Annotated in this window: 56 protein-coding genes and 1 pseudogene (2 of these 57 only partly in view); 24 read left to right on the top strand and 33 right to left on the bottom strand. The window is 64.0% G+C overall.

Annotation, left to right across the window (positions count from 1 at the left end; all coding sequences use genetic code 11):
- A protein-coding gene (gene glmS / locus DOM54_RS04875) for a glutamine--fructose-6-phosphate transaminase (isomerizing) (RefSeq protein WP_110715260.1) crosses the window boundary here: on the top strand, positions 1–780 show its end. 1062 nt of this gene lie to the left of the window's left edge; 780 of the gene's 1842 nt are visible here — the last part of the coding sequence; the start codon falls outside the window, past its left edge; the stop codon is at positions 778–780.
- Between the two features lie 36 nt (positions 781–816).
- Here glmS and DOM54_RS04880 read toward each other — a convergent pair whose 3' ends face one another.
- The 10 genes from DOM54_RS04880 to DOM54_RS04925 form a co-directional block, all read right to left on the bottom strand.
- Positions 817–1512, bottom strand: coding sequence for a FadR/GntR family transcriptional regulator (locus tag DOM54_RS04880; protein ID WP_035475432.1), 696 nt, complete (start codon positions 1510–1512; stop codon positions 817–819).
- A gap of 53 nt (positions 1513–1565) precedes the next feature.
- Complete coding sequence (locus DOM54_RS04885; protein ID WP_110715261.1) at positions 1566–2318, bottom strand: SDR family NAD(P)-dependent oxidoreductase; 753 nt, start codon at positions 2316–2318, stop codon at positions 1566–1568.
- 17 nt (positions 2319–2335) lie between these two features.
- Positions 2336–3169: a sugar phosphate isomerase/epimerase family protein gene (locus DOM54_RS04890; protein ID WP_110715262.1), complete on the bottom strand. Its 834-nt coding sequence runs from the start codon at positions 3167–3169 to the stop codon at positions 2336–2338.
- Positions 3166–4074 carry an NAD(P)-dependent oxidoreductase gene (locus DOM54_RS04895; RefSeq protein ID WP_206019017.1) on the bottom strand — a complete coding sequence of 303 codons (909 nt, stop codon included), beginning with the start codon at positions 4072–4074 and terminating at the stop codon, positions 3166–3168. The genes DOM54_RS04890 and DOM54_RS04895 overlap by 4 nt, the downstream gene beginning before the upstream one ends.
- Before the next feature lie 9 nt (positions 4075–4083).
- A complete protein-coding gene (locus DOM54_RS04900; protein WP_110715264.1) occupies positions 4084–5343 on the bottom strand; it encodes a TRAP transporter large permease in 1260 nt (419 codons plus the stop codon).
- Positions 5340–5903, bottom strand: a complete 564-nt coding sequence (locus DOM54_RS04905; RefSeq protein WP_110715265.1) for a TRAP transporter small permease — start codon at positions 5901–5903, stop codon at positions 5340–5342. Before DOM54_RS04905 ends, DOM54_RS04900 begins: the two co-directional genes overlap by 4 nt.
- 15 nt (positions 5904–5918) lie before the next feature.
- Positions 5919–6926 (bottom strand): TRAP transporter substrate-binding protein, encoded by a 1008-nt coding sequence (locus DOM54_RS04910; protein ID WP_110715266.1) that lies wholly within the window; start codon positions 6924–6926, stop codon positions 5919–5921.
- A gap of 62 nt (positions 6927–6988) precedes the next feature.
- Positions 6989–7999, bottom strand: coding sequence for a transketolase family protein (locus DOM54_RS04915; protein WP_110715267.1), 1011 nt, complete (start codon positions 7997–7999; stop codon positions 6989–6991).
- Positions 7996–8886 (bottom strand): transketolase, encoded by an 891-nt coding sequence (locus DOM54_RS04920; protein WP_110715268.1) that lies wholly within the window; start codon positions 8884–8886, stop codon positions 7996–7998. The genes DOM54_RS04915 and DOM54_RS04920 overlap by 4 nt, the downstream gene beginning before the upstream one ends.
- A gap of 631 nt (positions 8887–9517) precedes the next feature.
- Positions 9518–10225, bottom strand: a complete 708-nt coding sequence (locus DOM54_RS04925; RefSeq protein ID WP_110715269.1) for an SDR family oxidoreductase — start codon at positions 10223–10225, stop codon at positions 9518–9520.
- 95 nt (positions 10226–10320) lie between these two features.
- On the opposite strand from DOM54_RS04925, the gene DOM54_RS04930 reads away from it, so the two are divergent.
- Positions 10321–10872, top strand: coding sequence for a TetR/AcrR family transcriptional regulator (locus tag DOM54_RS04930; protein WP_110715270.1), 552 nt, complete (start codon positions 10321–10323; stop codon positions 10870–10872).
- Here the strand turns inward: DOM54_RS04930 and DOM54_RS04935 are convergent.
- Positions 10869–11507: a TetR/AcrR family transcriptional regulator gene (locus DOM54_RS04935; protein WP_110715271.1), complete on the bottom strand. Its 639-nt coding sequence runs from the start codon at positions 11505–11507 to the stop codon at positions 10869–10871. The two genes, DOM54_RS04930 and DOM54_RS04935, sit on opposite strands and share 4 nt — an antisense overlap.
- A gap of 166 nt (positions 11508–11673) precedes the next feature.
- On the opposite strand from DOM54_RS04935, the gene DOM54_RS04940 reads away from it, so the two are divergent.
- A complete protein-coding gene (locus DOM54_RS04940; protein WP_110715272.1) occupies positions 11674–13716 on the top strand; it encodes an NADH:flavin oxidoreductase in 2043 nt (680 codons plus the stop codon).
- Positions 13717–13740: 24 nt separating this feature from the next.
- Here DOM54_RS04940 and DOM54_RS04945 read toward each other — a convergent pair whose 3' ends face one another.
- Positions 13741–14559 (bottom strand): anti-sigma factor family protein, encoded by an 819-nt coding sequence (locus DOM54_RS04945; protein WP_110715273.1) that lies wholly within the window; start codon positions 14557–14559, stop codon positions 13741–13743.
- Positions 14556–15077 carry an RNA polymerase sigma factor gene (locus DOM54_RS04950; protein WP_110715274.1) on the bottom strand — a complete coding sequence of 174 codons (522 nt, stop codon included), beginning with the start codon at positions 15075–15077 and terminating at the stop codon, positions 14556–14558. Before DOM54_RS04950 ends, DOM54_RS04945 begins: the two co-directional genes overlap by 4 nt.
- A 185-nt stretch (positions 15078–15262) precedes the next feature.
- Between DOM54_RS04950 and DOM54_RS04955 the strand changes: the two genes are divergently transcribed.
- Both DOM54_RS04955 and DOM54_RS04960 read left to right on the top strand, forming a co-directional pair.
- A complete protein-coding gene (locus DOM54_RS04955; protein WP_110715275.1) occupies positions 15263–16336 on the top strand; it encodes a catalase family peroxidase in 1074 nt (357 codons plus the stop codon).
- Entirely contained in the window at positions 16333–16881 is a 549-nt protein-coding gene (locus DOM54_RS04960) for a cytochrome b (RefSeq protein WP_110715276.1), read from the top strand. The genes DOM54_RS04955 and DOM54_RS04960 overlap by 4 nt, the downstream gene beginning before the upstream one ends.
- Before the next feature lie 457 nt (positions 16882–17338).
- On the opposite strand, the gene DOM54_RS04965 is transcribed toward DOM54_RS04960, so the two are convergent.
- Together DOM54_RS04965 and DOM54_RS04970 are read right to left on the bottom strand one after the other, a co-directional pair.
- The gene (locus DOM54_RS04965; protein ID WP_110715277.1) at positions 17339–17701 is read right to left on the bottom strand and encodes a hypothetical protein; all 363 of its coding nucleotides are present in this window, start codon (positions 17699–17701) and stop codon (positions 17339–17341) included.
- 108 nt (positions 17702–17809) lie between these two features.
- A complete protein-coding gene (locus tag DOM54_RS04970) occupies positions 17810–18148 on the bottom strand; it encodes a winged helix-turn-helix transcriptional regulator (RefSeq protein WP_110715278.1) in 339 nt (112 codons plus the stop codon).
- Positions 18149–18271: 123 nt separating this feature from the next.
- Here DOM54_RS04970 and DOM54_RS04975 point away from each other — a divergent pair, with 123 nt between their 5' ends.
- Positions 18272–19045, top strand: a complete 774-nt coding sequence (locus DOM54_RS04975) for an SDR family oxidoreductase (RefSeq protein WP_110715279.1) — start codon at positions 18272–18274, stop codon at positions 19043–19045.
- Positions 19046–19049: 4 nt separating this feature from the next.
- Here DOM54_RS04975 and DOM54_RS04980 read toward each other — a convergent pair whose 3' ends face one another.
- On the bottom strand, positions 19050–19979 hold the full coding sequence (locus tag DOM54_RS04980; RefSeq protein WP_110715280.1) for an oxidoreductase: 930 nt from the start codon (positions 19977–19979) through the stop codon (positions 19050–19052).
- A gap of 103 nt (positions 19980–20082) precedes the next feature.
- Here DOM54_RS04980 and DOM54_RS04985 point away from each other — a divergent pair, with 103 nt between their 5' ends.
- The gene (locus DOM54_RS04985) at positions 20083–20652 is read left to right on the top strand and encodes an HdeD family acid-resistance protein (RefSeq protein WP_110715281.1); all 570 of its coding nucleotides are present in this window, start codon (positions 20083–20085) and stop codon (positions 20650–20652) included.
- A 46-nt stretch (positions 20653–20698) separates the two neighbouring features.
- Here the strand turns inward: DOM54_RS04985 and mltA are convergent, their stop codons facing one another.
- Entirely contained in the window at positions 20699–21823 is a 1125-nt protein-coding gene (gene mltA, locus DOM54_RS04990) for a murein transglycosylase A (RefSeq protein ID WP_110715282.1), read from the bottom strand.
- A 186-nt stretch (positions 21824–22009) separates the two neighbouring features.
- Between mltA and pdxY the strand changes: the two genes are divergently transcribed.
- The 9 genes from pdxY (at position 22010) to DOM54_RS05020 (ending at position 28180) form a co-directional block, all read left to right on the top strand.
- Positions 22010–22882 carry a pyridoxal kinase PdxY gene (gene pdxY, locus DOM54_RS04995; protein WP_110715283.1) on the top strand — a complete coding sequence of 291 codons (873 nt, stop codon included), beginning with the start codon at positions 22010–22012 and terminating at the stop codon, positions 22880–22882.
- Positions 22863–23750, top strand: a complete 888-nt coding sequence (locus DOM54_RS05000; RefSeq protein ID WP_110715284.1) for a DUF72 domain-containing protein — start codon at positions 22863–22865, stop codon at positions 23748–23750. Before pdxY ends, DOM54_RS05000 begins: the two co-directional genes overlap by 20 nt.
- Positions 23751–23934: 184 nt before the next feature.
- Positions 23935–24336 (top strand): MerR family transcriptional regulator, encoded by a 402-nt coding sequence (locus DOM54_RS05005; RefSeq protein WP_110715285.1) that lies wholly within the window; start codon positions 23935–23937, stop codon positions 24334–24336.
- A gap of 70 nt (positions 24337–24406) precedes the next feature.
- Entirely contained in the window at positions 24407–24790 is a 384-nt protein-coding gene (locus DOM54_RS05010; RefSeq protein WP_110715286.1) for a nuclear transport factor 2 family protein, read from the top strand.
- A gap of 539 nt (positions 24791–25329) precedes the next feature.
- The gene (locus tag DOM54_RS19965; RefSeq protein ID WP_162619763.1) at positions 25330–26283 is read left to right on the top strand and encodes a hypothetical protein; all 954 of its coding nucleotides are present in this window, start codon (positions 25330–25332) and stop codon (positions 26281–26283) included.
- Positions 26284–26433: 150 nt separating this feature from the next.
- Positions 26434–26676: a hypothetical protein gene (locus DOM54_RS19970; protein ID WP_162619764.1), complete on the top strand. Its 243-nt coding sequence runs from the start codon at positions 26434–26436 to the stop codon at positions 26674–26676.
- 11 nt (positions 26677–26687) lie between these two features.
- On the top strand, positions 26688–26999 hold the full coding sequence (locus tag DOM54_RS19975) for a hypothetical protein (RefSeq protein ID WP_162619765.1): 312 nt from the start codon (positions 26688–26690) through the stop codon (positions 26997–26999).
- Between the two features lie 23 nt (positions 27000–27022).
- A complete protein-coding gene (locus tag DOM54_RS05015) occupies positions 27023–27289 on the top strand; it encodes a hypothetical protein (protein ID WP_162619766.1) in 267 nt (88 codons plus the stop codon).
- 120 nt (positions 27290–27409) lie between these two features.
- Positions 27410–28180 carry a helix-turn-helix domain-containing protein gene (locus DOM54_RS05020; RefSeq protein ID WP_110715288.1) on the top strand — a complete coding sequence of 257 codons (771 nt, stop codon included), beginning with the start codon at positions 27410–27412 and terminating at the stop codon, positions 28178–28180.
- Positions 28181–28315: 135 nt separating this feature from the next.
- Here DOM54_RS05020 and DOM54_RS20380 read toward each other — a convergent pair whose 3' ends face one another.
- Complete coding sequence (locus DOM54_RS20380; protein ID WP_240613772.1) at positions 28316–28663, bottom strand: hypothetical protein; 348 nt, start codon at positions 28661–28663, stop codon at positions 28316–28318.
- Here DOM54_RS20380 and DOM54_RS20385 point away from each other — a divergent pair.
- From DOM54_RS20385 to DOM54_RS05035, 3 genes are all read left to right on the top strand, one after another.
- Entirely contained in the window at positions 28598–28729 is a 132-nt protein-coding gene (locus tag DOM54_RS20385) for a tautomerase family protein (RefSeq protein WP_240613780.1), read from the top strand. The two genes, DOM54_RS20380 and DOM54_RS20385, sit on opposite strands and share 66 nt — an antisense overlap.
- Positions 28730–28781: 52 nt before the next feature.
- A complete protein-coding gene (locus tag DOM54_RS05030; protein ID WP_110715289.1) occupies positions 28782–29327 on the top strand; it encodes a hypothetical protein in 546 nt (181 codons plus the stop codon).
- A 174-nt stretch (positions 29328–29501) separates the two neighbouring features.
- The gene (locus DOM54_RS05035; protein WP_106419016.1) at positions 29502–30197 is read left to right on the top strand and encodes a class I SAM-dependent methyltransferase; all 696 of its coding nucleotides are present in this window, start codon (positions 29502–29504) and stop codon (positions 30195–30197) included.
- 63 nt (positions 30198–30260) lie between these two features.
- On the opposite strand, the gene DOM54_RS05040 is transcribed toward DOM54_RS05035, so the two are convergent.
- From DOM54_RS05040 to DOM54_RS05075, 8 genes are all read right to left on the bottom strand, one after another.
- Entirely contained in the window at positions 30261–31172 is a 912-nt protein-coding gene (locus DOM54_RS05040) for a hydroxymethylglutaryl-CoA lyase (protein WP_110715290.1), read from the bottom strand.
- 1 nt (position 31173) lies between these two features.
- Positions 31174–33324 (bottom strand): acetyl/propionyl/methylcrotonyl-CoA carboxylase subunit alpha, encoded by a 2151-nt coding sequence (locus DOM54_RS05045; RefSeq protein WP_110715291.1) that lies wholly within the window; start codon positions 33322–33324, stop codon positions 31174–31176.
- Positions 33321–34154: an enoyl-CoA hydratase-related protein gene (locus tag DOM54_RS05050; RefSeq protein WP_110715292.1), complete on the bottom strand. Its 834-nt coding sequence runs from the start codon at positions 34152–34154 to the stop codon at positions 33321–33323. The genes DOM54_RS05045 and DOM54_RS05050 overlap by 4 nt, the downstream gene beginning before the upstream one ends.
- 129 nt (positions 34155–34283) lie before the next feature.
- A complete protein-coding gene (locus DOM54_RS05055; RefSeq protein WP_110715293.1) occupies positions 34284–35891 on the bottom strand; it encodes a carboxyl transferase domain-containing protein in 1608 nt (535 codons plus the stop codon).
- 99 nt (positions 35892–35990) lie between these two features.
- Positions 35991–37160 carry an isovaleryl-CoA dehydrogenase gene (locus tag DOM54_RS05060; protein ID WP_110715294.1) on the bottom strand — a complete coding sequence of 390 codons (1170 nt, stop codon included), beginning with the start codon at positions 37158–37160 and terminating at the stop codon, positions 35991–35993.
- 289 nt (positions 37161–37449) lie between these two features.
- Entirely contained in the window at positions 37450–37917 is a 468-nt protein-coding gene (locus tag DOM54_RS05065; RefSeq protein WP_110715295.1) for a MaoC family dehydratase, read from the bottom strand.
- A 31-nt stretch (positions 37918–37948) separates the two neighbouring features.
- Positions 37949–39619, bottom strand: coding sequence for an acyl-CoA synthetase (locus tag DOM54_RS05070; protein ID WP_110715296.1), 1671 nt, complete (start codon positions 39617–39619; stop codon positions 37949–37951).
- 4 nt (positions 39620–39623) lie between these two features.
- Positions 39624–41009, bottom strand: coding sequence for a GntP family permease (locus tag DOM54_RS05075; protein WP_110715297.1), 1386 nt, complete (start codon positions 41007–41009; stop codon positions 39624–39626).
- 225 nt (positions 41010–41234) lie between these two features.
- Between DOM54_RS05075 and DOM54_RS05080 the strand changes: the two genes are divergently transcribed.
- Complete coding sequence (locus DOM54_RS05080; RefSeq protein ID WP_110715298.1) at positions 41235–41660, top strand: hotdog fold thioesterase; 426 nt, start codon at positions 41235–41237, stop codon at positions 41658–41660.
- A gap of 21 nt (positions 41661–41681) precedes the next feature.
- Here DOM54_RS05080 and DOM54_RS05085 read toward each other — a convergent pair whose 3' ends face one another.
- The 7 genes and pseudogenes from DOM54_RS05085 to DOM54_RS05115 all read right to left on the bottom strand — a co-directional run bounded on the left by DOM54_RS05085 (position 41682) and on the right by DOM54_RS05115 (position 49445).
- Entirely contained in the window at positions 41682–42857 is a 1176-nt protein-coding gene (locus tag DOM54_RS05085; RefSeq protein WP_110715299.1) for an ATP-binding protein, read from the bottom strand.
- 120 nt (positions 42858–42977) lie between these two features.
- A pseudogene (locus DOM54_RS05090) lies at positions 42978–44147 on the bottom strand (AMP-binding protein); the annotation flags it as partial.
- A 151-nt stretch (positions 44148–44298) separates the two neighbouring features.
- Positions 44299–45489 carry an acetyl-CoA C-acyltransferase gene (locus DOM54_RS05095; protein WP_110715301.1) on the bottom strand — a complete coding sequence of 397 codons (1191 nt, stop codon included), beginning with the start codon at positions 45487–45489 and terminating at the stop codon, positions 44299–44301.
- A 45-nt stretch (positions 45490–45534) separates the two neighbouring features.
- Positions 45535–46305 carry an SDR family NAD(P)-dependent oxidoreductase gene (locus DOM54_RS05100; protein WP_110715302.1) on the bottom strand — a complete coding sequence of 257 codons (771 nt, stop codon included), beginning with the start codon at positions 46303–46305 and terminating at the stop codon, positions 45535–45537.
- Positions 46292–47455 carry an enoyl-CoA hydratase/isomerase family protein gene (locus tag DOM54_RS05105; protein ID WP_110715303.1) on the bottom strand — a complete coding sequence of 388 codons (1164 nt, stop codon included), beginning with the start codon at positions 47453–47455 and terminating at the stop codon, positions 46292–46294. The genes DOM54_RS05100 and DOM54_RS05105 overlap by 14 nt, the downstream gene beginning before the upstream one ends.
- Positions 47452–48282 carry an enoyl-CoA hydratase gene (locus DOM54_RS05110; protein ID WP_110715304.1) on the bottom strand — a complete coding sequence of 277 codons (831 nt, stop codon included), beginning with the start codon at positions 48280–48282 and terminating at the stop codon, positions 47452–47454. The genes DOM54_RS05105 and DOM54_RS05110 overlap by 4 nt, the downstream gene beginning before the upstream one ends.
- Positions 48279–49445, bottom strand: a complete 1167-nt coding sequence (locus DOM54_RS05115) for an acyl-CoA dehydrogenase family protein (RefSeq protein WP_110715305.1) — start codon at positions 49443–49445, stop codon at positions 48279–48281. The genes DOM54_RS05110 and DOM54_RS05115 overlap by 4 nt, the downstream gene beginning before the upstream one ends.
- A 284-nt stretch (positions 49446–49729) precedes the next feature.
- Between DOM54_RS05115 and DOM54_RS05120 the strand changes: the two genes are divergently transcribed.
- The 4 genes in view from DOM54_RS05120 to DOM54_RS05135 are tightly spaced (at most 9 nt apart) and all read left to right on the top strand, a layout consistent with a single transcriptional unit that may run on beyond the window.
- Positions 49730–50938: a thiamine pyrophosphate-dependent dehydrogenase E1 component subunit alpha gene (locus DOM54_RS05120; RefSeq protein WP_110715306.1), complete on the top strand. Its 1209-nt coding sequence runs from the start codon at positions 49730–49732 to the stop codon at positions 50936–50938.
- Positions 50935–51912 (top strand): alpha-ketoacid dehydrogenase subunit beta, encoded by a 978-nt coding sequence (locus tag DOM54_RS05125; RefSeq protein ID WP_110715307.1) that lies wholly within the window; start codon positions 50935–50937, stop codon positions 51910–51912. The genes DOM54_RS05120 and DOM54_RS05125 overlap by 4 nt, the downstream gene beginning before the upstream one ends.
- A gap of 8 nt (positions 51913–51920) precedes the next feature.
- Complete coding sequence (locus DOM54_RS05130; protein ID WP_110715308.1) at positions 51921–53624, top strand: dihydrolipoyllysine-residue acetyltransferase; 1704 nt, start codon at positions 51921–51923, stop codon at positions 53622–53624.
- A gap of 9 nt (positions 53625–53633) precedes the next feature.
- Positions 53634–55065: the 5' portion of a protein kinase domain-containing protein gene (locus tag DOM54_RS05135; protein ID WP_110715309.1), read on the top strand. 392 nt of this gene lie beyond the right edge of the window; only the first 1432 of its 1824 coding nucleotides appear in the window; its start codon is at positions 53634–53636; the stop codon falls past the right edge of the window.

Below are 55065 nucleotides of genomic sequence, written 5' to 3' on the forward strand. Positions count from 1 at the left end.
ACCGCTGATACCCTGGCCGCGCTGCGCTACGCCAAGGGCCGCACGGACGGCCAGCGCTATCTCGGCGCGCTGGCGATCTGCAACGTGCCGGGCAGCTCGCTGACCCGTGAATCGGATCTGGCACTGATGACCCAGGCCGGTCCGGAGATCGGGGTCGCCTCGACCAAGGCGTTCACCACCCAGCTGGTGGCGCTGTTGCTGCTGACCCTGGCGCTGCGCCGCGAGCGCGGCGATGCCCGCGAGACGGCGCTGGTGCAGGCCCTGCGCGGGCTGCCGGCGCTGCTCGAACAGGCGCTGGAGATGGATGGCCCGATCGCCGAACTTTCGGAAGCCTTCGCCGAAAAGCACCATGCGCTGTTCCTGGGCCGTGGCACCCAGTTTCCGATCGCCCTGGAGGGCGCGCTCAAGCTCAAGGAGATCTCCTACATCCACGCCGAGGCCTATCCGGCGGGCGAGCTCAAGCACGGTCCGCTGGCGCTGGTCGACGCCGATATGCCGGTGATCGCGGTGGCGCCCAACGACGAGCTGCTGGAGAAGCTCAAGTCCAACCTGCAGGAGGTCCGCGCCCGCGGCGGTGAACTGTTCGTCTTCGCCGACGAAGGCGTGGGGCTGACCGCCGCCGCCGACCTGCGCGTGCTCCACCTGCCGCAGATCGACGAAGTGCTCGCACCGATTCTCTACACCCTGCCGCTGCAACTGCTCTCGTACCACGTCGCCGTGCTCAAGGGCACCGACGTGGATCAGCCACGCAACCTGGCCAAGAGCGTAACGGTGGAGTAGCGCGCCACGGTGACGTGCTGGAGTAGGCGATGCATCTCAGCTACCCGCATACGAGCGCATCGTCTGCTGGTTCCAGGTCTCGAAGTGATCGAACATGGCCTGACGCGCCAGGTCGGGGTCCCTCGCCTTGATCGCCGCGACGATGGCGATATGGGTTTCGTTGGTCTTCTTGAGGGACTGGGGGGATTGGCGCGCGAGTACGCGGCGGTGGTGGAGCACTTTTTTCAGCACCGACGAGAGTCCCTGGAAAATGATCAGAATGGCTGGATTGCCGGCCATGATTGCCAGCTGTTCGTGGAACTCGTAGTCGGCCTGGAGGCCGTCGTTGATATCCGTGGTGGTGACGATGCGCTCGCAGAGCTGCTCCAGTGTCTCCAGCTCCTGGGCGGTGTGATGCGTCGCCGCGGCCTGGATGATCTCGCGTTCGAACATCTCCCGCGCCGTTTCCATGTGATCGACGGAGATATAGTTCAGCTTCAGGGCCAGTTCGAAGTAGAGCTGGATGAAGACGGGTTCGGGCATTTTCAGGAACGTGCCCGAACCCTGGCGGCGCTCGATGAATCCCAGGCTCTGGAGCACCGACAGCAGATTCCTGACCGATGAGCGATGCATCGAGAAGCGCTCGCACAGCGTTCTTTCCGGCGGGAGTTTCAGACGTCCATCGCGGGACAGTTCCGATACCGAAACGAAGTCGTGCAATTTGGCCAGAAGGTCGGAATCAATCTCGCTCATAGGCGTTCCAGTCGCTGCCGTCGGTCGAAAGAGGTCGGCGGCAGCTTAGCATGTCAATGAATGTGCATACCGCCGTTCACATCGATCGTGGCACCGGTGATATAGCTGGAGAGGTCGCTGGCCAGGAACAGGAATGCGTTGGCAACATCGTCGGGTAGACCGAGCCGCTTGAGTGGAATCCCCTCGAGGATCGGAGCCTTCATCTCCTCGGTCAACTTGCCGGCAGTGATGTCGGTATCGATCAGCCCGGGCGTCACCGAGTTGACGCGAATGCCAAAGGCGCCCAGCTCGCGGGCCATCGCCTTGCCCAGGCCCAGCATCCCGGCCTTGGCGGCGCTGTAGTGGGGGCCGCCGAAAATACCGCCACCGCGTTGCGCGGAAACCGAAGAGGTGTTGGCGATCGCGCCACCGCCCGCTGCCTTCATGTGCGGCACCACGGCCTGGGACATGTAGAGCATACCGCGCAGGTTGACGTCGAGGATGCGGTCGTAGCCCTCGGGGTCGATCTCTTCGAACTTCACCGGCTGGGTGATACCGGCGTTGTTGATGAGCACATCGATCTTGCCGAATCGTTCGAGCGCGCGCTCGACCACGTCGCGGCACTCCTCGCGGCGGGTGACATTGGCCACCACCACCAGACAGCGCTCAGGGTCGAACGCCTGGCGTACTGCTTCGCAGGCCGCCTCGTCGATATCGGAAATGACGACGCTGGCGCCGTGTTCGTGGAATAGTCTGGCGGTCTTCAAGCCGATGCCACGGGCACCGGCGGCGCCAGTGATGAGGCAGACTTTGTTGTCGAGAAGCATGCGGGTATCTCCAGGCATCATTGAAGGTTGTCGAGCCGTTCGAGGGAACGGCCGAGTTTTTCCTCGATCAAATCGAGAGGCAGTGGCTTGTCGTCCCGCCAGGGTTGCGCCTGGGGGTCCCGGTGGAGCCGGAAGGGAAGTTCCAGCGAGAACGGCCGCTCGGCGGCCATGAGGGCGCGGAGCACGCGGGCCTCGTCGATATCGCTGTCGCCGAGTTCGGTGAAGTCGTACCCGTTGGCCGTGCGGTGGCAGGGCTTGATATGGAAGTGATCCGCTAGTGGCAGGGCCTGCTCGATGTCCGCCTCGGGTGAGCGTGCGGGCTGGTGCGAGAGCAGGTTGCCGCAGTCGTAGTTGATGCCGAAGGTCGCATCATCGAGGGTGGCCATCAGCGCCGGGATGTCGCCGGCGTGATCGAGCATGTTGGGTTCACCGTTGCCGGGGTTCTCGAGCAGGATGCGCACGCCATGGTGGCGCGCGATATGACCCATCCGCTCGGCATTGGCGAGAAAGCGTGCCCGGTTGCCGAGCGTCGCGGCATTGGTGATGACGAACTTGGCGCCGAGTGCTGCGGCGAATCGGCAGCGCGCTTCGAGTCGCGCCGGGGCGTTGTCCAGGCCGAGATCGATATGGCCGGAGAAGTAGCGGCAGTGCTGATCGAGACCGCGCATCTCGCGACACAGGTCGTCGGCCAGTGCCAGGGTCAGATCGGCATCGGTGAACGTCTCCACGTAGCCGTCGATGAAGGCGAACTCGACTTGGCGCACGCCGCAGCGAGCCAGGGACGGGAGGATACGGTCGAAGCCGTAACCGTCGTAGGCCGCGGTGCTGACGGAACACGAAAGCGCGCTCATGCCTGGGTGCCTCCCTCGGGGTCGCAGCCGTTGAGCCGGCGATAGGTGCGGATCAACTGGCTGTCGTCCAGGCGGCCCTCACCGCCCTCGGCCGTGGCCACGAAGAGCTGATGCGCGCTGTGGGCGAGAGGCGTGTAGGCCCGCGACGAGCCGGCGGCGTCGCAGACGATGCCCAGATCCTTGCAGAAGATGTCGATGGCGCTGGTGACCTCCCCCGGCGGTGCGACCATTCGCGGGCCACGGTCGCGCAGCATCCAGCTCGAGGCGGCCGACCCCTGGACCAGCTCGAGGGCGACCTGCCGGTCGATGCCGCTCTTCTCGGCCAGGGCCAGCGCTTCCGCCGCCGCTGCGATATGCACCCCGCATAGCAGTTGATTGACCGCCTTCATGGCCGCGCCCTGCCCGGGGCGATCGCCCACCTCGAAGATCGCCTGGCCGAGGATGTCGAACAGCACATGACAGCGCGCGAGTGATGGCGCCTCGCCGGCGGCCATGATGCTGAGCGTGCCGGCTTTCGCCCCCACCACGCCGCCCGATACCGGGGCATCCACGTAATGAAGATCCGGCCGCACGGCCGCGACCTCGGCGGCCAGCGCTGCGGCATCGGCCGGCGCGACGGTGGACATCTGCACGATGCAGGCGTCTGCGGGCAGTTGGGATACCAGCCCACCGGCGACGAGAACATCCGAGAACAGTAGCGCGCGAATCTGCGCGGCGTTGACCACCATGATCACCAGCGCCTCGACGCTATCGATAGCGGCTTTGTGACCGGACGCCTGGCGGTGAAAGGCGTCGGCGCGCTCGCTCAGGGCGTCCAGAGCGAGTACCTCGAGCCCGGCCTGGTCGAGGTTCTCGGCCATGGGCCAGCCCATGGCACCCAGGCCTGCAACAGCGACTCTCTTCATCAGGATTCCTCAGTAAAGGATCATTGCGGGCACGTACGAGACGAGCAGCAGCACGCTGATCGCAACGAGATAGAACGGAATGAGTTCGCGCACGACGCTGCCGATGCGCTCGCGCGCGATGGCCGAGGCGACGAACAGCGTGGTACCGATAGGGGGTGTGAACAGCCCGATGCTCAGGTTCACGCACATGATGATGCCGAGCTGGACCAGATCCATGCCGATGGCGTTGGCGATCGAGACCAGGGTCGGCCCCAGCAGCAGGATCGCCGCCGGTAGATCGAGGAACATGCCGATGAACAGCAGCAGCAGGTTGATCGCCAGAATGACCAGGATCGGATTGCCGAGGGTGTCCACCGCCCACTGGGCCACCGCCTGGGGCACACCACCGCTGGTAAGGATGTAAGCGATGATATTGGCGGCGGCGATGATCAGCATGACCATGCCGGTCGTCATCACCGTGCCCGAGAGCGCGGCGACCACGCGGGCGAGGGTCAGGTCGCGGTAGATCAGCGCGCTGACCATCAGCGCGTAGGCCACGGCGATGATGCTGACCTCCGTGGGCGTGGCGATACCGGTGCGCAGCAGCACCAGAATGATCACCGGCATCAGCAGGGCGGGCAGTGCGGTGATCAGGATGCTCCGGACCTCCTGTGCGGTGTACTTCAAGGTGAGGCGGGGAAAGTTGCGGCGCTTTCCGGTCACGTAGCAGGCGGTCATCATCCCGATCGCGAGCATCAGCGCCGGCAGCACGCCGGCAATGAACAGCGCCGCGATGGAGACATTGGAGACCGTGGCGAACAGGATCAGCGGGATCGACGGCGGCATCAGACCGGCGATCACCGACGACGAAGCGGTGACCGCGGCGCCGAAGGCGCCAGGGTAGCCCTCTCTCTTCTGCCAGGGGATGAGCATCGACCCCAGCGCCGACGCCTCGGCAACGGCAGAGCCGGAAACACCGCCGAAGATCGTCGAACCGACCACGTTGACCTGGCCGAGCCCGCCGGGGTACTTGCCGACCAGCATCGAGGCGAGCGCCACCAGGCGTTGCCCCAGCTTGCCGGACATCATCAGGCTGCCGGAGAGCACGAAGAACGGAATCGCTAGCAGCGGAAAGCTCTGGGTCGGCTGGAAGATCTTCATCACCACCATGCTCGAAGGCATCGAGCCGAACACCGACAGCGCCGTCCAGCCGCTGATCACCAACGAATAGCCCACCGGCATCGCCATCAGCATGAGCAGCACGAAGGAGATCAACATGTTGACCGTCATGAGGCTTTCTCCCCGTGGGTCGCCAGCGACTCGGTGACCGTCAACCGGCGGTCGAGCGCGATGAGAACGTTGAGCAGGGAAACCAGTGCCAGGCCAGTAAAGCCGACGACGACCGACCAGTAGGACCACGACATGGCGATGCCGGTAATGGGCAGGCGCTGGCCGCCCGCGATGGCGACCACGTCCAGCCCGTGCCAGGCGATGAGTGCGAAGGCGACGACCGCGAGCAGGTTGGTCGCGAGCCCGATCACACGTCGCAGCGGCTGCGGCAGCCGTTCGACTACTGCCTCGATCCCGATATGCTCGTTCTTGGCTGCGGTCGCGACGATCGCGCACATGGTGAGCCACGGAAACAGGATGTTGGGGACTTCCGACGTCCAGTCGAGATTCGTCTCCCACACGTAGCGCACGAACACGGCCGCCAGCAGCGTGGCGAACATCACCAGCAGCGAGAGAATGCCGAGCCACTTGAACAGGTGATGAATCGCGGCTTTCAGGCGCAGTGGTGGCGAACCGGGATGCCCCGGTTCGCCATGCCTTCCTGCGATGACATCAGACATGGCGAACGCTCCCGTTTACTGTGACGCGTTTTTCGCGGCTTCGACGACCATGTCGACCATCTTCGGGTACTTCTGCCGCCAGGCATCGTAGACGCCGCGCGTGGCCTCGATGAAAGGCGCCTGATCCACCTCGTTGAACGCCACCCCCGCCTGCTCCATCTTCGCGCGGAGCTCCTTGTCGGCCGCGAGCGAGGCCTGCCGGTTGTACTTTCCGGCTTCGATGGCGGCGTTCTGGATGACCTTCTGTTGCTCGGGAGAGAGTCCGTCCCAGACGATCTTGCTCATCAGCAGTGGCGTGGACTCGTACTTGTGGCCGGTGAGCGAGATGTACTTCTGCACTTCATAGAGCTTCGACGAATAGATGTTCATCAGCGGGTTTTCCTGGCCATCCACCACGCCCTGCTGCAGCGCGATATAGAGCTCGGAGAAGTTCATCGGGGTTGGCGTCGCCCCCAGCGCGTCGAAGATATCGACGGTCATCTCGTCCGGCGGCGTGCGGATCTTGAGCCCCTTCAGATCGGCGGGCTTCTCAATCGGGCGGACGTTGTTGCTGACGTGGCGGATGCCGTTGTCCCACATCGCCAGCAGGACCAGCCCCTGTTCCTGCGCCAGGCGCTTGAGTTCGTCGCCGACCTCGCCATCCATTACCTTCCAGGCGGTGGGCAACGAATCGAACAGAAACGGCAGCCCCAGCACGGAGAACTGCGGGACGATGCTCGCCACCGGGCCCTGGCTGTTGGCGCTGAACGCTAGGCTGCCCATGCGCATCAGGGTCAGCGCTTCCATATCGTCGCCGTATTGGGCGTTGCCACCCACATCGACGTGGATCTCTCCGTGGGTGCCCTCCTCGACGAGCTTGGCGAAGCGCACGGAGGCTTCCCATTTGGGATTGCCCTCGGCGGCGTTGTGGGCCAGTTGCAGGGTTTGCGCTGCCAGCGCCGGCGTGGTGGCGGCGAGAGCGGCAACCAAGGCCGTGGTTTTCAGGGTCTCTGTCGGGATCGCTTTCAGAATCGCTTTAATCATTGTCGTTGCGCTCATGGTTGCTGACGGGATGTGGTGAAGTCCTCGCTGTGGCGCGTTTCGGCTCAGCTGGCGTGCGTGAGCGAGATCCGGGACGCCAGGGTCTTCACCATTGCCTGGGTCGAGATGCCATAGCGGTCATGCAGGGTGGGCAGTGCGCCGGCGTCGAGAAACGTGTCCGGCAGCCCGATCTGGTGGAACTCCGGGTGCACGCCGGTATTCATCAGGAGTGCGGCCACGCTCTCGCCCAGCCCGCCGATGACGGAGTGATTCTCCGCCACGTAGACGGGACGCTGGGGATGACGCCGGATCTCCTCGAGAATCGTCTGCGCATCCAGCGGCTTGATGGTGGGGGAATGGAGGACACCTACATGCATGCCGCGCTCGGCGAGGAGATCGGCCGCTTCGACGGCACGCATGGTCATCAGCCCGGAGGAGACGATCAGGGCATCCTCGCCATCCATGAGTCTGCGCGCCTTGCCGATCTCGAAGCGGTAGTCCGGAAAACGATCGAGCACGCGGGGCACCTTGCCGCGCAGCAGACGCAGGTAGACCGGCCCATCGTGGGCGGCCATGGCATGGGTAGCCTGCTCGATATCCACCGCATCACAGGGGTCGACGATGGTGAGGTTCGGCATGCCGCGGAAAATCGCCATATCCTCGGTCGCCTGATGGCTCGGCCCGTAACCGGTGGTGAGGCCCGGCAGCGCGCAGACGATCTTGACGTTGAGTTTCTCCTCGGCGATCGCCATGCAGATGAAGTCATAGGCCCGGCGTGAGGCGAAGACGCCATAGGTGGTCACGAACGGTATGAAACCCTCGCGTGCCATGCCGGCACCGGCACTCATCAGCAGCTGCTCGGCCATCCCCATCTGATAGTGGCGCTCGGGATAGGCCTGGGCGAAGACGTGTAGATCGGTGTACTTGCCCAGATCTGCGGTCATGCCGACGATACGCTCATCGGCCGCGGCCGCCTCGACCAGGGCGTGGCCGAAGGGTGCCGAGGTGGTCGGCTGACCTTCCGCCGCCAGTGAAGCGATCATCGCGGATGTCTTGAGTCGCGGTTGGGTCGTCATGAGTGCTCGCTCCCTGCGGCGTGGGATGAATGGGCATAGGTATCGTCGAGTTGCTTCAGGGCGATGCGCCACTCGTCTTCGTCGACGCGTATGAAGTGGGTCTTGTCGCGGTCTTCGAGCAGCGGCACGCCGCGCCCCATCAGGGTGTCGCAGATGATGACGCAGGGTTTGCCGTCGGCGCTTTCCAGTGCGCTATCGAAGGCCTCGACCAGCGCGGCGATGTCGTTGCCGTTCACCCGTAGCGCGGTCCAGCCGAAGGCGCGCCACTTGTCGGCGATGGGCTCGTAGTCGAGTACGCTCGACGACTTGTCGTCGGCCTGCTGATCGTTGACATCGACGATGGCGACCAGGTTGTCGAGCTTCCAGTGGGCGGCCGAGGCGGCGGCCTCCCAGGTCGAGCCCTCGTTGAGTTCGCCGTCGGAGAGCAGGTTGAAGATGCGCGAATGGCTCTGCTTGCGCTTCAGGCCGAGCGCCATGCCGACACCGATTCCCAGCCCGTGGCCCAGCGAGCCGCCGGTGATCTCCATGCCGGGGGTGTAGGCCGCCATCCCCGACATCGGCAGCATGCTGTCGTCGCTGCCGTAGTTCTCGATTTCGCTCTCGCTGATGACGCCTGCCTCGATCAACGCGGCATAGAGAGCGATGGCGTAGTGACCGATCGACAGCAGGAAGCGATCGCGCTCTTCCCATTCGGGGTCGTCGGCGCGCAGGTTCATGGCATGGAAGTAGGCGACCGCGAGGACGTCGGCGATGCCCAGGGCCTGGCCCACGTAACCCTGGCCCTGCACTTCTCCCATGAGGAGCGCATGGCGACGGATCCGATAGGCGCGTCGTCGAAGGGCGGGGATATCGGCGGGGGCGATCACGCGGTGGGTAGCCGGCTGCATAGAACGGGTTCCGTGAATTGGTTGACCAATTAACGGTAATGAGGGCCTGCAGTGAAAAGAAGACCGACTTTGGTCGCAGCAGCGCTATCACCCGAAGCGGGTGAATCGACTCAACCCCGTCTGAACGGAAGAAGCGGCCACGCTATATCCAAAGAATGATTATGTTTATCAGATAATTACGGGATTCTTGAGTGACGTCTGTCTGTTACGGCGAGGTACGTCCAGGCAGGGGGCTGGAAGGGATCGGCTACTGCCAAGCTGAGACTAATGGTTAACCATTTTAAGGGTGCTGGCGGCAGGTACGAGACGAGGCGTCTTTAGCTCACCGCCACCAGCAGGCTCTCCAGCGACTCGCGCGGAATGTCGCGGGTGATGAACACCGGCCGCGCAGCCGGGCTAGGCACTGTCTAAAAAGTACTGTGCTCGCCCATGCGGCGTTAAACATCGGCTTGCGCACCAGCCCGGTCCGGTTTCGCCGATTTTTGCCTTACCTGGCCTTCGCTCGTCGACTTTTCAGACAGCGCCTAGGCGCTTCTCCGTTGAATGAGCAGGAGGAAGGCCGGGAGACAAAACGATGGAGGGATACAGTGAAGAGGCTAGGGCGACCTCTACAACCTGGCATTCGTTGCCATCAACGCTCCAGAGGCAATTGGTATATCTCGGGAGAGTCGGAGAGCGACTGATGCACGCTTCGTGAAATCTCGTCGGCGAGCACCTCTCTCGCATTCGCCTCGAGCGCTGCATAAGTCGTATCCACGACCTCGCCAGGAGCCGTCTTGGGCACATCTAGATCGCGGGTGAGATCGGTGTCGATAAAGCCGACATGTAGCGCCAATACTTGGGTTTGCTGCTCGGTGAGCGCGTGTCGCAGGCCATTTGTCAGCGACCAGGCCGCGGCCTTGCTGACGCCGTAGGTGCTAAGAAAAGGCGTATTGATCCAACTGGCGACCGAGAGCACGTTGATGATTCCGCCACCACCATTGGCCTTCAGCACGGGTGCAAAGGCCTTTGTGACACGCAATGGGCCGAATAGATTCACCGCCAACTCTGCTTGCATGGCGATTTCCGCCTCAGCATCGAGAAGCGGGCGCGAGTCGGCAATGCCGGCGTTGTTGATCAGAAGGGTGACGTCATGGCAGCGCTTGGCTGCGATCTTCACCTCGTCAGGTGAAGTCACGTCCATTTGAACCGGTATCACGCCCGGGATGGCTACTCCATCAGGGTTGCGTGCTGCGCCATAGACCTTTTTCGCGCCCAACGTCAGTGCACGCTCGGCAAAGGCCTTTCCCAGGCCACGATTGGCGCCAGTCACGAGGACGACGGCATCTTTGAGTTTCATGGCTTTCTCCAGTGAAAACTATGGGACGTACTTCTCGAATGACATAATCAATTTAGCCTGATAGATTACGAGTGTCATCTAAAAAGAGTCGAAAGATGAGTCGAGTTTCCAAGGAACGTGCCGCCCTCAATCGCGAAGCCGCTGTGGTGGCGGCGTCCGCCCTCATCCGCGAAAAGGGACTGAACGGTATCGGCGTGCGAGAGCTGATGGCGTCGGTGGGTCTGACCCAAGGCGCTTTGTCGAAGCAATTCGGTAGCAAGGAACAACTGGCTGCCGAGGCCTGTCGTCACGCTTTTGAGAGCGCGAGCGAAGCATTGAGCGCTGCTGCGGGCGCGAGCGATGCCGATCAGCCGCGGCGTCTGACCGCGTTTTATCTCGAACCCAAGGCGGCGGATCGGAGCTGCCCGATGGCGATGCTCTCGTCAGACGCTGCGCGCTGTCCGCAGGCGAGCGCTTTCCGCCAAGCTTATGATGAGGGACTCAGCGCGATGATCACCGACTTCACCGGTAATCCGCCGTCACGTGATCGTTTGGCGCTGGTTGCTGCTTGGGTGGGCGCGGCGCTGTTGATCAACGCCACGCAGGATGAGGCGCTGATCTTGCAGATTAGGCAGGCGGTCGAGCAACTGAGCGAGACGATAGCCTAGTTGGATTCCGCTGGTGCAGTGGCGGGAAAGCGCGCGCGATGGCGGTCGGCGAAGCGCGCCAGGTCCGCCTCGGTGCAGGGCTGACCGGTAAAGATGCGAACGTACTCGGCGACCCGGGTGATGCGGGTGTCCTTGCTCTCCTGTACGTGCATGGAGATGTAACCGATCTGGAGCAGGTAGACGGTCCTCGCGCGAGTATCCGCCTCCAGCGCGGGGTAGCCGAAGCGCGAAAACATCGCCTGGATCGCGGCCAGCCGCTCGGCGTCGGCGCGCTGCACGCGCTCGGCCACCGCCGGGTCCTGCAGACTCCAGCTGCGTATGGCGTATTCGAATTCGGAATCGAACACCGCGGGATCGAACCAGCAGTCGAAGACGTTGAGCGTAGCTTCGACGATCGAAGCGGCGTAGCGCTCGCTCTGGGTGATGACGGCCTGGGTGTTCTGCGCCTCCCAGCGCGCCAGCAGCGCCTCCAGAATCTCCTCGCGATCCTTGAACAGCCAGTAGAAGCTGGTCCGCGAGGTCTTCAACTGCTTGGCCAGCGGCATGATCTTGACCGCGCCGACCCCGGCGCCGATCAACAGCGTATAGGCGGCATCGACCCACGCCTTGCGGTTGTTGGCGAGTTCGTCTTTCACGATGAGTCCTTGGTGACGGTGGGCAGGATGCTGAGCGTAGCAGGCCGGAGGCCGGTGTTTTAGACCCGCCTTGACCTTTCGTGTACACCAGTGTCATTTAAATTGACACTGGTGTACAGGCGGCGCTAGCGTGGAGTTCACCCCACAATAACAAGGGTGCCTGACCGTGAAGAACGATCCCCTGCTGCAGCCGCTGACGATCAAGAACCTGACGCTCAAGAACCGCGTCATGCTGACCTCCCACGAGCCTGCCTATCCCGAGGACGGCATGCCCAAGGCGCGCTATCGGGCCTATCACGTCGAGCGCGCCAAGGCCGGTGTGGCGCTGACCATGACCGCCGGCTCGGCGGCGGTATCCCGCGATAGCCCGCCGGTGTTCAACAACATCCTCGCCTACCAGGACGAGGTGGTGCCATGGATGCGCGAGCTGAGCGACGCCTGCCACGAGCATGGCACCGCAGTGATGATCCAGCTCACTCACCTGGGACGGCGCACGCGCTGGGACAAGGGCGACTGGCTGCCGGTGGTATCGGCTTCCAACCACCGCGAGGTCGCCCACCGGGCCTATCCCAAGAAGGCCGAGCCGTGGGATATCGAGCGTGTGATCCAAGACTATGTCGATGCTGCCGAGCGCATGCATGCCGCGGGGCTCGACGGGCTCGAGATCCAGGCCTATGGCCATCTCATGGATCAGTTCTGGTCCCCCCTGACCAACGAACTCAACGGCCCCTACGGCGGTAGCCTGGACAACCGCCTGCGCTTCACCTTCGAGGTGCTCTCGGCAATTCGTGACCGGGTCGGCGACGACTTCCTGCTGGGCGTGCGCTACACCGGTGACGAGTGTCTGCCCGGTGGCCTCGACGCCAATGACGGCATGGAGATCTCGCGCCGGCTCAAGCACAGCGGACTGATCGACTTTCTCAACGTGGTCAAGGGGCACATCGACACGGATGCCGGCCTCACCGACGTCATCCCCATCCAGGGCATGCCCAGCGCGCCGCATCTCGATTTCGCCGGCGACATCAAGCGTGAAATCGACTTCCCCACCTTCCATGGTGCCAAGATCCAGGACGTCGCCACTGCACGTCACGCCATCGACTCGGGCAAGGTCGACATGATCGGCATGACCCGTGCACACATGGCCGACCCTCACCTGATGCGCAAGGTGATCGAGGGGCGCGAGGAGGAGATCCGGCCCTGTGTCGGCGCCAACTACTGTCTCGATCGCATCTATCAGGGTGGCGCCGCCTACTGCATTCATAACCCGGCCACCGGGCGCGAGACGAGCATGCCGCACACCATTGCGCCGGCCGCGACGCGGCGCAAGGTGGTGGTGGTGGGAACCGGCCCCGGGGGAATGGAAGCGGCCCGGGTCGCCGCCGAGCGCGGCCACGAGGTGGTGGTGTTCGAGGCCGCCGACGCCCCGGGCGGGCAGATTCGCCTCACCGCTCAGAGCGAGCGTCGGCGCGAGATGATGGGCATCATCGACTGGCGCTACGAGCGCTGTCAGGCGCTGGGTGTCACCTTCCACTTCAATGTCTTCGCCGAGCAGGAGGAGGTGATCGCCGAGTCGCCGGAGGTGGTCATCGTCGCCACCGGCGGTTTGCCCAACGAGCAGGCGCTGAGCCAGGGCAACGAACTGGCGGTGACCGGCTGGGACATTCTCTCGGGGCATGCCAAGCCGGGGCGCAACGTGCTGGTCTACGACGATGCCGGTGATCATACCGCGCTGCAGGCCGCCGAGATCATCGCCAGGAGCGGGGCCCGGGTCGAGTACATGACCGCCGACCGCGCGCTGGCGCCCGAGGTGATGGCGATGAACCTGGTGCCCTACCTGCGTTCGCTGCAGGTGCTCGATACGACCTTCACGCCGACCTTCCGCCTGGTCGCGCTGCGGCGCGAGGGTGACGAACTGGTGGCGTCGGTGGAGAGCGACTACACCCGCGTGGGCAAGGAGCGCCGCGTCGACCAGGTGGTGGTCAACTTCGGCACCCTGCCCATGGAGGATCTCTACGAGTCGCTCAAGCCGCTGTCGAGCAACCAGGGCGCGGTGGACTACGACAAGCTGATCGTGGGTGACCCGCAGCCGATCGTGAAACCTGTGGACACGGCCGGGGGATTCCAGCTGTTCCGGATCGGCGATGCGATCTCGCACCGCAATACCCATGCCGCGATCTACGACGCCCTGCGTCTGATCAAGGATCTGTGAGCGATCTCACGCGAATGGCACGGCTCAACTCTCGCGCAGCATCTGCTCCAGCATCGCGGCGTTGGGATCGTCGGGCTGGCTGACGATGGCATAGTTGTAGTTGCCCTTCGACCAGTACTGCGCCATGAGCTTGCCGTCGACTCGCTTGCCCGGCTCCAGCATGTGGTGACCGGCCCCCGGCGGGCGGATATACATCATCATCTGGCGTCCGCTCTGGTCGCGATAGACCACCATCGCGGCGGGCCCTTGATCGGTGGCAAGCAGACGGGCGTCGGTCATCTCCAGGCCGGCGGCGCTGAGATCCGGCGGCATGATCCCGTCGCTGAAATGGGCCCGGAATAACCTGGCGATCTGTTCCCGACCGTGGCTGGCCGGCACAGGCGCCGTGGTGGCCGTGGCGTCATTGGCATCGACGATATGGCCCTTGTCGATGGCGTCATGGCCGTCGAGCGAAACGTCAGCGGTGAACAGGCGGTAGGCCTGGACCGCATCCGCCATTGGCGGTGGCGAGTCCGGACTCGTCATGTCGCGCATCGTCCAGCCGCCGGTCAGGCCGATACCCAGGGCCATGACCAACATGGCAGCCGTGGCCAGCCAGCGCCGCTGCCCCGCTCGCTGACGGCGGCGAATCGCAGCCGGATCGAGTGCGGGGTTGGCCGGCCACTGTTCCGGATTGGCGTAGCGCGCGCGCAAGTGTTGGGCGTCCCGACGCCACGCCTCGAGTTCCGCCGCCCGCTCCGGATTGGCCTGGAGCCAGGCTGCCACCCACTGCCGGCGCTCGGCGTCCAACTGGTCGTCGAGATAGGCGTGCAGGTCCTGTTCGGTGGGTTGATTCGGGTTCATTTGAGCCTCCTGAGTGACGGTGCCGGACGCTTCTCGCGTGATTCTCCTTCATCCAGCTCGCGCAGGGATCGACGCGCTCTTGAGAGTCGCGACATGACCGTTCCCATCGGAATATCCAGGGTTTCGCTCACCTCGCGATAGCTCAACCCCTCCACCGAAACGAGCATGAGCAGGGCCCGCTGCTCGGGGGGCAACTGGTCGAAGGCGTCCCAACTGGCATTGACCACGACGATATCTTCCGCCGAGGCGCTGGTCTGAGGTTCGCTGGTGAACAGCTGCAGCAGCCGGGCATAGCGTCCGGCGCGACGCCGACCGTCGAGGAACTGCCGATACAGAATCGAAAACAGCCAGGCGCGAAGATCGCCGTCGGGGCGGCGGCGCTGCCAGTGGCCGATCGCTTTTTCCATCGTCGCCTGCACCAGATCGTCGGCATCGCTGGGATCGTGGGTCAGCGACACGGCAAAGCGCCGCAAACGGGGCAGGATTTCACGCAGTTGATCGTCATCGGGTGGATTCATGGAGGTTCCAGCGTATCGAAGGAAGTCGCTGTAGGACGAACCGGAGGGAATTCTATTCCCTTTCATCGTCAAGGGAATCGTCAATCGCTCTCCGGCGGGATTCAGGTACGCAATGACCGAGCGGGAATAAAGTATCGGCAGCGGCGTCCTACTCGCTCCATGCAGGCCACCTCCCCGGAGCAGACATGACCCCGAAAAACCCACCACCGCTGAACACGATATTCCGGTTCACGGTCATCGGACTCGTTGTCGCCATCCTGGCGACGGCCTTCGCCTATGTTGGCGGCTGGCTGGACCCCGGCCGGCTGACCCCGGATCGGATGATCAATACGCTGGAAGACAACGCCGGCGTTCATGAAGGTTATCGCCGCAATCACGCCAAGGGGTACTGCGTGGTGGGCAGTTTCGAGAGCAATGGCAATGCAGAGAGTCTCTCGCGTGCCACGGTTTTCGCGACGGGACAGGTCAGCCCGCTCATCGGCCGCCTTGCGATCCCCGGAGGCAACCCCCATGCCGATGATGGCATGCCGCCGATACGCAGTTTCGCGCTGCAATTCGAGTTGCCGAACGGTGAGCAGTGGCGAACCGCGATGAACGCGATGCCGGTGTTCCCGGTATCGACGCCACAGGCGTTCTGGGAACTGTTGCAAGCCTCCCAGCCGGATCCCCGGAGCGGCAAGCCGGACCCCGCGAAGATGGGGGCCTTCTTTGCCGGCCATCCGGAAACCAAGCCATTCCTGGCCTGGGTGAAAACCGCCCGGCACTCCTCGAGTTTCGTCAATGTCGAGTACAACAGTCTCGACGCATTCCGCTTCATCGATGCCGGCGGGACGACTCACTTCGTGCGTTGGGGGCTGGTGCCGGAAGCGCCGTTCACGCCGATGACCGATGCCCAGAAGCAGGATCCCGATTTCCTCTCCCATGACCTGCGGGAACGCCTGGATAAAGGTCCCCAGCGCTGGCACCTGATCGTGACCGTGGCCAATCCCGGCGACCCCACCAACGATGCCACCCTGGCCTGGCCCGCGGACCGCCGCCAGATCGATGCCGGCATCGTCACCATCGATCGGGCCCAGGATCAGGCCGACGGCCCCTGTCGTGACATCAACTACGACCCGCTGGTGCTGCCCGACGGTATCGCCGGCTCCGATGACCCGCTGTTGAGCGCGCGCTCCGCGGCCTATTCGGAATCCTACAACCGACGCACTCGCGAGGAGGCCGAATCGGCGACATCCTCGACCCAGGAGCCACGATCATGAACCCGCGGACTGCCGTTACCTTTTCCCTCCCTGCCCGTCTGCTTCACTGGCTGATGGCGATCATGATCCTGACGATGCTGTTTGTCGGCGTCGGCATGGTGGCTACGGTTTCCGAGCGTCATGTATGGCTCGTGCAACTGCATAAACCGCTGGGGATCGCGATTCTCGCGCTGGTCATCGTGCGGCTTCTGGTGCGCTGGCGATATGGCACCCCGGCGCTGCCCGCGGACCTGCCGCCCTGGCAGCGCCACTCCGCCCACCTCTCCCACTGGATGCTATATGCGCTGATGCTGGCGATGCCGCTGATCGGCTGGACCATGCTCTCGGCTGGCGGTTATCCGGTCACCCTCTTTGCCGGCGTCACGCTACCGGATCTGGTCTCGCCTTCTCCCACGCTTTACAGCGCGTTGCGTTTCGCCCACACCTGGTTGGCGCTGAGCCTGTTCGCGCTCATTCTTCTCCACTTGGCGGCAGCCTTGTACCACGGCTTGATTCGTCGGGACGGCGTACTGGCCAGCATGACGAAGGGCCGCCGAAAGCCCTGAATCATGGGTCGCTTTTTCATGGAAAAGGCGATTGAATTGAACCTGAGTAAAGCGGTCGGGGTAGGTGTAACCCCACGCCGATCGCTGTCAGCGTTTCCCTGAAGATATCAGGAAGTGCCATGTCGATATGGACTAAAGGAAGTTGATGTCGGTATGGGAAAAGCAAAAATAATTCTAGGCTATAGGCACTGTCCGAAAAGTACTGTGCTCGTCCATGCAGCGTTAAAAATCGGCTGGAGCGTCAGCGCGCTCGGTGCCCCCGTCAAAATGCTCATCTACAACCCGTGAACTGAAGCGAAAGACGGGACTGTTTTCGCCGATTTTTGCCTTGGCTGCGCGCCCCGGCCCGGCCTTAGCTCGTCGACTTTTCAGACAGTATTCAGGGTAGAAAGACAGCAAAAAGCCGAGGTGATTAGCCTCGGCTTTGACGTGAAGGTCGCTATCCATCAAGCATCTCTCAGGCGGGATCCACGCTGTAGAGACGTTTCACAACGTCCATCTGAGCAGCACTCTGCCCTTCCGCTATCAAGCTCTGCTGGGCCCGGCCCAGCGCTTTCATGGTGGTCATGCCGGTGCGGTTCTGTTCGGCACGCAGCGCATTGGCGCTGGCTTCGCTTTGGCCGGCGCCGATATCCACGCGCCAGTCGCCGAACTGGTTGGCCGTCATCATCGCCGGCTGCAGATTCAGCGGCTGGTGCAGTCGCTGCATGGCTTCCTGCTGGGCGATGCTATCGTCGGCCTGCGCCAGCACGGGCAGAAATCCGGCAAGCGCCACGGCGGCGGCGACTCGGGCCAGGTGGGACACGATCTGAGTTTTCATCATCGACTCCTGTCATCGAAATGTCTGCGACCTCGACATGGGGCCGCGGTCGACAGCGGGAGAATTCCTGTCACTGTCGGCTGCAGGTAAGACGAATGACACTGCGATCTATTCCCCTTTTTGTTTCTCGGATTTCTCGTTCCATGTCAGAAGTGCATCCAGGGCGGGGCAAAGTTCCTGTCCCCAGGAGGTCATCCGATAGTCGACCTTGGGTGGCACCTCGGGATAGACCTTCCGGGAGACGATGCCGTCGTTTTCGAGCTCGCGAAGTTGCTGGGCAAGCATCTTCTGGGAGATGCCCGGGATCTGGCGTTCGAGATCGGAGAAACGCTGAATCTTGCCATCGAAGAGGTGGAAGATGATCAGCAGTTTCCATCTCCCTTTCAGTAGTTTGAATATCGATTCCAGCTCGAGCGCGGCGCTCTCCGGCGTGTGATTCTTGGCCATAACTTTTGGGTAAGCCTCTTACTATTTCGTGCGTTCTTGTTTCCCTTTCAGCAGCGAAGATAATGGCATTTCACCGAGCGGGTTCGCTTTTTGAAGCAAGACGATAGCTAAAAAGGAACGATCATGGACCTGGGCTTACAGCATACTCGTGTCTTTGTGACCGGCGGTACCAAAGGTATTGGCAGAGCCGCCGTCGAGCTTTTCCTCGACCTGGGGGCGAGTGTGGTCACTGCCGCTCGCCACAGGCCCGACACGATGCACCCGGAGCTCGTCATCGCCGCGGATCTCGCCACCGACGAGGGCTGTCGCCTGGCGGCGGAGTCGGCGCGCGAGCGGCTGGGGCATATCGATGTCTTGGTGCATGTCCTGGGCGGGTCGTCGTCGCCAGGTGGCGGCTTCACCGCCCTGGGCGAGGATGAGTGGAGGCAGGAGCTCGATCTCAATCTGTTTCCCGCGGTACGGCTTGACCGCCATCTGGTACCGCACATGATGGCGCGCGGCTCTGGCGTCGTGATTCATGTGACGTCCATTCAGCGAGCGCTGCCTCTGCCGGAGTCCACCACGGCCTATGCTGCGGCGAAGGCGGCGTTGTCCACCTACAGCAAGAGCTTGTCCAAGGAGCTGGCGCCTCAAGGCGTGCGGGTGGTGCGGGTGTCGCCGGGCTGGGTCGAAACCGAGGCATCAGTCGCGCTCGCCGAGCGATTGGCCGAGGAGGCGGGCACCGACTACGAGGGCGGCAAGGAGATCATCATGCAGTCGCTCGGGGGCATTCCGCTGGGACGGCCCTCCTCGCCCGGGGAAGTGGCCAATCTCATCGCTTTCCTGGCGTCATCCAGGGCGGCGAGCATCACCGGGTCCGAGTTCGTCGTCGACGGCGGCACCATTCCCGTGGCGTGAGTCTTCAACCATCCGATGACCACGCCGCCCCGGTCAATTCACACGACACCGTCCATAGCCGATCTTCCACCGCCCGGTCCCTGGCCGCGGTGCTGCGATGGGCGCGCTTGGGTGCGCCGCGGGTCTCGCTGAAGCCGTCGGGGCCGAAGTAGTCGCCGGGGCCCACGTCGTCGGCGAGCGCGGCGTGAAGCGTGGGCCTGGCGCCCTGGTCGGCGGATTGGCTGATCAGCGGCATCACCAGCTTGAATGCCTGGCCGATCAGGGCCCGACTCTTCACGCCGGCATCGAACAGCGCCGTGCGCGATAGCCCGGGATGGGCGGCGACGCTCAACAACCTCCAGCCGTGCCGGTCGCTCTGCCGCTGCAGCGCCTGGGCGAACAGCAGCATGGCGAGCTTCGACTGGCGGTAGGCGCGCCACGGGTCGTAGTCGCGTTCGCCATTCAGGTCATCGAAAGCGATCTTCCCGCCGCGATGTGCGAGGCTCGAGAGCTGGACGACGCGCGCAGGCGCTAAGTCCCCCGACGAGGCGGCGACCAGCAGCGGCAGCAGCAGGCTGGTGAGCAGGAAGTGGCCGAGATAGTTGACCCCGAACTGGCGCTCGAAGCCGTCCTCGGTGCGCTCGCGCTTGGGCAGCGCCATGATGCCGGCGTTGTTGACCAGCCGGTGCAGCCCGGTTTCGCGCTCGCGCAGGCGCGCGGCGAACTGGCGCACCGACGCGAGACTATCGAGATCGAGCAACTCGAAGCGAACCTCGGCACCGGGCTGATGGGCGCGCACCGCGTGGCAGGCGAGCTTGCCCTTGTCGGCATTGCGCCCGGCGACGATGACGCGATACCCGTTCGCTGCCAGGCCCTTGGCAGTCTCCAGTCCGAGTCCGGCGGTGGCGCCGGTGACGATGGCCAGCGGCGCTGCCGCCGGGGCGGATTCGGTCATCGAAGTCACTCCGTTGAAGGTCTATGTTGAAGATCGGTATTGAGCGTTAGATTCGGTGCAGCGTTCAGGTTTCCTCGAACAGGGATATCAATGGGAGTCGTCAATGGCAACGAGAAGTCTCATCGGACGTAGCTGGTGGATTCTGATGGCGTTCGGCGTCATCGCCATCGTATTCGGCCTGATCGCGGTGTTTCAGCCGCTGGCCGCCATCGCGGCGTTGACCTGGATCATGGGCATCATGGCACTGGCGGAAGGCGTCTCCACGCTGTTCATGACGGCGACGGCCTATCGAGGCGCGGGCAAGGGATGGCTGATCGGCTATGGCGTGCTGTCGATACTGTTCGGCCTGCTCGCGATCTTCGATCCGCTCTCCATGGCCAGCGCGCTGCTGGTGCTGGTGGGTATCTGGCTGATCATCGCCGGCGTCTATCGCCTGCTGCTGGGGTTGCGCATTCGCCGCCCGGTGGCCGGCCAGGGCTGGGCCGCGCCCGGCGAGGGATGGACCGTTCTCAGTGGGGTGCTGGCGCTGCTGCTGGGCATCCTGCTCGTCGTCAGCCCGCTCAGTGGCCTGGTGGCCACCGCGCTGTGGATCGGGATCGTCGCGCTGGTCTACGGCGTCATCCAGGTGATCGCGGCGTTGCGGGTGCGCAAGATGTTCGCCGGCCCTCGCTAGCGAGGGTCGCAATGTCCAGAGAGCGCCCAAGTGATTGGGCGCGCTCTCATTTGGGCATCAGCACCCACATCTCGCCCCGCTGTTTCATCCGGCTGGCGGCCTCGCCGGCGGCGTCGCCGTGGCCCCAGTAGAAGTCGGCGCGCACCGCGCCCTTGACCGCGCTGCCGGTGTCCTGAGCCACCATCAGGCGCTGCAGCGGCTGGTTGGAAAGCGGCTGGGTAGTGGAGAGGAACACCGGCGCGCCGAGCGGGATCTCGTCGGGGTCGACCGCGATGCTGCGCTCGGAGGTGAGCGGCACCCCCAGCGCGCCCACCGGGCCGCTGGTATCGGCCAGCGCTTCGCTGCCCTTGAGCTCGCGGAAGAACACCATGCGCGGATTGACGTTGAGCATCTCCTCCACCTGGCCCGGATGGCGGCGGGCCCAGTCGCGCACGCCGGGCAGCGTGGCCTGGGCGGGCGTGATCTCGCCGCGGTCGATCAGGCGCTTGGCGAAGGAGCGGAACGGCTGGTTGTTGGTGCCGGCGTAGGCCACCCGCATGGTGGTGCCGTCGGTCATTTCGACGCGGCCGGAGCCCTGAATCTGCAGGTAGGCTGCCTCCACCGGGTCGTCGACCCACACCAGTTCGGTGCCATCGAGATCGCCGCTGCGCATCAGTTCGGCGCGGGTCGGGCCGACGTGGGTGTGTCGCTTCCAGTATTTCGGGTACTGGTAGAGCGGCGTCTGGTAGGGCCCGCCGCGCACGCGGGAGCCGCGCAGGATCGGCTCGTAGTAGCCGGTGATCAGGCCGGTCGCGCTGCCGTCGCTGTTGGTCACGCGATACGGCACGAAACGGCTCTCGAAGAAGTTCTGGATCGCCAGCGCATTGAGCGGATCGACCGACCGGGCGTCGTGGCAGACGCTCTTCCACGTCGGCTTGCGCTCGAGCCGCTTGCAGCTCTCCCGGAATGCGCTCCATGCCGCCATCGGTTGGTCCCGGTTCCAGCCCGGCAGGTGGTGCCAGGTGGTCTTGCGCGCCGGCTGTTCGACCCGCGCCTCCGGGCTACCGCTTGGTGCCGGGGTCATGACCGGGCCGCTGGAGCAGCCCGCCACCAGCAGGGCGAAAAAGAGAGCAGCCAGCAGCCAGGAGAAGCGGAGTGACGATGCGCGCTGGCGCGGGTCGCTTGAAAGCATGCAGATTCGATCCTTGAACACGATGCACAGACGAAGGCGGATAAACGGGATGATGGATAAAAGCTGGAGCGAGCATATCGCCGCCGCTCGATGGCGTCGAGCGAGGTATCGACCAAAGACAGCCGCTGCAAGTTCCTTCCCCCTCGCATTACACTGTGCGCTTTGCTCTCGCGGCAGGACCGTCTCATGACCCATGTCATCTCCATTCAGAGCCACGTCGCCTATGGCTACGTCGGCAACCGTGCCGCCGTGTTTCCGCTGCAGCGGCTGGGGCTGGAAGTCACCGCCATCAACACCGTCCAGTTCTCCAACCACACGGGCTATGGCGCCTTTACCGGCGATGTCTTCAGCCCGGACCATCTCAGGAACGTGCTGGATGGGGTCGAATCGCTGATCGGGCTCGACGATGTCGACGCCCTGCTTTCCGGCTACATGGGCGACGAAGGCATCGGTCGCGCCGTGCTGGATAGCGTCGACCGGGTCAAGCAGGCCAATCCGCAGGCGCTCTACTGCTGCGATCCGGTGATGGGCGACGTCGGGCGCGGCTTCTTCGTCCGCGAGGGGATCCCCGAGTGGATGCGCGACCACGCCATCGCCCGCGCCGATATCGTCACCCCCAACCAGTTCGAGCTCGCCTTCCTGGCCGGGCGGGAAGTGAACACTCTGGAAGACGCCCTTGCCGCCGCCGCCGCACTACGCGCCAAGGGCCCCAGGGTGGTGTTGATCACCTCGCTGGAAGTCGCAGGTGACGACCAGCGACACATCGGCATGCTGGTGGACGCCCCCAGTGGCAGCTGGCGGATCGCCACGCCCAAGGTCGACTTCGCCATCGCGCCCAACGGTGCCGGCGACTTCACTGCCGCGATGTTCCTCGCCCACAGCCTGCGCGCCGGGCTTACCGAAGAAGGCCCCGCCCGCGCCCTGGAGCAGACCGCCGCCGCGGTGCAGATGCTGTTCGAACACACCCGCCGCGCCGGCACCCGCGAGCTGGCGATGATCGCCGCGCAGCAGGATATCGTTTCACCGACCGTCACTCTTCATGCCGAACGTCTCAGATAACCTCGCCACGACCCATGAACCCCCGCTCTACCTGGGCATGGCGATGTGGGCCAACACCGACTGGCAAGGCAGCCTGCTGCCCGGCCACGGCGACGTTGAGCTGCGCGACTACGCTAGCGTGTTCAACGCCGTGGAGGGCAATACCACCTTCTACAGCGGCATTCCCAAGGCGGAGACGGTCGCGGCCTGGGCCGAGCAGGCGCCCGAGACCTTTCGTTTCTGCTTCAAGCTGCCCAGCCAGCTGACCCACGGCAAACGCCTGCGCGATATTGACGATGAGTTCGAACGCTTCATCGAGCGCCTCTCACCGTTGAAAGATCGTCTAGGGCCGATCATGGTCCAGTTACCCAGAGATTTCGGCCAGGGCGAGCTGCCGACCCTCGAGCGATTACTCACTCACTGGCCACGGGAGATACCCTGCGCGGTCGAGGTCCGGCACAGTGATTTTTTCCACAAAGGGGCACCGGAACAGGCATTCAACCGCTTGTTGATAAGTCAAGACGCCAATCGGGTTATGCTCGACGTGCGCGCGCTCTTTGCCACACCCCCAGGGCTTGACAACCGGCTCGCCAAGGCGCAGTGCGAAAAGCCGAAAGTCCCATTACACGTGCTCTGCACGGCGGTCAATCCCGTTATTCGATTTATCGGGCACTTCGACGAAGCCATTAACCTGGCCCGATTCGAACCGTGGATAGAACGCCTCACCCTGTGGATAAAACAGGGGAAAACCCCTTTTCTCTTTGTGCATACACCGGACAACCGCCAGGCGCCGGAACTGGCACGAAAGTTCTACAGTCGCATCGCCGAACGGATCGAATTGCCGTCGCTGGCCGAGTTCCCGGGAGAGCGACAGAATTCGCTGTTTTAGACAAATCTGAAACAGGATGTTGATAACTCGAGCACGCTTCTTCGACCCCATGTCGCCCATCACGCATGGTCAGTGACCGCCTGTCTGCGGTGCCGATGCGTGGGGGATACTCCGCTTAACGTTGATCTTCACGTAAAGGTTAAACAACGCTAGGGTAGGGAAAATCAGAAAAGAGAATAACGTCGTGTCCGGCCAGACCTACGCCATTGGCGAACTCGCGCAACACTTCGATGTGACCACCCGCACCATTCGCTTCTACGAGCAGGAGGGCCTGCTCTCCCCCGAGCGGCGCGGCAAGACTCGCGTCTACCGTGAGAAGGACCGCGTTCGCCTCAAGCTCGCCCTGCGCGGCAAGCGCCTGGGTTTCTCGCTGATCGAGATTCGAGAAGTGCTGGACCTCTACGATACCCGTCACGACGGTAGCGTGCGCCAACTCGAGCGGCTGCTCGAGATCCTCGCCGATAAACGCGTCAACCTCGAACGCCAGCTCGAAGATATCCGCATCATGCAGCGCGAGCTGGATCAGGTCGAAGAACGTTGTAAAGGCGCGTTAGGGGAGTTGAAGGCGGCGGAACAGGGTCACTGAGCGCTGGTTGGTACACACGGTTCTGCTCTGCGGCTCCTTCGATGGTAGTCAATCTGCACGGAGCAACGGCATGCAACATGACCTGGAAACCAACAAGCGCAATGCGATCGCTTTCTATCGCACGGCGTATCTCGGCGACCCTACCCTTGCCGTCGAGACGTACGTCGGCGCCGATTACATTCAGCACAACCCGATGGTCGGTAATGGAAAGCAGGCGTTCATCGATTACTTCACGGCAATGGCTGAGCAGTATCCCGGGAAGGAGATCGAGTTCGTGCGCGCGGTGGCCGAAGCCGATCTGGTATCCCTACACACGCACCAGACCTGGCCCGAAGGCGATGAATACGTCACGATGGATTTTTTCCGTTTCGACGACAACGGCAAGATCGTAGAACACTGGGATTCCATTCAAAGAATTCCGCATGAAACGAAGAACGGAAATCCGATGTACTGAACCCCCGGCGGGCTAGCGCTTCAATCTGGCCGTTCTCGTGACGGCAAGCGGCCGGTGGCCCTCCTCCTTCCTAAATGTTCTTCGGTTTTCGACGCAACAGTGCCCCGCCTCTGAAGCCACGACTGATTAATGCTTTCGTGGCGTTGTTTCCAATGTAATGCTTGGTTACTTTGTGTAGAACAGCACAAGAGATGGCTTACAGAGTCACAAGCTTACAAGGGACAGCCGCGCTGGGATGATGGTAACCATCGTCATCCTCCATGGCTGGCGGTAGCGTGGCGGTCTTCGCCAATAGCCAACCGGACGACCCACCGTTACATGACTGTATATATGCACAGTTATATCGGACTGAGCAAAACGCGCGAGCACGCGAATTCTGCAAAGCACGCCTAGCTATTCTGAGAGCTTTTGAAATCAAAGGGTTAAATGCGAAAAGCTAGGCTACATAAGGTCGTTGAACGTGCGCGTTCGTTCAAGTGGTAAAACGAGCGCGCCATCTAATACCTGTTAGAAGCTCGTATCTTGAGGTTTGGTTATCAATGCACGAAGATCTAGAGAAAAAATGGAGGGCGTTTTTCCAAGAGCGCTGCGCATATCTTGGTGAGGATATAATTGAAAAGTCGGTGGCTATGTTGGGGCGGATTCTGCGCCGCTATTTAAAAAGCGGACTTGCGGACACCAACTTCAGTAAAGGTCTTGCTAGCGGCAACCTCTACACATACCGGCAGCGACTGGCAGAAATGCTTCTCTATGATCGCCTCGTTAGAGACGGGTTTCAGTTGCGAAGCCGGGACAAAGGGCCTGATTTTATTGCGTCGAAAGGTGGGCACACTGTATGCATAGAGTTGACTACACCCGAGCCAGGATCTCAAGTTTCTGCGAGCAACGTGGATATCCAATCTAGGCTGTGCCCTGATCCGGAGGATGCGCTTGCTTACATGAATGACTGCCTGCTCCGCGTTACCGGCCCATTAATGGAGAAAAAAAGCCAAATCCAGCGCTGGAATGATAAAGGCTTGTTGGCTTCGGGTGACGTCGTAGTGATCGTTGTTAATGAGGCCAACCTATGGCCTGAAGACTTGTGCTTGGTCGGGTACGGGGATCCGTTGAAAGGGCAAAGCGGCGAGCCGCTGGTCTTTGAGGCAGCTTACGGACGCTTCATTCGTTTTTGGGGACTAAGTGAGACCGGGTCTGTTGTTTCAGAGCAGTGGCAGCATCACCGGTCTACATTGAATCGCAAGCCTGCTTCAATACCCCTAGGTGCTTTTATGGGAACTGACTGGTCTGAGGTTTCTGGGTTTATGTCAATGAATCTCCGTGAGGAGTATGTCGCAAATATAGTCATATATCGTGGCGTGATTGACGGGAGTGTCACTGTCCATAATGATAATGCTGACAAACCTCTGGCTTCCGGTCTTGTTAGAACAGGCCATTGCTCTCGAGGAAAGAAAATTATTAGGTCTCCTATCAGCGTAGCTCCTGATCTGGGGTGAGTGATTCCCCGCTTTAAATGTGTCTCTGCGTAAACGCATTGAGTAAATAATATTCTTTGGTATGACAGGCTTCTAACGAGGAAATGAACCCGACAAAACCTTCCGGGGCTTTGCGGGTTATTTCAGCGTTAGACAAAAAAGAAGGGAGCCATGAAGGAAGGTGACTCAGATAACCCATTATTGGAAGCTCTGAAAAATTCAATGCAAGAGGTAGAGAAGAAATCCGCTGAGCATGAAAAGCTAAGAGCATCCGAAGAATATCAATCAGAACTCGGTTTTTTGAGACAAACGGTTAGGGATCTTATTCATACGCTTAGTCTATGCGAGTTTGCTGCGTCAAGATGGCAGGATTTTGGAAAAAATATCTACTGCCACGACACTTTGACAACATAGTTGAGGCGGCTTTGACAGCACAGTTGGCAGTTGAAAATGGAGCATTGAACCCTGCACGCCGAGAACTACGGTACATGTTAGAAGTGGCTGTCAACGTTGCCTATGTCGATGAAATTCGAGCAAAAGATTCTTTTGATGAGAGAGTTGCTTTTTATAGGGGAAAGAAAGTAAGCAAAAGCAACGTTGACCACGTTTTTGAACTTCCCCTTCGGTTGTTCGGCAAACAGAAGAATAATTTTGCAACTAGTGTCCGTTCGGCTTGGGTTAGGGCTTCCAACTACGTTCATCTGACCAAAGAAGAATTGACGAGAAACTACGCTTGAGGGAGCAGGGCATATCTTTAGGCATGGAAACCATTGATATGCTTAAAGATATCGTTTCTGATGTCAGCGAGGTATGTAGTATCGTTGTTGCTTTAACCTTTGAAACTATCGGTCCTTCTTTTACAGGTGACCTGCTCGTAGATTCCCTAGGTGAGCAGGATGAATGGGCATTCCATGCTAATGGCTACATCGCTTTAATCGATTCCCACTTTGACTATAAGCATGAGCGCCAAGGGAGGCTCGAGGAAATACACCAGAGAAGGGAAAACCGGATTAAGTATCAGGTGTAAGACGGCATTGTCTAACCATAGCGTCAACGGGACCGGATTTCCGCTGGCGCTCCAATCCGGCCTGGACGCAGGCGTTAGGCGCAATCAGTTCTGCAGACTATTATAAGGATTTATTTAGATATGAGCTTTGATGATTCTTTAGGTGATTTGCTAAGAAAAATGCGAGTTTCCTCAGGGAAAACTCAGGTTGATCTGGCAAATGATATAGGGTCGCATCAGCCATTCATTAGCAACTTCGAAAAAGGCCGAATGAAGCCTGGTCGGGATCAAATTCTAAAGATAGGGCATAGCATTGGTTTAGAAGCCGATGAATTAAACTTATTGTTGGCTGCAGCCGATTACGATAAATACGAACCAGGAAACGATAAAATAGAAAAGATCGTATCTTCCTCTAATAAAGAATCAAAAGAAGAGATATCTAAAGGGTTTAATACTCAGCTAGAAGATTTAAAATACATTGTATCATCTCTAGACTCTAAGTTGACGGAAGGTAAGCCGGGCGAAGATGAACTTAAAAACCAAATTGAAGAGCTTCAAACAACAGTTGAAGACCTAAGAAAGAAAGGAGCTACATTATCTGCTCCAGTTCAGCTCCCCTCAAGTCAAAAAATGGCTGTAAAATTGGTGCCAACCAGCACATTTGATACCCTCGAAGAATATAGATCGGATCAAAACAAATGGTTTTCTGTATGTACGCTATTTGTTGGTTCAATCCTAGGTATTGTTATCAACCTATCAACTGGCGCGAAGGCTGATAAAACTACTTGGATTGTATTGGTTGTATTGCTCGTTATATCTTTGTTTAGTGGCCACTCTGGCTGGTGTTATAGTCAAAGAAGTAAAAAACTGAAAGACTCAATTGGCGATATGTACTCAGGTGAAAATGGCTAACAAGTCAAAGCACTCGGGCTTGGTAAAACTGTCACCTTTTTCGCTTTCGCAAAAGAGTTGCCAACTTAACCAAGCCGGTGTTTGGGCGTTAGCTTTTCAGTGGTTCTACTAATTAAGTTCTGCGCAGATTGATTTTTAAATAAATATTTTTTGGGGCTTTGCATGATTGTCGTTTATGGCATCAAGGAGTCCTTGAATCCTATCAAGGCGCAGCTTTCGAATGTCATTCATGGCTGCATGCAGGATGTTTTCGGGATACCGGCGGGCAAGCGTGCCCATCGGTTCGTGCCGCTGGACGCAGAGGATTTCTATTTCCCCGACGATAGAACATCGGCTTACACGGTCATCGAAATCAACATGATGTAGGGGCGCTCCAAGGAGACGCAGAAGGCGCTGATCAAGGCGCTTTTCCGCCAGATAGAAGCCGAGCTTGGCATATCGCCCATCGATATCGAGATCACGCTCAAGGAGCAGCCCGCTCACTGCTGGGGATTTCACGGCATGACCGGAGATGAAGCGCGTGATCTACAATATTCGGTGAATGTCTGACGTTGCAGCTATTGCCTAGACTCATGCACGCGGAACCAACCGAGTACTGACGATGGATTGGCTGACGTTCATTTCGAGCCTTGTCCGGTCGCTGGCCTGGCCGGTGTTCGCCCTCATTCTCGCGCTTCTCTTCCGCGACCAAATTCTGCAGTTTGGATCCTTCATCAAGAAGCTGCGTGCCGGGCCTATCGAGGCTGAGTTCGAGCACGACCTCGAGCAGTTGCGCTCGCTGTCGCCAGGTCGGGGTGACGTCGTGAACGCGCGTGCCGGTGAAGAGGAGACTTTCCTTACCGAGCTGGCCGAGCGCCATCCCCGTACGGCGATATTGGAGGCGTGGACTCGACTGGAGCGCGCGGCCCGCGCATCGCTATCGTCACAGGAAAGCGAAGATAGTGGCCCGGGCGAGGTATCAGCGGCTCGGCTGCCGGAACTGCTGGTGCAGGCGGGTCTGATCGAGCAGCCACAGGTGACGCTGTATCACGAGCTGCGGCGTCTGCGTCGCGAGGTGGCTCGCGATCTGGAGCCGACGAAAGAGGCGGCGCGCACCTATATTGAGTTGTCTCGCTCGTTTCAAGCCCAGCTAGATCGCGCAGCCTAGAGCGATTGATCCATGAATGGCTAGCGCGGCGCCAACGCCACGCCTACCTTGGACCGATTTGGCCTGCCGAGGGGCTGTGTTATCCGCACCCCGGCAAACCCATCATTCGTTATCAATCGGACAGTCGCGTACGTTGGCCGATTGTCAGCATCAGGATTAACCGCAGGGAATAAGATGAACCAGGACGAGATCAAGGCACTGTTCGACCAGCAGGCGGCAAGCTACGACCAGCAGTGGGCCAAAACGTCACCGATTCGGAATTGCCTGCATCTGTTGCTGGGGTCGTTGTTCGCGGATTTGCCGGCGGAGGCACGAATTCTCTGTGTCGGGGTGGGGACGGGCGATGAGCTGTTCTATCTCGCCTCACAGCATCCTGGTTGGCGTTTTACGGCCGTGGAGCCGTCGGGGCGTATGCTCGACGTCTGTCGGGAAAGGGCCGAGAAGGAAGGCGTGACGTCTCGCTGCACCTTCCATGAGGGGTATCTGGAGTCACTACCCACCGCCGAGCTACACGATGCCGCGACCTGCCTGCTCGTCTCGCAGTTCATCACGAATCTCGACGAGCGCTCCGGTTTCTTCCGTGGCATTGCCGCGAAACTCAACTCGGGTGGCATTCTCGCAAGCGCCGACCTGGCGTCAGACATCGCGTCACCCGAATATGACGTACTGCTTCACGCGTGGATGAACATGATGTCCGCGGCCGATGTCTCCGAAGAGATGATGGCGCGGATGCGCCATGCCTATGCGCATGATGTCGGTGTGCTACCGCCAGCGCGGATTGCCTCGATCATCGAGGCAGGCGGTTTCGAACTTCCGGTGCCGTTTTTCCAGGCGGGGTTGATCCATGCATGGCTTTCCCGCCGGGCTTGAGTGAATACCCCTCTATCCTTGGAAGCGATTCCTGCAAGCTCGTGAGTTGGCTAGGGGGTTCCGTTATGAAGAGGTTCGCTTCGCCGCCAGCGCCACCCCCACCCTCGACCGATTCGGCTTGCCGATCGTCTGTGTTATCCACACCCCTGTCTCTGCCAAGTTATCCAGATCCACGCCGCTGTCGATGCCGAGGCCGTTGAGCAGGTAGATCACGTCTTCGGTGGCCACGTTGCCGGTGGCGCCCTTGGCGTAGGGGCAGCCGCCGAGTCCGGCGACGGCGCTGTCGATCACGCCGATGCCCTCTTCGAGCACGGCGTAGAGGTTGGCTAGCGCCTGGCCGTAGGTGTCGTGGAAGTGGGCGGCGAGCATGTCCCTGGGGATATCCCGGCCCACGGCGTCGAGCAGGCGCTTGGCCTCGAGCGGGGTGCCGACGCCGATGGTGTCGCCCAGCGAGATTTCATAGCAGCCCATCTCATAAAGCGCCCGGGAAACCTCGGCGACCCGCTGCGGGGCGATGTTGCCTTCGTAGGGGCAGCCGAGCACGCAGGAGACATAGCCGCGCACGCGCACGCCGGCTTCCCGGGCGCGTTCGACCACCGGTTCGAAGCGCGCCAGCGATTCGGCGATAGAGCAGTTGATGTTCTTGTGCGAGAAGGCTTCGCTCGCTGCCGCGAAGACGGCGACCTCCTCGACGCCGCACTCGAGTGCGGCTTCCAGCCCTTTGAGATTGGGCGTGAGTGCGGAGTAGATCACGCCCGGCCGGCGTCGAATGCCGGTCATCACCTCGCGGTGATCCGCCATCTGCGGCACCCATTTGGGCGAGACGAAACTCGCCGCTTCGATCCGCTTGAGCCCCGCCGCGCCGAGCCGCTCGATCAGTTCCAGCTTGGCGGCGGTGGCGATGGGCTCGGCTTCGTTCTGCAAGCCGTCCCGCGGGCCAACTTCGACGATACTGACGTGCTTCGGCATCCCCATCTTAGTTGTCCCCACTCGTGTCGGCGCCGGCGTCGTTCATCGCCTCGGCGTTGGCGAAAGCGAGCAGCTCATCCCCCTGCGCCACGGCGTCGCCCACCGCGACATGGAAGGCTTCCACCGCGCCGTCGGCGGGGGCGCTCAGGGTGTGCTCCATCTTCATCGCTTCTACCACCACCAGCGGCGTGCCTTTCTCCACTGTCTGTCCGGGTTCGACCAGCAGCGCCACCACGGTGCCGTGCATCGGCGCGGTCAGCTTGGCTTCGGTCTCTTGCGGTAGATGGTCGGCGCGGTCGGCGCGGCGCCAGATCAGGCGCGACTCTTGACCTGCGGCGGTGAGCACGATGGCGTCGCCCTCGCTGGCCGGGTCGAGCCGGGCGAAAAGGCGCTGGCGATGGCCATCCAGGGTGAGCGCCAGGGTGTCGTTGTCGAGGCGCTGGCACTGCCCGGCGAGTCGGCTCGTTTCCTCGCTGTCGCGCTGTATCTGAAGCTGCCAGGTCGCCTGTGCTGGTTCTTGTGTCAGTCCCTGTGCCAGACCCTGTGTTAGTCCCTGGGTGGCGATCACCTCGTACGCGCCGCTGCCGTCGGTCTCCTGGAAGGCGAGACGTAGCCGGCGCGGTGCATTGAGCCGCCAGCCGTCGCGGCGCTGCCAGGGGTCGTCGGCGCGCGGTGTTCCGTTAGCAAGATGCTCCATCGCCACCAGGGCCGCGCGGGCGATATCGGCATCGGTGGCGTGGGGCGCGGCGAACAGATCGTCGTGATAGTGCTCGATGAAGCGGGTATTCAGCTCGGCGGCGATGAAGTCCGGGTGGGTCACCAGCCGCTGCAGGAAGCGGCGATTGGTGGTCACGCCGCTGATATCCAGCGCGGCCAGGGCGCGGGCCATTTCGGCCAGGGCCTGGCCGCGATCCTCGCCGTGGACGATCAGCTTGGCCAGCATCGGGTCGTAGTGCATGGTCACCGTGTCGCCGGCCTCGACGCCGCTGTCCAGGCGGATGCGCTCGTGCGAATCGGCGCTCTCCAGCGGCAGCGCGAAGCGCAGGAGCTTGCCGGTGGCGGGGAGGAAGTCGTTGTCCGGGTCTTCGGCGTAGAGCCGCGCTTCGATGGCGTGGCCGGTGAGCGTCAGTTCGCTCTGCGCCTTGGGCAGCGCCAGGCCGGCGGCGACCCGTAGCTGCCACTCGACCAGATCCTCGCCGCTGATCATCTCGGTGACCGGGTGCTCGACCTGCAGCCGGGTGTTCATCTCCATGAAGTAGAACGGTGAGCCGTGCTCCTGCGTGGTCTCGGCGCCGGCATCCAGCAGGAACTCCACCGTGCCGGCGCCGACATAGCCGATCTCCTGGGCGGCGCGCACCGCGGCCTCGCCCATTTCGCGGCGCAGCGCTTCGGGCAGGTGCGGCGCGGGGGCCTCTTCGAGCACTTTCTGGTGGCGCCGCTGCACGCTGCAGTCGCGTTCGAACAGGTAGACGCCGGCGCCGAGGCTGTCGCAGAACACCTGTACCTCGACATGGCGCGGCTGGGTCAGGTACTTCTCGATCAGCATGCGTTCGTCACCGAACGAGGCGCGAGACTCCCGGCGGCAGCCGTCGAGTGCCGCCTGGAACTCGCGCTCGGACTCGACCACCCGCATGCCCTTGCCGCCGCCCCCGGCGCTGGCCTTGAGCAGCACCGGGTAGCCGATCTTGCCGGCTTCTTCCCGCAGCAGGGCGTCGTCCTGCGCTTCGCCGTGATAGCCGGGCACCAGCGGCACGCCGGCGCTGGCCATGCGCGCCTTGGCAGCGGCCTTGTCGCCCATGGCGGCGATGGCGCTGCCCGGCGGGCCGATGAAGACGAGCCCGGCGGCGTCGCAGGCGGCGACGAACTCGGCGTTCTCGGAGAGAAAGCCGTAGCCCGGGTGGATGGCGTCGGCGCCGCTGCGCTGGGCGGCGGCGATGACCTTGTCGATGGCGAGATAGCTCTCGCCGGCCGCTGCCGGGCCGAGGCGGATCGCTTCGTCGGCCTCGCGCACGTGGCGGGCGCGGGCGTCGGCATCCGAATAGACCGCGATGGTGCGCAGGCCGAGGCGCCGCGCGGTGCGGATCACGCGGCAGGCGATCTCGCCGCGATTGGCGATCAGTACCGCGCGCAGCGGGCGGGGCGCAGTGGCGAGACTCATGAGCGCGGCTCCTTGTCGCCGCCGCTGGCCGCGAGCCAGGCGGGCGGGCGTTTGTCGAAGAAGGCGGCCAGCCCTTCCTGGCCTTCGGCGCTGACCCGCAGCTCGCTGATGGTGCGGCACGCGGCCTCGCGGGTGGCGTCGCTCTCCGGTTCGCGGGCGATCTGCGCGAGCAGTGCCTTGGTGGCGCGCTGGGCCTGGGGAGAGGCGGCGAGCAGGGTGCCGATCTGGCGTTCGATCTCTTCATCCAGTGCGTCGCCAGTCACCACCTGGTGCACCAGCCCCAGTTCGCGGGCGGTGGGGGCGTCGATCACCTCGGCGGTCAGCGCGTAGCGGCGCATCTGGCGGGCGCCGATGGCGCGCTGCACGTACGGCCCGACCACTGCCGGCGAGAGGCCGATCTTGACCTCGGAGAGGCAGAAGCGCGCCGCATCCGAGGCGATGACCAGATCGCAGCAGGCGGCCAGCCCCACCGCGCCGCCGTAGGCCGCACCCTGCACTCGGCAGAGCGTAGGGCAGGGTAGGGTGTCCAGCCCCCGCATCAGGCGCGAGAGCTGGCGCGAGTCGGCCAGATTGTCGTCGACGCTGTAGTCGACCATGCGCTTCATCCAGGCGAGATCCGCCCCGGCGGAGAAGTGCTTGCCGTGGGAGCCGAGCACCACCACCCGCACCTCGCCGCTCGCAGCCAGGGCGTGGAGGCGCTCGAGATGGGCATTGAGCGCGGCGATCAAGGCGTCGTCGAAGGCGTTGTGTACCGCGGGGCGGTCCAGCGTCAGCCGCGCGACGCCGCGGGAGTCGAACCGAAGCTTTGCAAAGCTTGTCGTGTCTGTCATATACAGCGGCCTCATCGGTAAAGCGGTAAGCCGTAAGCTTTAAGCTGTAAGAACCCCAGTTAGGCCTTCGAAGCGTGCGGCGGAAACTTCCAGCTTCAAGCTTATAGCTCCCCTTGCGTAGCAAGGGGCTCACATCCTGAAGACGCCGAAACGCGTCTCTTGTATCTCGGCGTTTAGGGCTGCCGACAGCGCCAGGCCGATCACATCGCGGGTCTGCAATGGATCGATCACGCCGTCGTCCCACAGCCGGGCGCTGGCGTAGTACGGGTGCCCCTGGCGCTCATACTGTTCGCGGATCGGCGCCTTGAAGGCGGCTTCCTCGTCTTCCGGCCAGTCGCTGCCGTCGCGCTCCATCTGCTCCCGTTTCACCTGCGCCAGCACGTTGGCCGCCTGTTCGCCGCCCATCACCGAGATGCGCGCGTTGGGCCACATGAACAGCAGATTGGGGTCATAGGCGCGGCCACACATGCCGTAGTTGCCGGCGCCGAAGCTGCCGCCGATCAGCACGGTGAACTTGGGCACCTTGGCGCAGGCCACGGCGGTGACCAGCTTGGCGCCGTGCTTGGCGATGCCCTCCTGTTCGTACTTCGAGCCGACCATGAAGCCGGTGATGTTCTGTAGAAAGATCAGCGGGATCTGGCGCTGGGCGCAGAGTTCGATGAAGTGCGCGCCCTTCTGCGCGGACTCCGAGAAGAGCACGCCGTTGTTGGCGACGATACCCACCGGATGGCCGCACCAGTGGGCGAAGCCGGTGACCAGGGTGTCGCCGTAATAGCGCTTGAACTCGTCGAAGTCGGAGTCGTCCACCAGCCGCCCGATCACCTCGCGCACGTCATACGGCTTGCGCAGGTCGGTGCCGACGATGCCGTAGAGCTCCGAAGGGTCGAGCCGCGGCGGGCGGGATTCGCGCAGCGCCAGTTCGCCGCGCTTGCGCCAGTTGAGCCGGGAGACCGCGCGGCGGGCGAGCTGCAGCGCATGGGCGTCGTTCTCGGCATAGTGGTCGACCACGCCGCTGATCCGTGCGTGCACGTCCGCGCCGCCGAGATCCTCGGCGCTGATGGTCTCACCGGTGGCGGCCTTCACCAGCGGCGGGCCGCCGAGAAAGATGGTGCCCTGGTTGCGCACGATGATCGATTCATCGGCCATCGCCGGCACGTAGGCGCCGCCGGCGGTGCACGAGCCCATCACCACCGCGATCTGCGGGATGCCGGCGGCGGAGAGCGTGGCCTGGTTGTAGAAGATGCGGCCGAAGTCGTCGTGGTCGGGGAAGACCTCGTCCTGCTCCGGCAGGTAGGCGCCGCCGGAGTCGACCAGGTAGAGGCAGGGCAGGCGGTGCTTGCGGGCGATCTCTTGGGCGCGCAGGTGCTTCTTCACCGTCAGCGGGAAGTAGGTGCCGCCCTTGACCGTGGCGTCGTTGGCGACGATCACGCACTCCACGCCGCTGACCCGGCCGATGCCGGCGACCACGCCGGCGGCGGGCACCGGGGTGTCGTAGACCTCATGCGCCGCCAGCGCGCCGATCTCGAGAAAGGCCGCGCCCTCGTCGAGCAGCTGGTCGATGCGCTCGCGCACGAACAGCTTGCCGCGGGACTCGTGCCGGGCGCGGGCCTTGTCGCCGCCGCCCCGGGCGATCTCGGCGCTCAGCGCGTGGAGCTTGTCGACCTCCGCCCGCAGCGCCTGGGCATTGGCCTGGAAGGCCTCGGCGCGGGGGTTGATCTGGGTCTGAAGAATAGCCATTCATCTCTCCGAGATGAGCTATAAGCTATAAGCCGGAAGCTGTAAGAAAAACCGCAATGCTGTTACTTACAGCTTAAAGCTTATGGCTTACGGCTGGGTTTACGCCGATTCCGCGAACAGTTCTCGGCCAATCAGCATCCGCCGAATCTCGCTGGTGCCGGCGCCGATCTCGTAGAGCTTGGCGTCACGCAGCAGCCGCCCGGTGGGGTACTCGTTGATATAGCCGTTGCCGCCGAGCAGCTGGATGGCATCCAGCGCCATCTGGGTCGCCTTCTCGGCGCAGTAGAGGATCACCCCGGCGGCGTCCTTGCGGCTGACCCGGCCGCGGTCGCAGGCGCCGGCCACGGCGTAGAGATAGGCGCGGCAGGCGTTGAGCGTGGTGTACATGTCGGCGAGCTTGCCCTGGATCAGTTGGAACTCGCCGATCGCCTGACCGAACTGTTTGCGCTCGTGGACGTAGGGCACCACCACGTCCAGACACGCCTGCATGATCCCGATCGGGCCGGCGGCGAGCACCGTGCGCTCGTAGTCGAGCCCGCTCATCAGCACGCGCACGCCGCGGTTCTCCTCGCCCAGCACGTTCTCCGCCGGCACCTGGCAATCCTCGAACACCAGCTCGCAGGTGTTGGAGCCGCGCATGCCCAGCTTGTCGAGCTTCTGCGCGGTGGAGAAACCGGCGAACCCCTTCTCGATCAGAAAGGCGGTGATGCCCTTGGCGCCGGCCTCGGGGTCGGTCTTGGCGTAGACCACCAGCACGTCGGCGTCGGGGCCGTTGGTGATCCACATCTTGTTGCCGTTGAGCACGTAGTGGTCGCCATGCCTGTCGGCGCGCAGGCTCATCGAGACCACGTCCGAGCCGGCGCCGGGTTCGGACATCGCCAGCGCCCCCACGTGCTCGCCGCTGATCAGCTTGGGCAAGTACTTGGCCTTCTGCTCGTCGGTGGCGTTGAGCTTGATCTGATTGACGCAGAGGTTGGCGTGGGCGCCGTAGGAGAGCCCCACCGAGGCGCTGGCCCGGGAGATCTCCTCCATGGCGATGCAGTGGGCCAGGTAGCCCATGCCGCTGCCGCCGTCTTCTTCGCTGACGGTGATGCCGAGCAGGCCCATGTCGCCGAACTTCTGCCACAGGTCCGCGGGGAAGGCGTTGTCGTGGTCGATCTGGGCCGCGCGCGGGGCGATTTCGTCGCGGGCGAAGGCGTTGACCTGTTCGCGCAGCATGTTCAACTCGTCGTCGAGGCCGAAATCGAGCTCGGTGTAGGGGGCGTGCATCGGATGATCCTCCGCTGTCGATAGGCAAGAACGCGGGGTCGCGGGCCATGGCTCGCAGGCGCTCTCGGCTTTATACGTTGACGTTAACGTCAATATTTAGATAGGGCCATAGCCCCTCGACCATGGTCTTAGGCACTGTCTGAAAAGTACTGCGCTCGCCCATGCGGCGTTAAAAATCGGCTCAAAATGCTCATTTACACCCCGTAAACTCCGCGTTTTCGCCGATTTTTGCCTTGCCTGGCCTTCGCTCGTCGACTTTTCAGATAGCACCTAGGCTCTTCGAGGAGGACTAAGAGCATCGGGCCTCCCCCGAGACCGCCGCCCGATCCAGCAGCAGGATCTTGCCGTCGGCCTCGGCGACGATCTCGTCGCGCTGGTTGCGGCAGTGCCCCGCCAGCACCGCGATGCCGCCCTGATGGTGGGGCTTGGCGATCAGCTCGGCGATGCGCCACTCGGTGGTCAGGGTGTCACCGGCGAAGACCGGGGCCAGAAAGCGGCAGTCGTGCGCCAGATAGGCGACTGCGGTGGCATAGAAGTACATGCCGATGGAGGCGGTCATGTAGGCCGAGGTCATCGGCCCGTGCAGGATGCGCTGGCCGAAGCGTGTCTGCTGGGCGAAGGCGTCGTTGCTGTGCAGCGGGTTGAAGTCGCCGAACAGGCCACAGGCCTGGACGATATGCGCTTCGGTGATGGTCAGGGTCTGGCCGAAGGTGTCATTGACGGCGATCTCGTCGAAGGCGTTGCCGACAAAGTTCATGCGATCACTCCAGGGCTCGCAAGGGGCGTGTTCATGGGGTCTCGTCGCGATCCAGCGTTCGCAGCGCCTTGCGCACGATCTTGCCGGTGGCGGTCATCGGGAATTCGTCGACGAAGTGGATCTCGCGCGGGTACTCATGGGCCGCCAGGCGCGAGCGCACGTGCTGCTGCAGCGTCTCCACCAGCGCCGGGGAAGCGTCCCAGCCTTCGGCGAGCACCACGTAGGCGGCGACGATCTCGGTGCGCAGCTCGTCAGGCTTGCCTACCACGGCGGCCATGCGCACCGCCGGATGGCCCAGCAGGCAGTTCTCGATCGGCGCGGGGCCGATGCGGTAGCCGGCACTGGTGATGACGTCGTCATCGCGGCTGAGAAAGCTGAAGTAGCCCTCGGCATCGCGGCGGCCCATGTCGCCGGTCAGCAGCCACTCGCCGGCGAACTTGGCCGCGGTCGCCTCCGGCTTCTGCCAGTAGTGCAGAAACATCACCGGGTCCGGCGCGCGCACCGCGATATGCCCGGTCTCGCCGTCGGCGAGCCGCCTACCCTCGGCGTCGACGATCGCCAGCTCGTGCCCCGGTACCGCCTTGCCGATCGCCCCCGGGCGGTGCACGCCGAGCGCCGCGCAGGCCGAGAGCACCATGTTGCACTCGGTCTGGCCGTAGAACTCGTTGATGGTGAGGCCGAAGGTCTCCTGCCCCCACGTCAGCAGCGCCTCCCCCAGCGACTCGCCACCGCTGGCGACGCTGCGCACGTCGAGCTGCCAGCGGCGTTGCGGCTGCTCGACTCGACGCATCAGCTTGAGCGCGGTCGGCGGCAGGAACAGGTTGCGCACGCGGTGGCGCTCGATCAGCGCGAACGCCGCCTCCGGCGAGAACTTGAGCATGCGGTGGGCGACGATCGGCACCGCGTGGTAGAGCGCCGGCAGCAGCACGTCGAGCAGGCCGCCGATCCAGGCCCAGTCGGCCGGCGTCCACAGGCGGTCACCGGGCTGCGGCAGCAGGTTGTGGGACATCTCCACCCCCGGCAGATGCCCCAGCAGCACCCGGTGGCCGTGCACCGCGCCCTTGGGGCTGCCGGTGGTGCCGGAGGTGTAGATGATCAGCGCCGGGTCGTCGGGATGGGTATCGCGGGTGACGAAGGCGTCGCTGGCAGCGGCCAGCTCGGCGTGGAAATCGAGCGCGTCAGCGGTGGCGCGCCCCGGCTCGGGCACGGCATCGACGGTGTAGATCGCCTGCAGCGCCGGTAGCTGGTGGCGAATCTCGTCGAGCGTCGCCAGGCCGCGCGCGTCGCTGACGATGGCGCGCATGCCGCAGTCGGCGAGCCGGTGGAGCAGCGCCTCGGGGCCGAACAGGCTGAACAGCGGCACCGCGATCGCCCCCAGCTTGAAGCAGGCCAGATGCACCAGCGCGGTCTCGTGACGCTGGGGCAGCAGCACCCCGACCCGGTCGCCGGGCTGCACGCCCTGGGCGACCAGGCTGTTGGCCAGCCGGTTGGCACCGCACTGGAGCTCGGCGAAGGTGATCTCGCGGGCGCTGCCATCGTCACCGATCTCGATCATCGCCAGGCGCTGGGGGTCCTCCGCCCAGCGGTCGCAGCAGACGCTGGCGATGTTGAAGCGCGCCGGCACCTCCCACGCGAAGGTGGCGTGGAGGTGGTCGTAATCGCTCTCCGCTGGCAGCAGGGCGCCGGAGTTGGGTGCCTTCATCGGCTCAGAAACTCCCGAACAGGGTGCCCAGGGTGATCACCGCGACCAGCGTGATCATCGGCACCACGATGGTGACCGCGGCGATGTTGGGGTAGGCCTGGCGGTGGGTGAGGCCGCAGATCGCCAGCAGCGTGATCACCGCGCCGGAGTGGGGCAGGGTATCCATGCCGCCGGCGGCGATGGTGGCGACCCGGTGCAGCAGCTCGGGGTCGAGGCCGACCGCGTTGGCCATGCGCAGATAGTCGTCGCCGAGCACGCTGAGGGCGATGCTCATGCCGCCGGAGGAGGAGCCGGTGACCGCCGCCAGCACGTTCATCGACACCGCCTCGGAGATCAACGGATTGCCCGGCGCCAGGCTCAGCACCGCATCGCGAATGACCACGAAGCCGGCGAGGCTGGCGATCACCGCGCCGTAACCCACTTCGGAGGCGGTATTGAACACCGGTAGCATCGAGCCGAAGCAGCCCTTGTTGATGGTCTCCTTGAGATCCACCCAGTGGCGCCAGCGGCTGACGATCAACCAGGCGCAGGAGATCAGCAGCGCGATGATGATCGCCCACAGTCCGAGCATCGAATTGGGGTCGAGGGCGCCGAAGCGTTCTTCCGGCAGCTGCGAGAAATCGAGGCTCGGCAGAATCCAGTAGGTCAGCAGGCCGTTGAGCAGGATCACCATCACCAGCGGGGCGAAGGCAGCGACGGTGCCGATGACGGGCACCTCGGCGATGTCGATCTTCTCGTTGGGGTGATGACCGTAGTCCTCGCCCTGGCGCATCGCCTTGCTGGCACGGGACTGCAGCCACCAGGTGCCAAGGCCCAGCATCATCGCCCCGGCGATGATGCCGAGCCCGGGCGCGGCGAAGCTGGTGGTGTGGAAGAACGGGATCGGGATCGCGTTCTGGATCGCCGGCGTGCCGGGAAGCGCAGTCATGGTGAAGGTGAACGAGCCCAGGGCGATGGCACCGGGGATCATCCGCTTGGGCGTGCCGGTCTCGCGGAACAGCGCTGCGCCAATGGGGAAGACCGCGAACGCCACCACGAACAGCGACACGCCGCCGTAGGTGAGAATGGCGCAGGCCAGCACCACGGTCAGCACCACGTGGCGGGTGCCGAGGCGCTTGATGATCCAGTTGGCGATGGCATGCGCCGCACCGGAGTCGGCCATCAACTGGCCGAACAGGGCACCCAGGATGAACAGCGGGAAGAACTTGATCAGATAGCCGCCGAGCGCACTCATGAAGGTGCCGGTGTAGATCGGCAGCAGCAGCCCGGCTTCCCCGGACAGCAGCACCGCCAGCGACGCCATCAGCGGCGCCAGCAGCAGCACGGTGATGCCGCGATAGGCGAGAACGATCAGCAGGATCAGCGAGACGACGATAGCCAGGGTACTCATGGTGCCAGGCCCTTGTGTCGGGGGCTCATGGCGCAGGCACGCCGGAGCCGTGTTGTTATGATTGTGTGCGTTGTCAGCGCTGCGGGAGACGCGCGTGGCGCGATGCCGCACGGGACGACATGACCATAGAGATCGATTAACGTTAACGTCAACATGGTATCGCGCCAACTAGCCGAAAGGGGGAGACTCCCCGCTGCCCCTATCTGTCGATCAAGGAGACCATCGATGTCGATCTGGAAACGTTCCGCTTCCCTGGAAGCCCTCGCCACCCAGTGCCAGCAGACGCTGGTCGCGCATATCGGGATCGAGTTCACAGAGCTGGGTGACGACTGCCTGCGCGGGCGCATGCCGGTGGATGCGCGCACCCACCAGCCCTATGGTCTGCTCCACGGCGGCGCCTCGGTGGTGCTGGCGGAGACGCTGGGCAGCATTGCCGCCAACCTGTGCCTGGCGGACCCGAACAAGATGGCGGTAGGGCTCGAGATCAATGCCAACCATGTGCGCGCGGTGCGTGAAGGCTGGGTCGAGGGGTGCGCCCGGCCGCTGCACCTGGGCAGCACCACTCAACTGTGGGAGATCCGCATCGAGGACGAGCGCGGCCGGCTGGTGTGCGTGTCGCGGTTGACCATGGCGGTGGTCAAGGCGGCCTGAGACAGGGTACGACTACTCTGCTTACTCGATGTGTCGACGCCTGATGAAGTCGGCAAAGAGCGGGACAGTGAAATCCAGGTAGCCGTGATCAGTGCTGTAAATCATGCCTTTGTGAATGATGCTGGCGCGGGCTGGGCCGATCGATTTCTGCGTGCGTCCCATTGCCCGCGCGATGTCGGAGACCTGATAGGGACCGTCACCCAGTGCCGCCATCGCCTTGACGAATCCCACTTCGGCTCTGGTCAGACGATCCAAGCGCACGCGGAAAAATCCCTCATCCAAGGAGGCGAGGGTCTGCGTGTAGGCGTGTCGGACATCGTTTGCGTCGATACTGGGCCCAGGCGCGTTGTCCCAGGCAAAGTAAGCCAGTTCCTGCAGAAAGAACGGATAGCCGTTCGTCATGGCGAAGATGGCGGCCAGCGCGTCCTGGGAAATGGAGGCTCCCTCGTCTCGGATCGGCTTCTCGACTGCCACGGTAGTGGCGGCCTCGTCGAGAGCGCCCACCCCGGGGTAGCTGAACAACCTTTCCGCATAGGATTTGGCATCGCCGGCTAGGCGCGCTACTTGGGGTAGACCCGCACCGACGAAGAGAATTGGCCGCCCCTCCTGAGATACGCGATGAAGCGCGACGATCAATGCTGCGAGATCTTGCTGGGAGAGATATTGCACCTCATCGATGAGCAGGACCCAGCCCTTGTTGGCTGCTTGGGCGGCACGGCCGATCTGTTCGAAGAGATCCGGCAAGTCGTGCTGCATGTCGCCGCTCTCTGCCAGGCCGGGCTCGCTGGCGGGCTCCACACCGATATTCACGCCTCCCACCTCGATATTGAACACCGAAGCAAAGTTGCGCAGCCCACCGAGCGCGCGTGAAGCATGATGCCGAGCGGTTTCTACGCTCGACAGGGCACGTGAGACCTTGCGCATCTCTGGATAAAGCAGATTGGCCAGTTGGGTCTCTTCTGGTGCTTCGACCCTGGATACGAGACAGCCTTCGGCCTCCGCGATTCGGCCAATTTCGCTGAGCAAAACCGTTTTGCCGGTTCCTCGAAGGCCCAGCAGCATGATGGAGCGTGCCGCTCTTCCTTTGAGCGCCCGCCCGCATGAGACGCGTGCGGCCTGTAGGATCGTATCGCGACCCGCAAGCTCTGGAGGGCGGCTCCCGGCACCGGGGGCGAAGGGGTTGTTGAACGGGTCCATATCAAGTCCTGCAAGAGAGACTAGAGATAGATAACGAAAACTAGGAAAAAACGCTAGTCTTCCGTAGTTTTCATTAGACCTATCGGATATCCACCGTCCGGCTCTACTCCCCGGAGCATTTTATGGCGCCAGCTCGTCGCTCATCGCCTGGCGCATGCGGAATTTCTGCACCTTGCCGCTGACGGTCATCGGGAAGTCGTCGACGAATTTCACGTAGCGCGGAATCTTGTGGTGGGCGATGCGCTCGCGGCAGTAAGCGCGCACGCCTTCGGCATCGAGTTCGGCGCCCTCCACCAGGCGTATCCACACCGCCACCGCCTCGCCGTAGCGGGCGTCCGGCACGCCGAACACCTGGGCGTCGGAGATCGCCGGGTGGGTGTAGAGAAACTCCTCGATCTCGCGCGGGTAAAGGTTCTCGCCGCCGCGGATGATCATGTCCTTGATGCGCCCGGTGATCGCCACATAGCCGTCGTCGTCCATCATCGCCAGGTCGCCGCTGTGCATCCAGCCGTGGGTGTCGATCGCCTGGCGGGTGGCTGCGTCGTTGTCCCAGTAGCCCTGCATCACGCTGTAGCCGCGGGTGCAGAGTTCGCCGCTGGTGCCGCGCGGGAGCACCTGGCCGCTGGCCGGGTCGATGATCTTCACCTCCAGGTGTGGATGAATGGTGCCGACGGTGGCGACGCGCTTCTCCAGCGGCGCGTCGGGGCGCGTCTGCAGGCTCACCGGGCTGGTTTCGGTCATGCCGTAGGCGATGGTGACCGCTTCCATGTGCATGCGCTCGATCACCCGTTTCATCACCTCCACCGGGCAGTTGGAGCCGGCCATGATGCCGGTGCGCAGGCTGGAGAGATCGAAGTTGGCGAACTCGGGGTGTTCGAGCTCGGCGATGAACATGGTGGGCACGCCGTAGAGGGCGTCGGCGCGCTCGGCTTCCACCGCACGCAGGGTGGCCGCCGGGTCGAAGGCGGCGTTGGGATAGATCATGGTGGCGCGGTGGGTGAGACATGCCAGGTTGCCCATCACCATGCCGAAGCAGTGGTAGAGCGGCACCGGGATCACCACGCGTTGTGCCGGCTGCAGGTTCATCCCGGCGCCGACGAAGTAGCCGTTGTTGAGAATGTTGTGGTGGGTCAGTGTCACCCCCTTGGGCGCACCGGTGGTGCCGGAGGTGTACTGGATGTTGATCGGGTCGTCGAACTGCAGTTCGGCCTGCAGCGCCGCCAGGCGTGCGGCGGGTACCGCCTCGGCGAGGGCGTGCAGCTCGTCCCAGCGCCACATGCCCGGGGTGGCGAGCTCGGGGAGTAGTGGCTGCTCGCTGGTGCCGCTGACGTAGCTGGGCGCTGGAAATTGAGCATGCGCCGGGGCGCCCGGGTCGTGGCTGTGCATCTCTCTTCCTCTCTTCTTGTCTTTGTCCTGAACCGCCGCACTTTTCAGGCCGCGCCTAGCGCAGCCGTTCGATACCTACCGCCGTGGCTTCGCCGCCGCCGATGCAGATCGCCGCCACGCCCCGGGTCAGGTCGTGATGGGCGAGCGCGTTGAGCAGCGTGACCACAATGCGCGCGCCGGAGGCGCCGATCGGGTGGCCCAGGGCGCAGGCGCCGCCGTGCACGTTGACCCGTTCGTGGTCGAGAGCGAGCTCACGCATGGCCGCCATCGCCACCACCGCGAAGGCTTCGTTGATCTCGTAGAGATCGACGCTCTCCCGCGACCAGCCGAGCCGCTCGTACAGCTTGCGCACGGCGTGGATCGGCGCCACCGGGAAATCGCCCGGGCGCATGGCGTGGCTGGCGTGGCCGTGGAGACGCGCCAGCGGGGTCAGACCCTGGCGCTCGGCCTCGCGCTGGCGCATCAGCATCAGCGCCGCGGCACCGTCCGAGATCGAGCTGGCGTTGGCCGCGGTGACGCTGCCACCCTCGCGAAAGGCGGGCTTGAGCTGGGGGATGCGCTCGAGATTGGCCTTGTGCGGCTGTTCGTCCTGGTCGACCCGGCGGGTGTCGCGGCCGGCGGGGGCGTCGAGGGCGACGATCTCATCCCGAAAGACACCGCTCTCGATCGCCTGGCGCGCGCGGGTCAGCGAGGCGATGGCGTAGGCGTCCTGGGCCTCGCGGCCGAAGCCGAAGGCCTGGGCGCAATCCTCGGCATAGGTGCCCATCAGCCGCCCCGGCTCGTAGGCGTCTTCGAGCCCGTCGAGAAACATATGATCGAGCACCTGGGCATGCCCCATGCGCAGCCCGGCGCGCGCCTTGGGCAGCAGGTAGGGGGCGTTGCTCATGCTCTCCATCCCACCGGCGATGGCGTGGGCGGCGTGACCCAGCGAGAGGGTATCGAACGCCTGCATCACTGCCTTCATGCCGGAGCCGCACATCTTGTTGACGGTGGTGCAGGGCGTCGACTCGGCCAGGTCCGCGCCGAGTGCCGCCTGGCGCGCCGGCGCCTGGCCCTGCCCGGCGGGGAGCACGCAGCCCATGATCAGCTCGTCGAGGCTGTCGGGTGCCAGTCGGGCCTGTTCGAGGGCGCCGCGAATCGCCGCCGCGCCCAGCTGCGGGCAGTCAAGTCCGCCCAGGGCGCCCTGGAAAGCGCCCATCGGCGTGCGCTTGGCGCCGACGATGACGATCGGGTCCGGGGTTTTCATAGGCTGCTCTCCCATACTGGTGAGGGATCGATGCTCAGTCGTTTTTCACCGCGCACTCATGCGAATGGCGCCATCCAGACGAATCACCTCGCCATTGAGATAGCGGTTCTCGAGGATCTGGCAGGCCAGCGCGGCGTACTCCTCGGCGTGGCCCATGCGCGGCGGGAACGGCACCTTGGCGTTGAGGCTCTCGCGCACCTCCTCCGGCATGCCCTGCATCATGGCGGTGTCGAAGATGCCGGGGGCGATCGCCATCACCCGGATGCCCGAGCTGGCCAGCTCGCGGGCGGCGGGCAGGGTCAGCCCGACCACGCCGGCCTTGGAGGCGGCGTAGGCGGCCTGGCCGATCTGGCCTTCGTAGGCCGCCACCGAGGCGGTGTTGATCACCACCCCGCGCTCGCCGTCGTCCTCCGTCGCCGGGTTCTCCTGCATCGCCGCCACTGCCAGGCGCAGCATGTTGAAGGTGCCGATCAGGTTGATATCGACCACCCGGCGGAAGCGTTCGAGATCGTGCACGCCGCGCTTGCCGTGGATCTTCTCCGCCGGCGCCACCCCGGCGCAGTTGATCAGCCCGTGGAGAGCGCCGAAGTGGTCGCGGGTGGTGGCGATCACCCGCTCGGCATCTGCCGCCTGGGTGACATCGGCGGTCACCGCCAGGGCGTTCGCCCCCAGCGACGCGGCGTGGGCCTGCGCCGCTGCCTCATCATGGTCGGCCAGGGTCACGCGGGCGCCGGCCGCCACCAGCCGCTGGGCGGTGGCGGCACCCAGGCCGGAGCCGCCGCCGGTGACGATGAAGGTGTGGTCAGTCAGTTGCATGAATCGGTTCCTCGTCGGCAGGCCGATCGTCGAGATCGCGCAGGGGATGACCATCGCGATCCCACGGGGAAACGAAGCAGGCCGCGATATCGGCGTCGGGTACCTCACCGTGCCGATGCTGCCACCGGGGAGTCCTGTCCTTGTCGATCAGCAGCGCACGCACGCCCTCGGCAATATCGCCGTGATTGGCGCAGGCCAGCGACAGGTCGAGCTCGCTGCGCAGCGCCTCGGCCAGTGAGACCCGCCGGCAGCGCGCCAGCTGGCGCAGGATCAGCCGCGCCGAGAGCGGTGAACCGGCGGCCAGGCTACGCGCGGCGCGGGCGATCCAGGCGTCGTCGCTGTCGCTGGCGGCGATGACCGCGGCGATCAGATCTTCGTCGCTGTCGGCGTCGGTCAGTGCGGCGATCGCCTCCTGGCGCGGGGCGACTTCGGCGGGCGGGGCGAGCTCGCGGCTCGCGGCGGCGTGCGTGCGCAGCACTCGGTCGAGTGCCGGGCGCGGCCGCGACCAGTCGGCGCCGAGCAGATCGTCGATCACCGCATCGCGGCGTTCGGCGGCGATCAGGCGGTCGGCGAGACCGACGAACAGGGCGTCGCTGGCGTTGAGGCGGGCGCCGGTCAGGCCGAGGAAGGTGCCGCTGGCTCCCGGCATACGGTTCAGGAACCAGCTCGCGCCCACGTCCGGGTAGAGGCCGATGGTGATCTCCGGCATCGCCAGCATCGAGCGCGGCGTCACCACCCGATGCGAGGCCCCGGCGAGCAGCCCCATGCCGCCGCCCATGACGATACCGTCACCCCAGGCGACGATCGGCTTGGGATAGGTGTGGAGGGCGTGGTCGAGGCGATACTCGTGGGTGAAGTAGCGCGCCACGGCGCCATCCGCGGCCTCGGGATCGCGGCCGGTGCGGCCCTCGGCGATGGCGTGATAGAGCGCGACCACGTCGCCGCCGGCGCAGAACGCCTTGTCGCCGGCGCCCTCCAGCCACAGCGCGACTATCTCGGGGTCCGCGGCCCAGGCGTCGATCTGCGCCTGGATGGCCTCGATCATCTCCAGCGACAGCGCATTGAGACTCTTGGGGGCATCAAGGACGATGCGTCCGAGACGGTGGCCGTCGGCGGTGGCCAGGGTGTCGAATTGCACCGGCGCGCTCATGCCTGATCTCCGTCGCCGGTGTCGTCGGCAGCGCCCGAAGTCGGGGCCTCGCGCCAGCGCGGTGGGCGCTTGTCGAGGAAGGCGCTGATGCCTTCCCCCGGGGCGGCGGTGTCGAACAGTTCCATGAACAGCTCGCGCTCCATGCGGTAGCCGTGGGGCATGCCGTGGTCGCGGGCATTCATGATCAGGCGCTTGCAGCGTATCAGCGCGTCCGGGCTCTGGCCGCCGCTCTGCTCGGCCAGGGCCAGCGCGGTGGGCAGCGCCTGGCCGGCGTCGACCAGCTCCTCGACCAGACCGATGCTCAGCGCGCGCTCGGCATCGATACGCTCGCCGCACAGGATGATGCGCTTGGCCCAGCCTTCGCCGACCAGCCACGGCAGGTGCTGGGTGCCGCCGGCGCAGGGCAGCAGCCCCACCTTGGCTTCGGGCAGCGCCAGCTTCGCCTGGCGCTCGGCGATCCGGATGTCGCAGGCCAGCGCGCACTCCAGCCCGCCGCCCATGGCGTAGCCGTTGATCGCGGCGATGGTGACCCCGGGGTAGGCGCTCAGGGTCTCGAAAGCGCGGCCGAAGCGGGTCGCCATCTCCAGTGCGGTGGCCTTGCCTTCGGTGAAGCGCTTGAGGTCGGCCCCGGCGGAGAAGAACTTGTCGCCGGCGCCGGTGATCACCAGCGCCGGCGGCTGGGGTTCGGCGGCCAGCGCGTCGAGATGCTCGGCGAGCGCCGTCAGCGAGCCTTCGTGCCAGGTGTTGGCGGGTGGGTTGTCGATGGTCAGCACGGCGATAGCGCCACGGCGTTCCAGGCGCAGGCCGTCGGCGGCGTGGTCGGTCATATCAGGGTCTCCAGGTCGTCCTTGTCGAGCAGGCGGCGGGCGATCACCAGGCGCATGATCTCGTTGGTGCCTTCGAGAATCTGGTGCACCCGGCAGTCGCGCACGTGACGCTCCAGCGGGTAGTCGCGCAGGTAGCCGTAGCCGCCATGGAGCTGCAGGGCCTCGTTGCAGATGGCGAAGCCCTGGTCGGTGGCGAAGCGCTTGGCCATGGCGCAGTAGAGCGTGGCGTCGGGATCGCCGCGGTCGAGCTTGCTCGCCGCCAGGCGCACCATCTGGCGCGCGGCGACGAGCTGGGTGGCCATGTCGGCGAGCTTGAACTGCAGCGCCTGGAAGCTGGCCAGCGTCCGGCCGAACTGTTCGCGCTCGTTCAGGTAGCGGTGGGCGGTGGTGAGCGCGGCCTGGGCGGTGCCCACCGAACAGGTGGCGATATTGATACGCCCGCCGTCGAGGGCGCGCATGGCGATACGGAAGCCTTCGCCCTCGTCGCCGAGGCGGTGGTCCGCCGGCACGCGCACGCCATCGAAGCTGATCGCCCGGGTAGGCTGGCTGTTCCAGCCCATCTTGGTCTCTTTCTTGCCGTAGTCGATGCCCGGGGTGTCCGCCGGCACGGCAAAGGCGGAGATGCCGCCGGCGCCGCTATTGGGGGCACCGGTGCGGGCCATCACCACCAGCAGCTGGGTATCCCCGGCGCCGGAGATGAACATCTTGTTGCCATCGATCACGTAGGCATCGCCGTCGCGGCGCGCCCGGGTGCGCAGCGAGGCGGCATCGGAGCCGGCGTTGGGTTCGGTAAGGCAGTAGGAGCCGAGCTTCTCACCGGTGAGCATCGACGGCAGCCAGGCCTCGCGCACGGCCTCAGTGGCGTAGCTGGCGAGAATCCAGTTGACCATGTTGTGGATGGTCAGAAAGGCGGTGGTGGAGGTGCAGCCCTGGGCCAGCTCCTCGATGATCAGGGTCGCGTCGAGGCGGCTCAGCCCCAGCCCGCCGGCGGCTTCCGGGGTGTACAGGCCGCAGAAGCCGAGGTCTCCGGCCTGACGCAGGACCTCCACCGGAAAGACGCTGTTGGCGTCCCATTCGGCGGCGTTGGGCGCCAGTTCGCGCTGGGCGAACTGGCGTGCGGCATCCCGGTAGGCCTGCTGGTCGGCGTCGAGTTCGAAGTTCATGAGCAGTCGACACTCCTCGTCTGGGAAAAGCCTCGTTGTGAGAGGGCGCACGCGGTTGACCGGGTAGATCGGGCGCGTCGCTCTGTTCTAGCGACGTGCCGTCGCGCAGGACAATAGGACCTAGTGCTGAAAGACCAAGGTCGGATGGCGACAAGTTGACATTGACGTCAAGGTCACATGTTGAGGCGGCTGTCGAAACCGGTCGTTTCCCGACCTGTCGGCTCATGGGAAAGGGCGGCTCACGAGGCGGCTCGACCCTGGTCATCGATCTCAGGACATGTCAGATGAAAAAGACCCGATCCACGGCGAAACCCGTCCACAAGCCGGTTTTTGCCAATGGCGACGACATCCAGATCCCCGTGTTCACCCTGCTCAAGCCCGACGGCACTCTCTATGCCGGGGCCAGTGAAACCTCTCTCGATGAGACCACCGCGCGACGCCTCTATCGCGCCATGCTTTACACCCGGGTGCTCGACGAGCGCATGATGGCGGCCCAACGCCAGGGTCGGCTCAGTTTCTACATGCAGTGCACCGGTGAGGAAGCGGCAGTGATCGGCAGCACGGCGGCGCTGGCCGACGCCGATATGATCATGGCCCAGTACCGCGAGCAGGGGGCACTGGCCTACCGCGGCTTCACCACCGACGAGTTCATGGATCAACTGTTCGGCAACGAGCGCGACACCGCCCACGGTCGCCAGATGCCGATCCACTACGGCTCGCGAGACCTTCACTACCTGACGATCTCTTCGCCGCTGGCGACCCAGATTCCCCAGGCCACCGGCTACGCCTACGGTCAGAAGCTGGCCGGCCAGGGCCACTGTACGCTGACGATCTTCGGCGAAGGGGCGGCCTCGGAGGGAGATTTCCACGCCGCGCTCAACATGGCCTCGGTGCACAAGGTGCCGGTGATCTTCCTGTGTCGTAACAACGGCTACGCCATCTCCACCCCGGTCACCGAGCAGTTCGCCGGCGATGGCGTCGCCGCGCGCGCCTTCGGCTATCGCATGCAGTCGATCCGGGTCGATGGCAACGACGTGCTGGCGGTCTACGAGGCGACCCGCGAGGCCCGGCGGCTGGCGGTGGAGGATAACGAACCGGTGTTGATCGAGGCGATGACCTACCGCCTGGCGGCGCACTCCTCCTCCGACGACCCCTCCGGCTACCGCAGCAAGAAGGAAGAGGAGGCGTGGCACAAGAAGGACCCCCTGCGCCGAATGCAGCGCTGGCTGATCGAGCGGGGCTGGTGGAACGAGGACGAAGAGCGCGAACTGACCGAGTCGCTGCGCCGTGAGGTGCTGGAAACCATGAAACAGGCGGAGAAGCGTCGCCCGCCGGCGCTGGAGAGGCTGGTCAGCGATGTCTATGCCGAGACACCGGCACTGCTGCGCGAACAGCTCGCGACGTTGAAGGCCCATATCGGACGTCATCCCGAGGCCTATCCCCGAAGCGCGCCCTGGCTGGATGGCGACACCAAGACGGAGGGCCAGGCATGAGCCGGATGAATCTGCTCCAGGCCGTCAACAACGCGCTGGATACCGCGATGGCTGCCGATGAGCGCGTGCTCTGCTTCGGCGAGGACGTCGGTGTCTTCGGTGGCGTGTTCCGTGCCACCAGCCACCTGCAGGAAAAATATGGCCGCGATCGCTGCTTCAATACCCCGCTGGTGGAACAGGGCATCGTCGGTTTCGCCAACGGCCTGGCCGCCCAGGGCTCGGTGCCGGTGGCCGAGATCCAGTTCGCCGACTACATCTTCCCCGCTTTCGATCAACTGGTGAACGAAACCGCCAAGTTTCGCTATCGTTCCGGCAATCTGTTCGATGTCGGCGGGCTGACGGTGCGCGCACCTTATGGCGGCGGGATCGCCGGTGGTCACTACCATTCGCAATCGCCGGAAGCCTACTTCGCCCACACCCCGGGGCTGACCGTGGTCGTACCGCGCAACCCGCACCAGGCCAAGGGGCTGCTGCTGGCCTCGATCCGCTCGCCGGATCCGGTCATCTTCTTCGAGCCCAAGCGGCTCTATCGTGCGTCGGTGGGCGAGGTGCCAGACGACGACTACGAGCTGCCGCTGCGTCAGGCCGAGGTGGTCAAGGCCGGTGAAGACATCACGCTGCTGGCCTGGGGCGCCCAGTTGGAGGTTGTCGAGCAGGCGGCGGAGATGGCCGAGGAAGCGGGTATCTCGTGTGAAATCATCGACCTGCGCACCATCGTGCCGTGGGATATCGATACCGTGGTCGAGTCGGTGCTCAAGACCGGGAGATTGATCGTCAGTCACGAGGCGCCGTTGACCGGGGGATTCGCCGCCGAGATCGCCGCCACCGTCCAGAGCCGCTGTTTCCTTTATCTGGAGTCGCCGATCGAGCGCGTGACGGGGCTCGACACGCCGTTCCCGCTGACGCTTGAGAAAGAGTACATGCCGGGGCCGTTGAAGGTGCTCGATGCCATCCACCGCACGATGGATTTCTAGGAGGTGAGATGAGCGATTTCCTGCTGCCTGACATCGGCGAGGGTATCGTCGAGTGCGAAGTGGTGAAATGGCTGGTCAGCGAGGGCGATACCATCGCCGAGGACCAGCCCGTCGCCGAGGTGACCACCGACAAGGCGCTGGTGGAAATTCCCGCCCCTGAGGCCGGCCGCGTCACGCGGCTCTACGTCCGCGAGGGGGAGACGGCACGGGTCCATGCGCCGCTGTTCGCCATCGAAAGCGTTGCCGATAGCGCCCGATCCGGTACCGACACCCGGCCTCATCACGATGCTCGGCCGCCCCAGCCGGCTGCCGCCACTCCCGAGGACGAGAACCTGCAGCCGCCCGGGCCGGACGAAGAGGGAACGGAACCGGCGAGATCGAAGGATTTCATCCTGCCCGACCTGGGCGAAGGCATCGTCGAGTGCGAGGTGGTGGCCTGGCACGTCGAGGAGGGCGACGAGATCGCCGAGGATCAGCCGGTCGTCGAGGTCAGCACCGACAAGGCGGTGATGGAGATCACCGCGCCGGAGGCGGGCCGACTGGTGCGCCGGTACTGTCAGCTCGACGAGGTTGCCAAGGTGCACTCGCCGCTGTTCGCGTACATTCCGCAAGCCGGCGATGAGTTCGGCCCGTCCGGTGACACCCCGGCGGCCACCGGCGCTGTTCCACGTGAAACGCACGCCCAGGCCGGGAAGGCCGCGACTCATGCTGCCCAGAGCGGAGCCGGGTCGTCGTCAGCCGCTCGCTCGGCGCGGGACAACACCGGCCGGCGGCGGATTCCCGCTAGCCCGGCGGTGCGCCGGCGAGTGCGCGAGCTGGGGCTGACGCTCGATGAGATCCCCGGCAGCGGCAAGGATGGCCGCGTGCTCAAGGAGGACGTGCTGGCGTTCCAGCAGCGCCGTGACAGTGCCGCCGACACAGCCCAGCCTACGGCCGAGCGCGGCGCCCAGAATCAGACCCAGGCCCGGAGCCAGAGCCCGACCACCACCGCTGGCGAGACGGCGGCGGCGGATCGGATCGAGCCGCTCAAGGGCATCCGCGCGGTGATGGCGCGGCGCATGAGCGAGGCCGCGGCGAGCATTCCCCACTTCGCCTACGGCGACGAGTTCGATGTCACCGAGCTGCTGGCCCTGCGCGAGCGGCTCAAGGCGAGTTTCGCCGAGCGCGACGAGCGGCTGACTCTGATGCCGCTGCTGATGAAGGCGCTGGCGCTGGCGGTGAGCGAGTTCCCGCTACTCAACTGCCGCTTCGATGCCGCCGCCGAGGCGATCCACTATCAGCCCGGGTGCCATATCGGCATGGCGGTGGATAGCCAGAGCGGCCTGCTGGTGCCCAACGTCAAGCATGTGGAGGGGCTGAGCCTGCGCCAGGTGGCGAGCGAGGTGGAGCGCCTGACCCGGGCAGCGCGGGAGGGCCGGGTCTCGCCGGCGGATCTCAAGGGCGGCACCATCAGCATCTCCAACATCGGCGTGCTCGGCGGCACCTATGCCATGCCGATCATCAACGCGCCGGAGGTGGCGATCGTCGCCCTCGGCCGGGTGCAGCGGCTGCCGCGTTTCGATGCCGAGGGGCGGGTGGTGGCGCGTTCGATCATGACCGTGACCTGGTCCGGCGATCACCGCGTGCTGGACGGCGGCACAATGGCGCGCTTCTGCAACCGCTGGAAGGGCTACCTGGAAGCGCCGGAGAGCATGCTCACCGAGCTGCGCTGAGGCGACCCCATGAGCCTCGAGCCGACGGGAATTCAGCAGTTCTATATTCCCGAGGAGCAGTCGGTCTACCTGCTCAGTCAGAGCCAGGCACGGCAACTGCGCGAGTGGATCGGGCGCTGCCGCCACCAGCTCGCCCAGGTCGGCTACCGGGAGGTGGAGCTGGTCGGCAAGGGCGCCTACGGGTTCGTCTTCGCGGGTATCGATGGCGCCGGCGCCAGCCACGTGTTCAAGTTCACCCGCCAGAACCTGCCCCAGGCGTTCCATGAGCGCCTGGAGGAAGAGGCGTTCATGCTCGAACAGGTGGACCATCCCCGCGTTCCCCGCCTGATCGCCTATCGCGCCCTGCGCCATCAAGCGATGCTGGTGATGCAGCGCGCCCCGGGCATCAACCTGGAGGAGTACTCGCTGCGCTACGGCCGCCTGCCAGCGCGGCTGATCATCGCCATCGCGGCGCAGCTCGCCGATATCCTGCGCACGCTGCGGCGCGAATCCGCCGAGGGACGTCTGGTGGTACACGGGGATATCAAACCCTCGAACCTGATGTTCGACGCGCGAACCGAGCAGATCGCGTTGATCGACTGGGGCTCGTCGGTCTTCGCCCAGCTCGATGCCGAGGGCCAGTTCCTGTCGCGCAACGTGATGGCGCTGATGTCCGACGATCTGCAGCACACCAACGCTCGCATGGGTGATGTCTACTATATCGGCGAGGAGCAGCTCGAGGGCGCGCTGTCGTCGCCGCGCTTCGACGAACAGGGCGTCGCCGCGACCCTCTATGCGCTTGCCACCGCGCAGTCCAGCCGCTTCGGTCGCGAGACGATCCCGGCCACCTCGCTGGGGTTGCCGATCGAGTTCGCCCGGGTGCTGGATGCAATGCTGAGCGAGGACCCCGGCCTGCGGCGTCGGGCCGGCGACTATTTTCTCCAGCACATGCCGCGGATCGCCCGGACGATCATCCGTGAGCCACCGAGATCGCCGGAGATCCCGCTGGTCCCGGTGTGGGTACGTTCGCTGGAGCAGGAGATCGAGACGGTGGTCTACAGCTCGCGCAAGGCTTTCCTGCGTGATGACCATCGTCAGGATGACGCGCGCGACGACACCCTGAGCGCGGTCAACGATATCCAGCTCGATCGCTACTACAAGCACTTCATGCAGGGCATGGGCGATCTCGAGAAGGCTTTCCTGGTGGCGGTGGGGCGGCTGGGCAAGTACCCGGTGGTGGGCGGACTGGCGGTGCGCTGGAGCGACGCCGGCGTCGAGTTCGACACGACGCTGAGCCTCAACGAGCCGTCGCTCCGGACTGCCTTCGTCGCGGCGGTGAACAACATGGTCAATCTCGCCCGGGCGATCCGTCGCCGCGACGGGGTGTTCAAGGCTTGCCTGTTCAACGCCCGGCGCACCCTGCACGTCGACCGTGACGATGCCTCCCGGCCGTTCGTGCCCG

This window comes from Salinicola acroporae (assembly GCF_003206615.1).
GTDB lineage: Bacteria > Pseudomonadota > Gammaproteobacteria > Pseudomonadales > Halomonadaceae > Salinicola > Salinicola acroporae.

Bases quoted from the DNA above. Each gene is read 5' to 3' on its own strand.
- DOM54_RS04880 (WP_035475432.1), bottom strand. From the start codon at position 1,512: ATGAGCGAGATTGATTCCGACCTTCTGGCCAAATTGCACGACTTCGTT.
- DOM54_RS04885 (WP_110715261.1), bottom strand. From the start codon at position 2,318: ATGCTTCTCGACAACAAAGTCTGCCTCATCACTGGCGCCGCCGGTGCC.
- DOM54_RS04890 (WP_110715262.1), bottom strand. From the start codon at position 3,169: ATGAGCGCGCTTTCGTGTTCCGTCAGCACCGCGGCCTACGACGGTTAC.
- DOM54_RS04895 (WP_206019017.1), bottom strand. From the start codon at position 4,074: ATGAAGAGAGTCGCTGTTGCAGGCCTGGGTGCCATGGGCTGGCCCATG.
- DOM54_RS04900 (WP_110715264.1), bottom strand. From the start codon at position 5,343: ATGACGGTCAACATGTTGATCTCCTTCGTGCTGCTCATGCTGATGGCG.
- DOM54_RS04905 (WP_110715265.1), bottom strand. From the start codon at position 5,903: ATGTCTGATGTCATCGCAGGAAGGCATGGCGAACCGGGGCATCCCGGT.
- DOM54_RS04910 (WP_110715266.1), bottom strand. From the start codon at position 6,926: ATGATTAAAGCGATTCTGAAAGCGATCCCGACAGAGACCCTGAAAACC.
- DOM54_RS04915 (WP_110715267.1), bottom strand. From the start codon at position 7,999: ATGACGACCCAACCGCGACTCAAGACATCCGCGATGATCGCTTCACTG.
- DOM54_RS04920 (WP_110715268.1), bottom strand. From the start codon at position 8,886: ATGCAGCCGGCTACCCACCGCGTGATCGCCCCCGCCGATATCCCCGCC.
- DOM54_RS04925 (WP_110715269.1), bottom strand. From the start codon at position 10,225: ATGAAACTCAAAGATGCCGTCGTCCTCGTGACTGGCGCCAATCGTGGC.
- DOM54_RS04930 (WP_110715270.1), top strand. From the start codon at position 10,321: ATGAGTCGAGTTTCCAAGGAACGTGCCGCCCTCAATCGCGAAGCCGCT.
- DOM54_RS04945 (WP_110715273.1), bottom strand. From the start codon at position 14,559: ATGAACCCGAATCAACCCACCGAACAGGACCTGCACGCCTATCTCGAC.
- DOM54_RS04950 (WP_110715274.1), bottom strand. From the start codon at position 15,077: ATGAATCCACCCGATGACGATCAACTGCGTGAAATCCTGCCCCGTTTG.
- DOM54_RS04955 (WP_110715275.1), top strand. From the start codon at position 15,263: ATGACCCCGAAAAACCCACCACCGCTGAACACGATATTCCGGTTCACG.
- DOM54_RS04960 (WP_110715276.1), top strand. From the start codon at position 16,333: ATGAACCCGCGGACTGCCGTTACCTTTTCCCTCCCTGCCCGTCTGCTT.
- DOM54_RS04965 (WP_110715277.1), bottom strand. From the start codon at position 17,701: ATGAAAACTCAGATCGTGTCCCACCTGGCCCGAGTCGCCGCCGCCGTG.
- DOM54_RS04970 (WP_110715278.1), bottom strand. From the start codon at position 18,148: ATGGCCAAGAATCACACGCCGGAGAGCGCCGCGCTCGAGCTGGAATCG.
- DOM54_RS04975 (WP_110715279.1), top strand. From the start codon at position 18,272: ATGGACCTGGGCTTACAGCATACTCGTGTCTTTGTGACCGGCGGTACC.
- DOM54_RS04980 (WP_110715280.1), bottom strand. From the start codon at position 19,979: ATGACCGAATCCGCCCCGGCGGCAGCGCCGCTGGCCATCGTCACCGGC.
- DOM54_RS04985 (WP_110715281.1), top strand. From the start codon at position 20,083: ATGGCAACGAGAAGTCTCATCGGACGTAGCTGGTGGATTCTGATGGCG.
- mltA (WP_110715282.1), bottom strand. From the start codon at position 21,823: ATGCTTTCAAGCGACCCGCGCCAGCGCGCATCGTCACTCCGCTTCTCC.
- pdxY (WP_110715283.1), top strand. From the start codon at position 22,010: ATGACCCATGTCATCTCCATTCAGAGCCACGTCGCCTATGGCTACGTC.
- DOM54_RS05000 (WP_110715284.1), top strand. From the start codon at position 22,863: ATGCCGAACGTCTCAGATAACCTCGCCACGACCCATGAACCCCCGCTC.
- DOM54_RS05010 (WP_110715286.1), top strand. From the start codon at position 24,407: ATGCAACATGACCTGGAAACCAACAAGCGCAATGCGATCGCTTTCTAT.
- DOM54_RS19965 (WP_162619763.1), top strand. From the start codon at position 25,330: ATGCACGAAGATCTAGAGAAAAAATGGAGGGCGTTTTTCCAAGAGCGC.
- DOM54_RS19970 (WP_162619764.1), top strand. From the start codon at position 26,434: ATGAAGGAAGGTGACTCAGATAACCCATTATTGGAAGCTCTGAAAAAT.
- DOM54_RS05015 (WP_162619766.1), top strand. From the start codon at position 27,023: ATGGAAACCATTGATATGCTTAAAGATATCGTTTCTGATGTCAGCGAG.
- DOM54_RS05020 (WP_110715288.1), top strand. From the start codon at position 27,410: ATGAGCTTTGATGATTCTTTAGGTGATTTGCTAAGAAAAATGCGAGTT.
- DOM54_RS05030 (WP_110715289.1), top strand. From the start codon at position 28,782: ATGGATTGGCTGACGTTCATTTCGAGCCTTGTCCGGTCGCTGGCCTGG.
- DOM54_RS05035 (WP_106419016.1), top strand. From the start codon at position 29,502: ATGAACCAGGACGAGATCAAGGCACTGTTCGACCAGCAGGCGGCAAGC.
- DOM54_RS05040 (WP_110715290.1), bottom strand. From the start codon at position 31,172: ATGGGGATGCCGAAGCACGTCAGTATCGTCGAAGTTGGCCCGCGGGAC.
- DOM54_RS05045 (WP_110715291.1), bottom strand. From the start codon at position 33,324: ATGAGTCTCGCCACTGCGCCCCGCCCGCTGCGCGCGGTACTGATCGCC.
- DOM54_RS05050 (WP_110715292.1), bottom strand. From the start codon at position 34,154: ATGACAGACACGACAAGCTTTGCAAAGCTTCGGTTCGACTCCCGCGGC.
- DOM54_RS05055 (WP_110715293.1), bottom strand. From the start codon at position 35,891: ATGGCTATTCTTCAGACCCAGATCAACCCCCGCGCCGAGGCCTTCCAG.
- DOM54_RS05060 (WP_110715294.1), bottom strand. From the start codon at position 37,160: ATGCACGCCCCCTACACCGAGCTCGATTTCGGCCTCGACGACGAGTTG.
- DOM54_RS05065 (WP_110715295.1), bottom strand. From the start codon at position 37,917: ATGAACTTTGTCGGCAACGCCTTCGACGAGATCGCCGTCAATGACACC.
- DOM54_RS05070 (WP_110715296.1), bottom strand. From the start codon at position 39,619: ATGAAGGCACCCAACTCCGGCGCCCTGCTGCCAGCGGAGAGCGATTAC.
- DOM54_RS05075 (WP_110715297.1), bottom strand. From the start codon at position 41,009: ATGAGTACCCTGGCTATCGTCGTCTCGCTGATCCTGCTGATCGTTCTC.
- DOM54_RS05080 (WP_110715298.1), top strand. From the start codon at position 41,235: ATGTCGATCTGGAAACGTTCCGCTTCCCTGGAAGCCCTCGCCACCCAG.
- DOM54_RS05085 (WP_110715299.1), bottom strand. From the start codon at position 42,857: ATGGACCCGTTCAACAACCCCTTCGCCCCCGGTGCCGGGAGCCGCCCT.
- DOM54_RS05095 (WP_110715301.1), bottom strand. From the start codon at position 45,489: ATGAAAACCCCGGACCCGATCGTCATCGTCGGCGCCAAGCGCACGCCG.
- DOM54_RS05100 (WP_110715302.1), bottom strand. From the start codon at position 46,305: ATGCAACTGACTGACCACACCTTCATCGTCACCGGCGGCGGCTCCGGC.
- DOM54_RS05105 (WP_110715303.1), bottom strand. From the start codon at position 47,455: ATGAGCGCGCCGGTGCAATTCGACACCCTGGCCACCGCCGACGGCCAC.
- DOM54_RS05110 (WP_110715304.1), bottom strand. From the start codon at position 48,282: ATGACCGACCACGCCGCCGACGGCCTGCGCCTGGAACGCCGTGGCGCT.
- DOM54_RS05115 (WP_110715305.1), bottom strand. From the start codon at position 49,445: ATGAACTTCGAACTCGACGCCGACCAGCAGGCCTACCGGGATGCCGCA.
- DOM54_RS05120 (WP_110715306.1), top strand. From the start codon at position 49,730: ATGAAAAAGACCCGATCCACGGCGAAACCCGTCCACAAGCCGGTTTTT.
- DOM54_RS05125 (WP_110715307.1), top strand. From the start codon at position 50,935: ATGAGCCGGATGAATCTGCTCCAGGCCGTCAACAACGCGCTGGATACC.
- DOM54_RS05130 (WP_110715308.1), top strand. From the start codon at position 51,921: ATGAGCGATTTCCTGCTGCCTGACATCGGCGAGGGTATCGTCGAGTGC.